39 protein-coding genes and 1 pseudogene are annotated in these 48,523 nt (G+C 71.7%); 18 read left to right on the forward strand and 22 right to left on the reverse strand.

Annotated features, from left to right (window positions below):
• Window positions 1–171: 171 nt before the first annotated feature.
• The 6 genes and pseudogenes from AADR41_RS20955 to AADR41_RS20980 form a co-directional block, all read right to left on the reverse strand.
• Window positions 172–1,554, reverse strand: a pseudogene (locus tag AADR41_RS20955) (alpha-amylase); the annotation flags it as partial.
• A 407-nt stretch (window positions 1,555–1,961) separates the two neighbouring features.
• Window positions 1,962–3,017: a LacI family DNA-binding transcriptional regulator gene (locus AADR41_RS20960; protein WP_342282922.1), complete on the reverse strand. Its 1,056-nt coding sequence runs from the start codon at window positions 3,015–3,017 to the stop codon at window positions 1,962–1,964.
• A complete protein-coding gene (locus tag AADR41_RS20965) occupies window positions 3,002–4,726 on the reverse strand; it encodes a glycoside hydrolase family 13 protein (protein WP_342282923.1) in 1,725 nt (574 codons plus the stop codon). The genes AADR41_RS20960 and AADR41_RS20965 overlap by 16 nt, the downstream gene beginning before the upstream one ends.
• A gap of 102 nt (window positions 4,727–4,828) precedes the next feature.
• Window positions 4,829–5,710 (reverse strand): sugar ABC transporter permease, encoded by an 882-nt coding sequence (locus AADR41_RS20970; protein ID WP_342282924.1) that lies wholly within the window; start codon window positions 5,708–5,710, stop codon window positions 4,829–4,831.
• Window positions 5,707–6,726 carry a carbohydrate ABC transporter permease gene (locus AADR41_RS20975; protein WP_342282925.1) on the reverse strand — a complete coding sequence of 340 codons (1,020 nt, stop codon included), beginning with the start codon at window positions 6,724–6,726 and terminating at the stop codon, window positions 5,707–5,709. Before AADR41_RS20975 ends, AADR41_RS20970 begins: the two co-directional genes overlap by 4 nt.
• Before the next feature lie 19 nt (window positions 6,727–6,745).
• Window positions 6,746–8,020, reverse strand: coding sequence for an extracellular solute-binding protein (locus tag AADR41_RS20980; protein ID WP_342282926.1), 1,275 nt, complete (start codon window positions 8,018–8,020; stop codon window positions 6,746–6,748).
• Between the two features lie 358 nt (window positions 8,021–8,378).
• Between AADR41_RS20980 and AADR41_RS20985 the strand changes: the two genes are divergently transcribed.
• Both AADR41_RS20985 and AADR41_RS20990 read left to right on the forward strand, forming a co-directional pair.
• Window positions 8,379–9,416 (forward strand): LacI family DNA-binding transcriptional regulator, encoded by a 1,038-nt coding sequence (locus AADR41_RS20985; protein ID WP_342282927.1) that lies wholly within the window; start codon window positions 8,379–8,381, stop codon window positions 9,414–9,416.
• A 118-nt stretch (window positions 9,417–9,534) separates the two neighbouring features.
• Window positions 9,535–10,512: a phosphatase PAP2 family protein gene (locus AADR41_RS20990; RefSeq protein ID WP_342282928.1), complete on the forward strand. Its 978-nt coding sequence runs from the start codon at window positions 9,535–9,537 to the stop codon at window positions 10,510–10,512.
• 24 nt (window positions 10,513–10,536) lie between these two features.
• Here the strand turns inward: AADR41_RS20990 and AADR41_RS20995 are convergent, their stop codons facing one another.
• Both AADR41_RS20995 and AADR41_RS21000 read right to left on the reverse strand, forming a co-directional pair.
• Entirely contained in the window at window positions 10,537–12,135 is a 1,599-nt protein-coding gene (locus AADR41_RS20995) for an amidohydrolase (RefSeq protein ID WP_342282929.1), read from the reverse strand.
• An 11-nt stretch (window positions 12,136–12,146) separates the two neighbouring features.
• Complete coding sequence (locus tag AADR41_RS21000; RefSeq protein ID WP_342282930.1) at window positions 12,147–13,610, reverse strand: APC family permease; 1,464 nt, start codon at window positions 13,608–13,610, stop codon at window positions 12,147–12,149.
• 139 nt (window positions 13,611–13,749) lie between these two features.
• On the opposite strand from AADR41_RS21000, the gene AADR41_RS21005 reads away from it, so the two are divergent.
• On the forward strand, window positions 13,750–14,364 hold the full coding sequence (locus tag AADR41_RS21005) for a TetR/AcrR family transcriptional regulator C-terminal domain-containing protein (RefSeq protein ID WP_342282931.1): 615 nt from the start codon (window positions 13,750–13,752) through the stop codon (window positions 14,362–14,364).
• Window positions 14,365–14,400: 36 nt separating this feature from the next.
• Here AADR41_RS21005 and AADR41_RS21010 read toward each other — a convergent pair whose 3' ends face one another.
• Complete coding sequence (locus AADR41_RS21010) at window positions 14,401–17,391, reverse strand: bifunctional [glutamine synthetase] adenylyltransferase/[glutamine synthetase]-adenylyl-L-tyrosine phosphorylase (RefSeq protein ID WP_342282932.1); 2,991 nt, start codon at window positions 17,389–17,391, stop codon at window positions 14,401–14,403.
• Window positions 17,392–17,613: 222 nt separating this feature from the next.
• Between AADR41_RS21010 and AADR41_RS21015 the strand changes: the two genes are divergently transcribed.
• Window positions 17,614–18,132: a pyridoxamine 5'-phosphate oxidase family protein gene (locus AADR41_RS21015; protein WP_342282933.1), complete on the forward strand. Its 519-nt coding sequence runs from the start codon at window positions 17,614–17,616 to the stop codon at window positions 18,130–18,132.
• Here AADR41_RS21015 and AADR41_RS21020 read toward each other — a convergent pair.
• From AADR41_RS21020 to glnA, 5 genes are all read right to left on the reverse strand, one after another.
• On the reverse strand, window positions 18,125–18,946 hold the full coding sequence (locus AADR41_RS21020; protein WP_342282934.1) for a putative protein N(5)-glutamine methyltransferase: 822 nt from the start codon (window positions 18,944–18,946) through the stop codon (window positions 18,125–18,127). The genes AADR41_RS21015 and AADR41_RS21020 overlap by 8 nt on opposite strands.
• Window positions 18,947–19,117: 171 nt before the next feature.
• Entirely contained in the window at window positions 19,118–20,146 is a 1,029-nt protein-coding gene (locus tag AADR41_RS21025) for a TolB family protein (RefSeq protein ID WP_342282935.1), read from the reverse strand.
• Complete coding sequence (locus AADR41_RS21030) at window positions 20,143–21,441, reverse strand: MFS transporter (RefSeq protein ID WP_342282936.1); 1,299 nt, start codon at window positions 21,439–21,441, stop codon at window positions 20,143–20,145. Before AADR41_RS21030 ends, AADR41_RS21025 begins: the two co-directional genes overlap by 4 nt.
• Window positions 21,441–22,787: a discoidin domain-containing protein gene (locus tag AADR41_RS21035; RefSeq protein WP_342282937.1), complete on the reverse strand. Its 1,347-nt coding sequence runs from the start codon at window positions 22,785–22,787 to the stop codon at window positions 21,441–21,443. Before AADR41_RS21035 ends, AADR41_RS21030 begins: the two co-directional genes overlap by 1 nt.
• 300 nt (window positions 22,788–23,087) lie before the next feature.
• Window positions 23,088–24,449, reverse strand: coding sequence for a type I glutamate--ammonia ligase (gene glnA, locus AADR41_RS21040; protein WP_072483343.1), 1,362 nt, complete (start codon window positions 24,447–24,449; stop codon window positions 23,088–23,090).
• A gap of 245 nt (window positions 24,450–24,694) precedes the next feature.
• On the opposite strand from glnA, the gene AADR41_RS21045 reads away from it, so the two are divergent.
• The 6 genes from AADR41_RS21045 to AADR41_RS21070 all read left to right on the forward strand — a co-directional run bounded on the left by AADR41_RS21045 (window position 24,695) and on the right by AADR41_RS21070 (window position 30,728).
• Entirely contained in the window at window positions 24,695–25,390 is a 696-nt protein-coding gene (locus tag AADR41_RS21045) for a DUF3105 domain-containing protein (RefSeq protein ID WP_342282938.1), read from the forward strand.
• Entirely contained in the window at window positions 25,387–26,121 is a 735-nt protein-coding gene (locus AADR41_RS21050) for a DUF305 domain-containing protein (protein WP_342282939.1), read from the forward strand. Before AADR41_RS21045 ends, AADR41_RS21050 begins: the two co-directional genes overlap by 4 nt.
• Window positions 26,122–26,257: 136 nt before the next feature.
• On the forward strand, window positions 26,258–26,683 hold the full coding sequence (locus AADR41_RS21055; RefSeq protein ID WP_342282940.1) for a CBS domain-containing protein: 426 nt from the start codon (window positions 26,258–26,260) through the stop codon (window positions 26,681–26,683).
• A 251-nt stretch (window positions 26,684–26,934) separates the two neighbouring features.
• Entirely contained in the window at window positions 26,935–27,108 is a 174-nt protein-coding gene (locus AADR41_RS21060) for a hypothetical protein (protein WP_342282941.1), read from the forward strand.
• A gap of 64 nt (window positions 27,109–27,172) precedes the next feature.
• Window positions 27,173–28,885 (forward strand): multicopper oxidase domain-containing protein, encoded by a 1,713-nt coding sequence (locus tag AADR41_RS21065; protein WP_342282942.1) that lies wholly within the window; start codon window positions 27,173–27,175, stop codon window positions 28,883–28,885.
• A gap of 88 nt (window positions 28,886–28,973) precedes the next feature.
• Complete coding sequence (locus AADR41_RS21070; RefSeq protein ID WP_342282943.1) at window positions 28,974–30,728, forward strand: NAD+ synthase; 1,755 nt, start codon at window positions 28,974–28,976, stop codon at window positions 30,726–30,728.
• Between the two features lie 53 nt (window positions 30,729–30,781).
• Here AADR41_RS21070 and AADR41_RS21075 read toward each other — a convergent pair whose 3' ends face one another.
• The 4 genes from AADR41_RS21075 to AADR41_RS21090 all read right to left on the reverse strand — a co-directional run bounded on the left by AADR41_RS21075 (window position 30,782) and on the right by AADR41_RS21090 (window position 35,686).
• Window positions 30,782–32,002, reverse strand: coding sequence for an MFS transporter (locus AADR41_RS21075; RefSeq protein WP_342282944.1), 1,221 nt, complete (start codon window positions 32,000–32,002; stop codon window positions 30,782–30,784).
• A gap of 180 nt (window positions 32,003–32,182) precedes the next feature.
• Window positions 32,183–33,217 carry an endonuclease/exonuclease/phosphatase family protein gene (locus tag AADR41_RS21080; protein ID WP_342282945.1) on the reverse strand — a complete coding sequence of 345 codons (1,035 nt, stop codon included), beginning with the start codon at window positions 33,215–33,217 and terminating at the stop codon, window positions 32,183–32,185.
• Window positions 33,218–33,407: 190 nt separating this feature from the next.
• Entirely contained in the window at window positions 33,408–34,073 is a 666-nt protein-coding gene (locus AADR41_RS21085; protein ID WP_342282946.1) for a TetR/AcrR family transcriptional regulator, read from the reverse strand.
• Complete coding sequence (locus AADR41_RS21090; protein ID WP_342282947.1) at window positions 34,070–35,686, reverse strand: MFS transporter; 1,617 nt, start codon at window positions 35,684–35,686, stop codon at window positions 34,070–34,072. Before AADR41_RS21090 ends, AADR41_RS21085 begins: the two co-directional genes overlap by 4 nt.
• 191 nt (window positions 35,687–35,877) lie before the next feature.
• Here AADR41_RS21090 and panB point away from each other — a divergent pair, with 191 nt between their 5' ends.
• The 3 genes from panB to AADR41_RS21105 all read left to right on the forward strand — a co-directional run bounded on the left by panB (window position 35,878) and on the right by AADR41_RS21105 (window position 38,829).
• Window positions 35,878–36,765, forward strand: coding sequence for a 3-methyl-2-oxobutanoate hydroxymethyltransferase (panB, locus tag AADR41_RS21095; protein ID WP_342282948.1), 888 nt, complete (start codon window positions 35,878–35,880; stop codon window positions 36,763–36,765).
• Window positions 36,766–36,955: 190 nt separating this feature from the next.
• Window positions 36,956–37,978 (forward strand): ATP-binding cassette domain-containing protein, encoded by a 1,023-nt coding sequence (locus tag AADR41_RS21100; RefSeq protein WP_342282955.1) that lies wholly within the window; start codon window positions 36,956–36,958, stop codon window positions 37,976–37,978.
• Window positions 37,975–38,829, forward strand: coding sequence for an ABC transporter permease (locus tag AADR41_RS21105; RefSeq protein ID WP_317866944.1), 855 nt, complete (start codon window positions 37,975–37,977; stop codon window positions 38,827–38,829). The genes AADR41_RS21100 and AADR41_RS21105 overlap by 4 nt, the downstream gene beginning before the upstream one ends.
• Before the next feature lie 11 nt (window positions 38,830–38,840).
• Here AADR41_RS21105 and AADR41_RS21110 read toward each other — a convergent pair whose 3' ends face one another.
• On the reverse strand, window positions 38,841–42,200 hold the full coding sequence (locus AADR41_RS21110; RefSeq protein ID WP_342282956.1) for a BTAD domain-containing putative transcriptional regulator: 3,360 nt from the start codon (window positions 42,198–42,200) through the stop codon (window positions 38,841–38,843).
• A gap of 203 nt (window positions 42,201–42,403) precedes the next feature.
• Here AADR41_RS21110 and AADR41_RS21115 point away from each other — a divergent pair, with 203 nt between their 5' ends.
• Window positions 42,404–43,210: a site-2 protease family protein gene (locus AADR41_RS21115; RefSeq protein ID WP_342282949.1), complete on the forward strand. Its 807-nt coding sequence runs from the start codon at window positions 42,404–42,406 to the stop codon at window positions 43,208–43,210.
• 15 nt (window positions 43,211–43,225) lie between these two features.
• Here AADR41_RS21115 and AADR41_RS21120 read toward each other — a convergent pair whose 3' ends face one another.
• On the reverse strand, window positions 43,226–43,399 hold the full coding sequence (locus AADR41_RS21120) for a hypothetical protein (RefSeq protein ID WP_164495224.1): 174 nt from the start codon (window positions 43,397–43,399) through the stop codon (window positions 43,226–43,228).
• A gap of 122 nt (window positions 43,400–43,521) precedes the next feature.
• Window positions 43,522–44,232, reverse strand: a complete 711-nt coding sequence (gene npdG / locus AADR41_RS21125; RefSeq protein WP_342282950.1) for an NADPH-dependent F420 reductase — start codon at window positions 44,230–44,232, stop codon at window positions 43,522–43,524.
• Window positions 44,233–44,351: 119 nt separating this feature from the next.
• Here npdG and AADR41_RS21130 point away from each other — a divergent pair, with 119 nt between their 5' ends.
• Both AADR41_RS21130 and AADR41_RS21135 read left to right on the forward strand, forming a co-directional pair.
• Window positions 44,352–44,954, forward strand: coding sequence for a hypothetical protein (locus AADR41_RS21130; RefSeq protein WP_266916215.1), 603 nt, complete (start codon window positions 44,352–44,354; stop codon window positions 44,952–44,954).
• 122 nt (window positions 44,955–45,076) lie between these two features.
• On the forward strand, window positions 45,077–46,405 hold the full coding sequence (locus tag AADR41_RS21135; RefSeq protein ID WP_342282951.1) for an MFS transporter: 1,329 nt from the start codon (window positions 45,077–45,079) through the stop codon (window positions 46,403–46,405).
• 37 nt (window positions 46,406–46,442) lie between these two features.
• Here the strand turns inward: AADR41_RS21135 and AADR41_RS21140 are convergent, their stop codons facing one another.
• Complete coding sequence (locus tag AADR41_RS21140) at window positions 46,443–46,676, reverse strand: hypothetical protein (RefSeq protein ID WP_342282952.1); 234 nt, start codon at window positions 46,674–46,676, stop codon at window positions 46,443–46,445.
• Window positions 46,677–46,734: 58 nt separating this feature from the next.
• Between AADR41_RS21140 and map the strand changes: the two genes are divergently transcribed.
• Together map and AADR41_RS21150 are read left to right on the forward strand one after the other, a co-directional pair.
• Window positions 46,735–47,592: a type I methionyl aminopeptidase gene (map, locus tag AADR41_RS21145; RefSeq protein WP_342282953.1), complete on the forward strand. Its 858-nt coding sequence runs from the start codon at window positions 46,735–46,737 to the stop codon at window positions 47,590–47,592.
• Between the two features lie 238 nt (window positions 47,593–47,830).
• Entirely contained in the window at window positions 47,831–48,496 is a 666-nt protein-coding gene (locus tag AADR41_RS21150) for a biliverdin-producing heme oxygenase (RefSeq protein WP_342282954.1), read from the forward strand.
• Window positions 48,497–48,523: the final 27 nt, after the last annotated feature.

Consider the following 48,523-nt stretch of genomic DNA (forward strand, 5'->3'; position numbering starts at 1 on the left):
GTATTTGGGGGGTGGGTGGGGGGGCGGGGCGGGGGCCCACCAGGGCGTCTCCTCGGACGGCGCGGACTCACCCGACACCGCGAGTGAGCCGTTCCATTGCTGCGCCGCCCTGCGGGGATCGCCCCGGTACGCCCCCGCCCCCGGTTGTCCCGGTCAGCCCGTGGTGGCGACGCCCGTGCAGGTACGGGCGTTCACCTGGAGGGCCAGTGCCGTGTTCGCGCCCAGGGTCGCGGTGAACCGGCCCGAGCCGTTCACCGTGACCCCGTTGCCGGACTGGATGTCGCAGTAGTCACCGGCGGGCAGCGAGGTCTGGAACGTACGGGTCAGCGAGGAGCCCTCGTGGTTGATCGCGACGTAGGCCTTGGAACCGCGGCCGAAGGCGATCTGGTCCCCGCCGTTGTCCCACCAGTCGCTGACGGACTCGCCGCGCGCGGTGTTGCGGAGGCCGACCATGGAGGAGATCTCGCGCCAGGCGTGCTGGCACTTCCAGCCGTCGCTGTAACAGGCGTTCACCGTGCCGCCGTTGGGCGGGCCCGCGTCCTTGTCGGACCACTCGTAGCCGGAGTGGACGTCGGGCGAACCGTACGGCCAGGCCAGCATGAAGACATGGGCGAGGGTGTAGTTCGCGCCGTCCTTGTAGTTCAGCGTGTCGCCGCCGCGCTCGGTGTCGTGGTTGTCGACGAAGACCGCGGCCTTCGACGAGGGCATGAAGCCCCAGCCCTCGCCGTAGTTCTTCAGATAGGCAAGGTTCTCGTTGTTGAAGACCTGCTTGAGGCTTCGGGCGTACCGGAATTCCTGGACGTCCCCGGTGCCGGTGTACTCGTCGGGCGAGACCGCCTCGCCCGCGCCGTATATCGCCTCCTGCTTCCAGTGGACGCCCGGGTCGCTCAGCCGTGACTTGATGTTCGCCAGGTCCGCGGCGGGCATGTGCTTTGCGGCGTCGATCCGGAAGCCGTCCACGCCCAGGGAGCGCAGGTCGTCGAGGTAGGCGGCGATCCGGCCGCGTACGTAGTCCTCGCCGGTGTCCAGGTCGGCGAGGCCGACGAGTTCGCAGTTCTGGACGTTGGCGCGGTCCTGGTAGTTGCTGATCTGCGCCGTGCAGTCGTCCATGTCGGCCGCGGAGTACACGCCGGGGTAGTCGTACTTGGTGTACGAGGAGCCGCCGGTGCCGGTGCCCGATCCGGCCGACATGTGGTTGATGACGGAGTCCGCGACGACCTTGACGCCGGCCGCGTGGCAGGTGTCGATCATGGCGGCGAAGGCGGCGCGGTCGCCGAGCCGTCCGGCGATCCGGTAGCTGACCGGCTGGTACGAGGTCCACCACTGGCTGCCCTGGATGTGTTCCTGGGGCGGCGAGACCTGTACGTAGCCGTATCCGGCCGGGCCGAGCGTGTCCGTGCACGCCCTGGCCACCGAGTCGAACTTCCACTCGAAGAGGACCGCGGTGACGTCCTTGTCGCCGGGGGCGGCGGCACTGGCGGTCGCGGTCGGGGATATGAGGACGGCGGCGCCCGCTGCCAGGGCGAGCGCCGCGGACAGTGGTCTGCGTGCCATGTTTCCTCCTGCTGTGGGGGGAAATGCGGGTGACGGTGCAGCCTCACGTGGCAACGCGCCCTGCCCTCAAGGCTCCTGAAGGTTCTTGCTGCAAGAATGCAAACCTTGCCGCAGGCGAGACCGTACGAGGCCATCAGGTTCCGGTCAACCCTTTGGACATGACCCGCTCACATCCACGAAACCCGGGAGTTTTCTCCCTGCAAGCACTTACGCAAAACATTGCAGCGCTGTTAAGTTTCTCCCGACTCCGGTCCGGTCGGCCGGGGGTTCCGGCGATCCCGGACCCCACGCGCCCGGCCGGCCGGGCCGGTCACGGACAAGAGGGGCACCCGGGGTCGCTCACTCCCCGCAGGCCCGTCCAGGGCCGGCTCCCGGTGCCTCTCCTGTACCGCCCGGCCCCATAGGCCTCAGCAGCCCCGGAGTGCGGCGGTGGATCCCCGTACCACCAGCTCCGGCTGGAACACGTACTCCGTGCGCTGCACCGGGCTGCCGCCGATCTCCTCCAGCAGCGCGCCCACCGCCGCCGCGGACATCGCCTGGACCGGCTGGCGCACCGTCGTCAGCGGCGGATCGGTGAAGGCGATGAGCTGCGAGTCGTCGAAGCCCACCACCGACACGTCGCGCGGCACACCGAGCCCGCGCTCGCGGGCCGCACGCACCACGCCCAGCGCCATCAGGTCGCTGCCGCAGACGATGCCCGTGCACCCCTGGTCGAGCAGCGCACCGGCCGCGACCTGGCCGCCCTCGACGCTGAACAGCGTCGGACAGACGAGGAGTTCGGCCTCGGCGCGGTCCAGGCCCAGCAGGTTCACGACGGCGTCGACGAACCCCTCGCGCTTGCGGCGGGCCGGCACATAGCGCTGCGGCCCGATCGCCAGACCGACCCTGCTGTGGCCGAGGTCGGCGAGGTGCCCGACGGCCATCCGCACGGCGGCTGCGTCGTCGGGCGAGACGAACGGCGCGCTGATCCGCTCGTTGTAGCCGTTGATCAGGACGAACGGCACGCCGCGCTCGGTGAGCGCGGCGTACCTGGCCGGGTCGGCCGACATGTCGGCGTGCAGCCCGGAGATGAAGACGATCCCGCTGACGCCGCGCTCCACGAGCTGCTCGACGAGTTCGTCCTCGGTGGCGCCGCCGGGCATCTGGGTGCAGAGCACCGGGGTGTAGCCGTGCCCGGCCAGCACCTGCTCGACGGACTGCGCGAACGCCGGGAAGATCGGGTTGATGAGTTCGGGCGTCACCAGTCCGATCAGCCCGGCGCTGCGCTGCCGCAGCCGTACGGGACGTTCGTAGCCCAGGATGTCCAGCGCCGCGAGCACCCGCTGACGGGTGGTCTCCGAGACGCCCGGTTTCCCGTTGAGCACCCGGCTGACGGTCGCCTCGCTGACCGCTGCCTGGCCGGCGATGTCCGAGAGTCTCGGCGCACCGGACCTGGGCAGGGGAACCGTCACACCGTCCACCACACCGTGGTGTCCGCGGGCAGCTCGATCTCGGCGCCGTCGGTGACGACCGGACTGCTGGACAGCAGGACGGTGCCGCGCACGGGGATGCGGACCGGGCGGCCCGTCGTGTTGACGGTGCAGACGAAGCCGGGGCGGGCGAAGATCAGCAGCCCCTCGGGGGCCTGGAGCCACTCCACCGAGCTTCCGGCACCGAGCCCCGGGTGTGCCCGGCGTGCGGCGATCGCGGCCCGGTACAGCTCCAGGGTGGAGCCCGCCACGCCGGTCTGCGCCTCCACGGACAGCTCGCCCCAGCCCGCGGGCTGCGGCAGCCAGCTGCCGCCGTCGCCGAAGCCGTACGAGCTGCCCTCGCGGGTCCACGGGATCGGCACCCGGCAGCCGTCGCGGAAGCCGTCCTGACCCTCGGCGCGGAAGAACGACGGGTCCTGGCGTACCTCGTCGGGCAGGTCGGTGACGTCGGGCAGGCCGAGCTCCTCACCCTGGTAGACGTAGGCGGAGCCGGGCAGCGCCAGCATCAGCAGGGTGGCGGCGCGGCCCCGGCGCAGACCCAGCTCGCGGTCGCCGGCGGTGCGGATCTGGGTACCGAGGCCGGGCGGGTTGGCGAACCGGGTGGTGTGCCGGGTCACGTCGTGGTTGGAGAGCACCCAGGTGGTGGGGGCGTCGACCGGGCGCATCGCGTCGAGCGAGATGTCGATGACCTCGCGGAGCTCGGCGGCGTCCCAGGAGGTGGACAGGTACTGGAAGTTGAACGCCTGGTGCATCTCGTCGGGGCGCACGTAGTTGGCGGTGCGCTCGACGGTGGGGGTCCAGGCCTCGGCGACGGCGATCCGCCCGCCCGTCGCCCGCCGCCCTTCCGACGAAGGCGCTCCGGGCCCCATGGTGTCGGGGTACTCGTCGAGGATGGTGCGCCAGGATCGGTAGATCTCGTGCACCCCGTCCTGGTCGAAGAACGGCATGACGTCGTTGCCGAGCAGCTTGAGCTGGTCGTGGCTGCCGAGGTCGGGCAGGCCCTCGGCCTTGACGAGACCGTGGGCGACGTCGACCCGGAAGCCGTCGACGCCCATGTCGAGCCAGTAGCGCAGGATGGAGCGGAACTCGTCGGCGACGGCCGGGTGTTCCCAGTTGAAGTCGGGCTGCTCGGGCGCGAAGAGGTGGAGGTACCAGTCGCCCGGGGTGCCGTCCGGGTCGGTGGTGCGGGTCCAGGCGGGGCCGCCGAAGACGGACTCCCAGTCGTTGGGCGGCAGTTCGCCGTCCTCACCCTTGCCGGGGCGGAAGTGGTAGCGCTCGCGCAGCGCGGAGCCGGGGCCCTCGGCGAGGGCGCGCTTGAACCAGTCGTGGCGGTCCGAGGAGTGGTTGGGCACCAGGTCCACGATGATCCGCAGGCCCAGGTCGTGGGCGTCCCGGATCAGACCGTCGGCGTCCAGCAGGGTGCCGAACATCGGGTCGATGGCACGGTAGTCGGCGACGTCGTATCCCGCGTCGGCCTGCGGGGAGGCGTAGAAGGGGCTGAGCCAGACCGCGTCGACGCCGAGGCTCCTGAGGTACGGGAGTCTGTCGCGTACGCCTGCGATGTCGCCCATGCCGTCGCCGTTGCCGTCGGCGAAGCTCCGCGGATAGACCTGGTAGATCACCGCGTCCCGCCACCAGCCGGTCTGGTGGGCCGGAGCGGCGCCGGACGTGCCGGTGGAGGGGGCAGCGAGGTGCTGGGTCATGTCGTCCCTGGGGTGTCTGGGTGGGGAGCGGCGCCGGGGCCGGGTCGGGATTCCGGCGGCCGCCGTGACTGGAGCGTGCGGGTCGTGCTGCGGTCGTCGGCCTCAGCCCTTGACGGCTCCGGCGGACATGCCGGTCACCAGGTGCTTCTGCGCGAACAGGAAGACCAGGGCCGCGGGTATCGCGATGAGCACGGACGCGGCGGTCATCGGACCCCACTGGGCTCCGTACTGGTTGACGAAGAGCTGGAGTCCGCCGGCGAGGGTGAGGTTGTCCTCCCCGACCATGAAGGCGGAGGCGTACGCCACCTCGCCCCACGCGGTGATGAAGGAGTAGAACGCGGTGACGGCGAGGCCGGGCTTGGCGAGCGGCAGGATCAGCCGCCAGAACGTGCCGAACGGGGTGAGGCCGTCGACCTGCCCGGACTCGTCGATCTCGCGCGGGATGGTGTCGAAGAAGCCCTTCATCATCCAGGCGCAGAACGGCACCGAGATGGTGAGGTAGGTGATGACGAGACCGGCGGGCTGGTTCAGCAGCCCCATGCTCGCCATGATGTTGTAGATCGGCACGATGAGGACGGCGACCGGGAACATCTGGGTGACCAGCAGCGTCCACATCAGCCCGCGCTTGCCGGGGAAGCGGAAGCGGCTGACGGCGTAGCCGGTGGAGGCGGAGACGATGACGCCGAGGAGCGTGGTGAGTCCCGCGATGAGCAGGGAGTTGCCGAACCAGGTGAGGAACTTCGTGTTCTGGATCAGGTTCGTGTAGTTCTCGAACGTGGTCTCTTTGAAGAAGTCCGTGGTGGTCGCGAACGCGGCGGGCTTCAGCGAGGTGAGCAGGACCCACAGCACGGGGAAGACGGCGATCACGGACGCGACGACGAGCGTCAGGTGCAGGCCGGCGGAGGCCAGCGGCGAACGCTCCCCGCGCAGCCGGACCTTGGGCGCGGAGCGGCGCGCGGCGGGGGTGGGTGCGGTGGTGGTCACCAGTCGTCTCCCTGGGTGCGCAGGACTCGCCGGTAGACGGCGGCGAAGATCAGCAGGAGTACGAGGATCAGTACGCCCCAGGTGGAGGACTGCGCGAAGTCGCGCGGGCTGATCTCGAAGGAGAACTTGTACGCCTGGGTGACCAGGATCTGGGTGGCCTCGCCGGGTCCGCCGCGGGTCAGCAGGTAGATCACCGGGAACATGTTGAAGGTCCAGATGGTGGAGAGCAGGATCACCGTGGTGGAGACCGGCCGCAGTCCGGGCAGCGTGATGTGGCGGAACCGCTGCCAGGCGGTGGCGCCGTCCATCTCGGCGGCCTCGTAGTGCTCGCTGGGGATCGACTGCAGTCCGCCGAGCAGGGCGACCATCATGAACGGCACGCCGAGCCAGACGTTGACGGCGATGACGGAGAACTTCGCCCAGGTGGGGTCGTTCAGCCACGGGACGGCGTCGATGCCGCCGCCGGAGAGGATCTTGTTGAGCAGCCCGCGGTCCTCGTTGTAGAGGAAGCGCCAGGCGAAGACGGAGACGAAGCCGGGGATGGCCCAGGGCAGGATGAGCGCCATCCGGTACGCGGAACGGCCGGCGATCCGGCGGTTCAGGATGTTGGCGAGGGCCATGCCGAGGCAGAAGGTGATGGCCACGCAGGAGACCGTCCACACCAGGGTCCAGCCGAGCGTGCCGAGGAACTGTTCGCCGGTGAGCGCCTCGGTGTAGTTGTCCAGCCCCACGAACTTGTACGTGGCGGGCAGGTGGTTGACCCCGATGGACCGCGCGACGTTGCGCTCGTTGGCGTCGGTCATCGACAGGTAGATGCCGCGGACCAGCGGGTATCCGATGATCACGCCGATCACGACGACGACCGGGGCGACCATGGTCCAGGCGTACCAGTGGGTCGACAGGGCCCGCCGGAGCCTGCCCGGCGGCGGGGGTGTGCCAGTGCCGCGGCTCCGGCCGCGGGCGACGACGTCGTCGCCCGCGGCCTTCGCCACCGACTGGCCGGTGTGGACAGCCATCAGCCGGCCTGCCTTCCTGTTACTTCCAGCCCTTGAGGAGCTTGCGGTAGGAGTCGCCGGTCGTCCTGGTGGCCTTCTCCGGGGTGGTCTGTCCGGTGAGGACCTTGGTGTACTCGGTCACCAGCGGGGCGAAGAGGCTGCCGGTCTCGGGGATCCAGGGGCGCTCGACGGCGGTCTCGACGACGGGCTTGAAGAAGCCGACGATCTCGTTGTCGACGACGTCCTGACGGGCGTAGGCGGAGGTGCGGGTCGGCAGGAGGCTCAGCTCCTTGGTGACCTTGGCCTGGGTCTCGGCCGACGTCATGTAGTCGACGAAGGCGTAGGAGGCGTCGAGGTTCTTGGAGCCCGCGTAGACGGCCAGGTTGTGGCCGCCCTGCGGGGCGCCCTGCGCGGCGGAGCCGGCCGGGACCGGGGCGATGCCCAGGTTGGCCTTGTCCTTGAACTCCTTGCCGGCGTAGGTGTCGGCGACGGCCCACGGGCCGTTGATCATCATGGCGACCTTGCCGTCCTTGAAGGACGCCTGCATGTTCTCCCAGCCGTCCGTGGCGTCGGTCTTGGCCGCCCCGGAGTCGACGAGGTCCTTGACGACCTTCATCGCCTTGACGCCCGCGGGGTTGTCGATGGTGACGGACTTGGCGGACGCGTCGACCATGTCGCCGCCCTCGCCGTACAGGAAGGAGAGGAACCAGTACGCGTCGTCGCCGCGCAGGTACATACCGGTCTTGCCGGTCTTGTCCTTGATCTTCTTGGAGACGGTCTTCAGCTCGTCGACGGTCTTGGGGACCTCGACGCCGGCCTCCTTGAAGATCTTCTTGTTGTAGAAGATTCCCATGGAGTCGATGACCTGCGGCACCGCGTACGTCTTGTCCTTGTACTTGGTGGACGCGGCGGCCTGCTTGAGGAAGTCGCCCGAGTCCTTCAGCGCGGTGGTGCCGTCGAGCGGAGCGAGGTAGCCGAGGTCCGCGAACTCGGGGGTCCAGGCGACCTCGGAGCGGATGACGTCGGGGGCGTCGGAGCCGGACTGCGCCGCGTTCTTGAACTTGTTCTGCGCGTCGCCGAAGGGCACGTTGACGTACTTGACGTCGACCTTCGGGTGCTTCTTCTCGAAGTCCTCGGCGATCTTCTTGAAGACCTTGTCCTCACTGCCCGCGGTGGAGGTGTCCCACCACGTCACCGTGCCGGAGAGCTCACCCGAGCTCTTGCCCGTGCCGTCGGACTCGTTGTCGCTGCCGCAGGCGGTCGCCGCGAGGGCCAGGGCCGCGACCAGGGCGGTGGCCGTTATGCCACGTCGCATCTGAACTCCTTCAACTGCCGTACCGCTCCGTCGCGGCGCCGGGTCGACGAGAACGTAACAAGGATGAAAGAACGCCGAAAGAGTTTGCGGAAGATTTCTGCAAGCACCGACGATCGTTACATTCGCGTGTCCTCACGGTTGCCGTCAAGACCCTTGACGGCGGGCATCACACCCTGGCAGCGGCAGGCCACAGCCCGTAGGCCGTGCGGTGCGACGATCCGACCGGAGCCGACAGACCCGGCCCGCAAGACCTTGCAAGAAGTTGCCGGTAAACCCTCGCGAACCGGCGCACGGAGGCAGTCGTCCGATTCATGCCCATGGTGGGCAATCCGACATACGCCCGGTACAGTCCACTTCCATGACCGCACGGCTTGCCGATATCGCAACTCAGGCGGGGGTCAGCGAAGCGACGGTCAGCCGTGTACTGAACGGCAAGCCCGGTGTTGCTGCGGCCACCCGCGAATCCGTTCTCGCCGCGCTCGACGTCCTCGGCTACGAACGGCCCGTACGGCTGCGCAGGCGCAGCGCGGGACTGGTCGGCCTGATCACGCCCGAGTTGGAGAACCCCATCTTCCCCGCCCTGGCCCAGGTCATCGGCCAGGCGCTGACACGGCAGGGCTACACCCCGGTGCTCGCCACCCAGAGCCCCGGCGGCTCCACCGAGGACGAGTTGACCGAAATGCTGGTCGACCGCGGCGTCTCGGGCATCATCTTCGTCTCCGGACTGCACGCCGACACCTCGGCCGACATGCAGCGCTATGAGCAACTGCGCGCCAAGGGCGTCCCCTTCGTCCTGGTCAACGGCTTCTCGCCGAAGGTGCAGGCGCCGTTCATCTCGCCGGACGACCGGGCCGCGATGCGGCTCGCGGTGACACACCTGGTGTCGCTGGGGCATCAGCGGATCGGCCTGGCGGTCGGCCCGAAGCGGTTCGTGCCGGTGCTGCGCAAGATCGAGGGCTTCCACGCGACCGTGCGGGACCAGTTGGGGCTCGCGCCGGAGGCGGTGGAGGGGCTGATCCAGCATTCACTGTTCACTCTTGAGGGTGGACAGGCCGCGGCCTCGGCACTGATGGAGCGGGGCTGCACGGCGGTGGTGTGCGCGAGCGACATGATGGCGCTCGGCGCGATCCGGGCCGCCCGGCGGCTGTCGATGCGGGTGCCACGCGATCTGTCCGTGGTCGGTTACGACGACTCGCCGCTCATAGCGTTCACCGATCCGCCGCTGACGACGATCCGTCAGCCGGTGACGGCGATGGGCCAGGCCGCGGTGCGCACGCTCCTGGAGGAGATCGGCGGCACGCCCGCTCCGCACAGCGAGTTCGTCTTCATGCCCGAACTGGTCGTTCGCGGTTCAACGGCAGCCGGCCCCGGGCCCGCTCCGGCCGCCACCGCCTGACCGCTCAAGGATCCCACGCCCGCCCCCTGTACGCAGTTCCGTCACCCACGGATGTGCGGTCCGGCCCCGGCCGGTGGATGATCGGGCGGAAGGGCGTTTTCTGGCAGACTCTGTGCCTATGGGTGAATTGAGCGTGACATCGAAGGAAGGCCGGCCCGAGGCCACCCCGTCACCCATCGTGGACGAGGCGGCCCCTGCGGCGAACGCGAGGCAGGGCACCGGACGTCGTGACGGCGGCCCGGCGGGACAACGTTTCCCGCTCGCCGCACTGCGTTCGCTGCGCTCCCCGCGCCGACCGCGCCTCTGGTTCGAGATCCTGCTCGTCGCGGCCAGTTACTGGATGTACTCGCTGGTCCGCAACGCCGTCCCGGAGCAGCGGACCGACGCGCTGCGCAACGCGGACCGGATCTGGTCGGCCGAGAAGTACCTGGGCATCGCCGTGGAACAGACCGTCAACCATGCGGTGAATTCCGTGACATGGCTGATCGTCTCGATGAACTACTACTACGCGACACTGCACTTCGTCGTCACCGTCTGTGTGCTGGTGTGGCTGTTCCGCCGTCACCCCGGCCGTTACGCGGCGGCCCGGCTGGCCCTGTTCGCGACCACGGGTGTGGCGCTGCTCGGCTACTACCTGTATCCGCTGGCGCCGCCCCGGCTGATGAACGGCGGCCGCTTCATCGACACCGTGCTGGTCCACCACACCTGGGGTTCGATGGCCTCGGGCAACTTCAAGAACATGTCGAACCAGTACGCGGCCATGCCGTCGATACACATCGGCTGGTCGCTCTGGTGCGGCCTGACCGTCTTCGCGCTGGCCGCCGCGCCCTGGGCGCGTGTCCTGGCCCTGCTCTACCCGACGATCACCCTGGTCGTCATCGTGTCGACCGCCAACCACTTCTGGCTGGACGCGCTGGGCGGCATGGCGTGCCTCGCCTTCGGTTACGCCGTCTCGTACGCCTGGTACGGCTCGCTGCCGCACCACCTGCCCAGGCTGGTGCCGCCGCCGCGCGGCAGGGCCCGGCTGTCGGGGCTGTCCGCGGGCGCGCCGGTGACCCGGCGCCCGGCGGCGGGCGCGGCGGCGGGCCGTCGCTGAGGACCCGGTCCGCCCGCCACCGCCTCAGCCCCGGTGCGTCACCCGCCCCCCGCACACCGTGAGCCGCACCGGCGCCTCGCCCAGCTCGTCCGCCGGCGCGTCCACCGGATCCACGCCGAACGCCGTCAGATCGGCCCGGTGGCCCACCGCGATCCGGCCCGCCACCCGCTGCTCCCCGGCGGCGACCGCCGCGTGCGAGGTGCAGCCCTCCAGCGCCATCAGCCCGGTCAGCGCCTGCTCGGCGGTGACCGGCTCGGTGTCGTACGCCCCGGGCAGCCGCCGCAGCCGGGCCGTGGCCAGCACCTGCCGTACGTCGTAGTGGGCGATCGGCCAGTCCGAGCCCAGCGCCAGGTACGCCCCGGCGTCGCGCAGGTCCCGGCAGCGCCAGGCCCGGCCGGCCCGCTCGTCGCCCAGCCGCTTCGACCACTCGTCGCTGTGGTCGGCCCGGGTGTACGCGGTGTGGGTGGGCTGCATCGAGGCGATCACCCCCAGCTCGGCGAACCGGGCGGCCAGACCGTTCGGCACGGTCTCGATGTGCTCGACGCGGTGGCGGAGCCGGCCGCTCTCCCCCAGGGCCTCGACCGTGTCCAGCACATGCCGGACGGCGGCGTCCCCGATGGCGTGGGTGGCGGTGCGCACCCCGGCGTGGTGCAGCTGGTGGACGGCGGCGGTGTACGCCTCGGGGTCCGGCCAGAACGCCTCGGTGCCCTCCCCGTGGCAGTCGGCGTGCTCCAGCCAGGCGGTGCCGCCCTCGACGGTGCCGTCCATGAAGAACTTGACGCCGCCGACCCGCCAGAGCCGGCCCGCCTCGCTCTGTACGCGCACCAGCTCGTCCAGGGCCTCCTTGTCCGCGCCCGGCATGCACCAGGGGGCCAGCCGCAGCCGTACCGGCAGGTCGGTCTCCTCCTCCACGGCGGCCAGCAGCCCGGGCACCGAGCCGTCGGCCAGGTCCATCACATGGGCCCCGGTGAGACCGGTGGCGGCCATGGCGGAGAGCAGTTCCACGAGGCGGGCGCGGCGCTCGGCGTACGAGGGCCTGGGCAGCCGTTTCCCGACCAGGTCCATCGCGGCGTGCTCGATCAGGTGCCCGGTGGGGCGGCCGTCGGGGTCGCAGACGACGGTGGAGCGCTGGGCGAAGGTGCGCGGGCCGGTGATCCCGGCGCGTTCCAGGGCCGCCCCGCCGGCCAGTGCGGAGTGCCCGTCGTAGAGCCGGATGAAGGCGGGTGCGCCGCCGGTGGCGTCCTCGATCAGCGCCCGGTCGACGGGGCGGCCGCCGAAGGCGTTGTGGTCCAGGCCCCAGGCGACGATCCAGCCCTCCGTCCGCTCGGCCCCGGCCAGGGCGGCGCGCAGCTGGTCGAGGTCGCGGACGCCGGTGAGGTCGGTGCCGGTGGCCATCTCCAGGCCCCAGACCGGGTGGCTGTGCGCGTCGACCAGGCCGGGGGTGAGGGTGGCCCCGGACAGGTCGATGTGCTCGGTGCCGTTGCCGCGCCACTCGCGCAGCCCGGCCTCGTCGCCGACGGCGGTGATCACCCCGTCCTTGACCGCCACGGCGGTGGCTTCCGGCCGGGCCGGGTCGAGGGTGCGGACACGGGCTCCGGTGAGGAGGAGGTCGGCTGCGGACATGGTGGAACTCCTTAGACGGTGGTGGCGGAGGGAGCGGCGGGGGTGGTGACGGGGTCCGGGGACGCGGGCTCGGCGGCGAACCGGGCGTACACCTCGGGCTTGTCGCGCTTCAGCCGGTACGCGAGCGCCAGTCCGGTCAGGAAGACCGCTGGCACCAGCGAGACGAGCACGATGTTCACCCCGGTCGAGGCGCCGGAAAACAGATCGACGTGGTCCGTGACCAGGACGATGGCGGCCGCCAGCAGCACGGCGGCGACGACCGGGGCGACGACGGTACGGAAGGGGCCCTCGCCGTGCTCGAACCGGCGGAAGAACAGCGGTACGGCGATCGCGGCGAGCAGCTGGAGCAGCATCAGGCCGAGCATTCCCGGAGTGTTGACCCAGAGCAGCAGTTGCGCGTACGGGTCGGCGCCGGCCGCCGCGAAGGCGATGACGATCACCGCTCCGAGCGCGATCTGGGCGAGTCCGGCCACGTACGGGGAACGGTGGCGGGAGTGGACGCGGCCGAGCGCCCTGGGCAGCACCCCTTCCTCGGAGAGTGCGAGCCCGTACCGGTTGATGGCGTTGTGGAAGGCGAGCAGCGAGGCGAGGACGCTGGTGACGATCAGGATGTGCATCAGGTCCGCGGCCCAGGAGCCGACGTAGTGGGTGATGGCCGAGAAGAACAGCCCGCCCGGGTCGGTGGCCGCGGCCTCGACGACGTGCGCGTCGCCGAACGCCTGGACGACGGTCCAGACGACGAACGCGTAGAAGAGCCCGAGGAACGCGACGGCGATATAGGTGGCGCGGGGGACGGTACGGTCCGGGTTCCGCGCCTCGCGCCGGTAGATCACCGTGGACTCGAAGCCGGTGAAGGCGGCGAACGCGCAGGCCAGCACGGCCGCCGTGCCGGGTACGAAGACCTTGCCGGGGGTGAACGAGGCGAGCGAGATTCCGTCGGCCCCGCCGTCCAGCAGCACTCCGCCGGCGAGCAGTACGAGGATCCCGGTCTCGGCGACGAGCAGCACCCCGAGGACCTTGGCGCCGAAGTCGATGGAGCGGAAGCCGCCGTACCAGATGAGCAGCAGCCCGGCGAGGGAGACCGGCAGCCAGGGGATGTCGATGCCCCACAGGGCCTGGACGGTGTCGGCGGTGGTGGAGCCGAGCAGCCCGTAGACACCGATCTCCATGCCGTTGTAGCCGAGCATCGCGATCAGGGCGGCGGCGATGCCGACGGGGCGGCCGAGGCCCCGGGTGATGTACGCGTAGAACGCGCCGCCGCTGCGGACGTGGCGGCTCATGGTGGTGAATCCGATGGCGAAGATCGCAAGGGTCACGCCGGCCAGCAGATAGCCGACGGGGGCGCCGATGCCGCCGAGCATGATGGCGATGGGGGCGACTCCGGCCATCACCGTGAGCGGGGCGGCGGCCGAGATGACGAAGAAGGCGATGTCGGCGGTACCGAGGGTGCCTTTTCTGAGGGTTGGCGCTTCCATGCGAAAGGAGAGCCCTTCTGCGACTGGCGGGGCAGGGACCGGTGACCAGAAACCTAAAGGCTTTCGGTTTGCGCAATGTAGCCTCACCTCTGGGCATCCGGGAAGACCTCCCGGCGGACACACGTCAGGAGAACCACGCATGGGACGGCCGCGCACACCGCTGCTGGACCGGGAGCGCATCACCACCGCCGCGCTCGAACTCATCGACGAGAAAGGCGAGTTCAGCGTCCCGCAGATGGCCCGGCGACTCGGGGTGCAGACCGGCTCGGTCTACCACCACGTGGACGGGAGGGGCGGGGTCGTCGAGCTCGTCCGGGAACGGGTGTGCGCCGCGATCGACTCCGCGGTCTTCGACGTGGAGCCCTGGGACGCGGCCATGACGGCCTGGGCCCGCTCCTACCGTGCCGCGTTCGCCGCCCACCCGCGCGCGATCCCGCTGCTGATGACCTCACCGGTGCGCGCCCCGAAGGTCCTGGAGCACTACGAGCGGGCGGTCCGGCTGCTGCTCGGCGTCGGCTTCGCGATGGCCGAGGTGATGACGGTGATCACCGCGCTGGAGAACCTGGTCCTGGGGTCGGCGCTGGACCTGGCGGCTCCGGAGACGATGTGGGAGCTGCCGGACGACACCACGACACCGCGTCTGGCCGAGGCGCTGGCCGCGGTGGGCACGGGCCGGGCGGACGCGGCGTTCGAACTGGCGCTGGACGCGTTCATCGGGCACGCCCGCGCGCTGCTGAACGCGAAGGAGGTGTGACAGGGGCGACCCGGGCGCCCCGCCGTACGCCCCGCCTCACGCCCCGTAGAACCGCTCCTCCATCACCGCCCGCGCCCGCCGGGTGATCCGCCGGTAGTCGTCCAGCATGTCGCCGACGTGACCGGGTTCGTACCCCAGGTACCGCCCCACAGCGGTGAGTTCACGCGGTCCCGACGGGAAGGTGTCGCCCGGCCGGCCGCGTACCAGCATCACCGCGTTGCGCACCCGGGTCGCCAGCACCCATGCCTCGTCCAGCGTCTGCGCGTCCTCGCCGGAGATCAGCTCCGCCGCACAGGCCGCCGCCAGCGCCTCGCGGGTGCGGGTGGTGCGCAGTCCCGGTTCCACCCAGCCGTGCTGCATCTGCATCAGCTGGACGGTCCACTCGACGTCGCTCAGCCCACCGCGCCCCAGCTTGGTGTGGAGCGCGGGATCCGCGCCGCGCGGCAGCCGCTCGGACTCCATCCGGGCCTTCAGCCGCCGGATCTCACGGACCGCGTCCTCCCCCAGGCCCTCCATGGGATAGCGCAGCGGATCGACCAGCTCGATGAACGCGCGGCCCAGTTCCTCGTCGCCCGCGACCGGTTCGGCGCGCAGCAGCGCCTGGCTCTCCCAGACCAGCGACCAGCGCCGGTAGTACGCCTCGTACGATGCCAGCGAACGCACCAGCGGTCCGCTCTTGCCCTCCGGCCGAAGATCCGCGTCGATGATCAACGGCGGGTCCGCGGTGGGCAGTTGGAGCAGCCGGCGCATCTCGGAGACCACCGCGTTCGCGGCCCGGCCGGCCTCCTGCTCGTCGACGCCCTCGCGCGGCGAGTGGACGAACAGCACATCGGCGTCGGAGCCGTAGCCCAGCTCGTGGCCGCCGAAGCGGCCCATGCCGATGACCGCGAAACGGGTGGGGAGGGTGTCACCCCACTGTTCGCGTACGGCGGCGCGCAGGGCGCCCGCGATCGTGACGGCGTTCAGATCGGTGACCGCTGCGCCGACCCGGTCGACCAGCGCCCCCGGGTCCTCCTCGGCGGGCCTGTCCTCCGTGCCGTACGAGCCGATGAGGTCGGCGGCCGTGGTCCGGAACAGCTCGCGCCGCCGCACCCCGCGCACCACCGCGACCGCGGTCTCGGCGTTGTCCGCCCGCCCCACCGCGGCGAGCACCTCCTGCTCCAGGTTCTCCCGGGTGCGCGGCCGCAGCCCCTGCGGGTCGCCGAGCAGCGCCACCGCCTCCGGGGCCCGCAGCAGCAGGTCGGGGGCGAGCCGGCCGGCCGACAGCACCCGGGCGAGGTTCTCCGCCGCCGCGCCCTCGTCCCGCAGCAGCCGCAGGTACCAGGGGGTCTTGCCGAGGGCGTCGGACACCTTGCGGAAGCCGAGCAGCCCGGCGTCCGGATCGGCGGAGTCCGCGAACCAGCCCAGCAGCACCGGGAGCAGGGTGCGCTGGATGGCGGCCTTGCGCGACACCCCGGACGACAGCGCCTCCAGGTGCCGCAGCGCGGCGGCCGGATCGGCGTAGCCGAGCGCTTCGAGCCGGTGCGCGGCCGCCTTCGCGCTGAGCCGGGTCTCCCCCGGCGCGAGCTGGGCGACGGCGTCGAGCAGCGGCCGGTAGAACAGCTTCTCGTGCAGCCGCCGCACCACGGAGGCGTGCCGCTTCCACGCCTGGTTGAGTTCGGTGATCGGGTCGGTGCGCATCCCGAGGGAGCGGCCGATCCGCCGCAGGTCCGGTGCGTCCTCGGGGACGAGGTGGGTGCGGCGCAGCCGGTAGAGCTGGATGCGGTGCTCCATGGCGCGCAGGAAGCGGTAGGCGTCGTCCAGTTGTGCGGCGTCCACCCGGCCCACGTAGCCGCCCTCGGCGAGCGCGCGCAGCGCCTCCAGCGTGGTGCCGCTGCGCAGGGTGGTGTCGCTGCGGCCGTGCACCAACTGCAGCAGCTGTACGGCGAATTCGACGTCCCGCAGCCCGCCGGGGCCGAGCTTGATCTCGCGGTCGACGCGGTCGGCGGGGATGTTGTCGACGACGCGGCGGCGCATCTTCTGCACGTCGGGGACGAAGTTCTCGCGGTCCGCGGCCTGCCACACCAGCGGCGAGACGGCCTCGACGTACTCCGCGCCGAGTTCGGGGTCGCCGGCCACCGGCCGGGCCTTGAGCAGTGCCTGGAACTCCCAGGTCTTGGCCCAGCGCTGGTAGTACGCGAGGTGGGAGGAGAGGGTCCGCACCAGGGGGCCGTTGCGGCCCTCGGGGCGGAGGTTGGCGTCGACGGGCCAGATGGTGCCCTCGACGGTCGTGTCGGAACAGATCCGCATCATGTGCGCGGCCAGCCTCGTGGCGGCCTGTACGGCGTCGCTCTCCTCGTGGCCGTCGACCGGTTCCATCACGAAGATGACGTCGACGTCGGAGACGTAGTTCAGCTCGTGCCCGCCGCACTTGCCCATCGCGATCACGGCCAGCCGGCAGCGGGCGGCGTCGGCGGGCGCCGCCGTACGGGCGATGGCGAGCGCCGCCCGCAGGGTCGCGGTGGCCAGGTCGGCCAGTTCGGCGGCGGCCTCGGCGACGTCCGTCGTCCCGCACACGTCACGGGCCGCTATCGACAGCAGGCACCGGCGGTAGGCGACGCGCAGCGAGTCCGGGTCGTCGGCCCCGGCGAGCCCCTGCTCGAACTCGGCCACGCCGGGGTGGAGGTCGGTGGCCTCGTAGGTGACCAGGGCCTGCCAGTCGCGGGGGTGGCGGGCGAGGTGGTCGCCGAGCGCCTCGGACGCGCCGAGCACCCCGAGCAGCCGGTCCCGCAGCGGTTTGGCGGTGATGAGCGTGTCCAGCAGGATCTGCCGTTCGTCCGCCTCCTCGGCCTCCACCAGCCGCACCAGCCCGTTCAGGGCCAGATCCGGGTCGGCGGTGGCGCCCAGGGCTTCGAGCAGCACCGGGTCGGAGCGTACGGACGACAGATCGGGCAGGTCCAGCAGCCGCTCGGCGGCGGAGGGGTCGGTGAAGCCGTGCCGCAGCAGTCGGGTGAACGTGCTGCTCCTGCGCCCCGGCACCGTCGTCATTCCGTGCTCTCCCGCTCGCCGCCACACACAATCCAGCGCTCCGAGCTTACGGCCTTCCCCGGCGGCGGGGAGTGGGCCGGCGAGGCCCTGCGGCCCCTCTCCGAGGAATCCGGAGGGCGTGTCCCGAGGATTTCGGAGGGCGTGTCCCGATGATTTCGGAGCGCGTGCGCAGTCCTCACTTCACAGGCACGATCATTTCCACGACCGGACCGGGAGGCCCACATGCCAGGATTCGAACCCTTCGCCGAGCTGGATCCCGACTACAGCGAGGCGGGCGCTACGGCCTGCCCGTGGCCGGTGGCGAGGGAGCTGCTGACCGGGGCGGAGGTGTACTGGCTGTCCACGGTGCGTCCCGGCGGACGCCCGCACGTCACTCCGCTGATCGGGGTGTGGGCGGACGACGCGCTGCACTTCGCCACCGGCGCCGAGGAACGCAAGGCCCTGAATCTGGCCGCCAACCCCGAAGTGGTGCTGACGACCGGAACCGGGGACAACACCATGTCGAAGGGGCTGGATGTGGTGATCGAGGGCCGGGCCGAGCGGGTGACGGACCAGGCGCCGCTGAACCGGCTGGCCGCGGCCTGGGAGGCGAAGTACGGCCCGCAGTGGCACTTCGACGTCCGGGACGGCGCCTTCGTGAACGCGGGCCATACGGCCCTGGTCTTCCAGGTGCGCCCCCGCAAGGCCTTCGGCTTCGGCAGGGGCGCCCACTTCAGCCAGACCCGGTGGCGGTTCAGCTGATCAGCGGCGGACGGACCTCAGCCGCCCGGCCGGGCCTGGTGGCGACGACGACGGTCGCGTACAGCTCGTCGGAGGTGACCACGCGCGGGATCAGGCCGCTGCGGGCGACGGTCTCCTCGGCCCGTGCCGCCTGCCGTTCGCTCGTCTCGACCAGCAGATGCCCGCCCGGTGCCAGCCACCTCGGGGCCTCGGCGGCGACCCGGCGCAGGACGTCGAGGCCGTCCGCGCCGCCGTCCAGCGCCACCCGCGGTTCGTGGATCCGGGCCTCCGGGGGGAGCAGTTCGACGTCGGACGTGGGTACGTACGGCACATTGGCGAGCAGGATCTCCACCCGGCCGCGCAGCGAGGCGGGCAACGGCTCGAAGAGGTCGCCCTCGTACACCTGGCCCGCGTCACCGATGTTGCGGCGGGCGCACCGCACGGCGGCGGGTTCGACGTCCGCGGCGTGGAGTTCGGCCCGGCCCAGCGTCGCGGCGAGCGCGGCGCCGAGGGCTCCGGAGCCGCAGCACAGGTCGACGACGACCGCACCCGGACCGGCGAGGGCTGCGGCCTGCCGGACCAGGAACTCGGTGCGGCGGCGGGGTACGAAGACGCCGGGGCCGACGGCGATCCGCAGGCCGTCGAACTCGGCCCAGCCGAGGACGTGTTCCAGGGGCAGTCCGGCGACCCGCCGTTCGACCATGGCGGCGGTCTCGGCGGGGCCGGCGGCGGTGGCGAGGATCAGTTCCGCCTCGTCCTCGGCGAATACGCAGCCGGCGGCGCGGAGCGCGGGGACGATGGTGGCAAGGGTGAGCGGTGAAGCGGTGACCGACATGTGCGGAGCCTTTCGGGAAAGCCGATGGGCGCTCCGCGGTCGACTATGTCGGGTCGACCACGCGTTCGCGAGAGCTGAGCACCCAGCCTGATACAGCGGTAATGGGTCTCACCTCCTCGGTCGGCCCCCGTGTGGGGATGCGTCACATTACACCTGCCGGGGGAACATCGTTCAGCCCGCCACCGCGACCGGTGACGATCCTCCCCTCACGGCCACGCGCGGTGTCCCCGTGCCGTCGGCCGGAACGGTCCAGATGTCGCTTCCCCGGCCGTCCCCGCCGGGCAGTGCGTAGGCGAGCGTGCTGTCGTCCAGCCAGGCCGCCTGGTCGTCGACGCTGTGCTTCTCGGCGAGCGGCGTCTCCCGCATGGTCCGCAGGTCCAGGACGTACAGCCGCCAGGGCGCGGCCGCGTCGTCGGAGACCTTCTTCTTGAAGGCGAGCCGGGTGTTGTCGGGCGACAGGGAGGGGCATTCGACGTTCTGCCGGAGCGCCTTCGCCGTCCAGTCCCGCATGTTCCCCTCGACGAGGTGGGTGCGGCCCTTGGTGGAGACGGTCGCGTAGAAGCGGTTGTCGTCGCGGGCGAAGGTCACGCCCCAGTAGTTGACGTCGGGGGCGTGGTAGCGGGCGCCGTCGATGGTGAGCTGGATGTTCTCCATGGACTTGATGAGGTAGCCGGTGCGCAGATCGAGGATGGCGGTGCGGGTGGAGAAGGACGTGGTGGCGTACGAGTCGCCGGTCGCGAACACCGTCCAGGACACCATCCGCCCGGACGCCGAGACCCGGGCGCGGGTGGGCACGCCCGGCACGGTGATCCGGCGCTTCTCGCGCAGCCGCCGGTCGAGGACGATCGCGTACGTCCTGGGCAGCACCCCGGGTTTGGCGCGCAGGCAGAGCGCGCCTTCGCCGGAGGCGTAGAACCGGTCGCAGGCGGGGCCGCCGCGGGTACGGGTGCCGCCGCCGGTCCGGGCGGCGGTGAGCGGCTGGTGGGCGACCCGCCCGCCGGCCGTGTCCCGGAAGTACAGCGCGGGCCCGCCGAGGGCGAACGAGGCGTCGGCCTCGGTCCGTCGGTCCTTCGTCCGCTGCTCGGCGTGCATCACGTACCCGACGGAGCCGCCCGCGAGGAGCAGCACCGCGGCCACCACGACGGCGATCCTGGCCCGGGGGCCCAGCGGGGTCGCGGGTTTCGGGAACCTGGCACTCATGCGGTCCGCCTTTCGGGGATCTGGGCTTGCGGCTGTCCGGGGGCCGGGGTGCCGGACGGGTCGCGCGGCAGCAGCGCCCAGCCGCCGGCGAGGGCGGCGAGCAGGGCCGAGAGCGCCGCCCACAGTGCGGGGCCCGGCCCCCACAGGGTCCAGGCGGCGCCGAAGCCCGCCGCGGCGAGCAGCCGGGCCAGTGCCTGTCCGGTCTGGAGCACGGCGAGTCCGCCCGCCCGCCCGTCGATGGGCAGCACGGGTCCGGCGAGGGCCATCAGCACCCCGTCGGTGGTGGCGTAGAAGACCCCGAGCAGTACGAGGACGGGTACGAGGAGGAGCAGGGCCGGGCCGCCGAGCGGGGCGAGGAGCGTGGCGTACACGCCGAGCAGGGCGAGGTGTCCGTACAGGAAGGGCAGCCGTCGGCCGACCCGGTCCGCGATCCGGCCGGCCGGGATCGCCAGCAGCAGGTAGCAGGCCGCCGCGCCGAGCGGCAGCAACGGGAACCAGCTGACGGGGAGGTCGAGCCGGTCCTGGAGCAGGAGGTAGACGAAGGCGTCGCCGATGGTGGCGGCACCGAGCAGGGAGGCGGCGGCCAGGATCCGCCGGAAGGCGGGATCGCGGAGCGCCTGGAACGGCTTGCGCCTGCGGGGTGCCGGGCGCACCGGCGGGGCAGGTTGCTGCCCGGGGACGTACAGGACGAGGAGCAGTACCCCGAGCAGGCCGACGCAGAAGCTGACGACGAACACCGCGTCGTAGGCGTCGGCGGTCGCCCAGAGCAGGGCGAACGCGGCGAGCGGGCCCAGCAGGGCGCCCGTGGTGTCCATCGCCCGGTGCACGCCGAAGGACCGGCCGAGCGTCTCGGGCGGGCTGCTCAGGGTGATCAGCGCGTCGCGGGGTGCGGTGCGGATGCCCTTGCCGACCCGGTCGGTGGCCAGGGCGGCCGCGATCTGGGGGGTGGCGCCGCCCGCGAGGAGCAGGCCGAGCCGGGAGAGGGCGGAGAGGGCGTAGCCGAGCCCGGCGACCCGTTTGTGTCCGCGGCCGCGGTCGGCGGCGTACCCGCCGACCAGTCGTACGACGGCGGCCACACCGTTGAACAGGCCGTCCAGGAAGCCGAATTGGAGGGGTGAGAGACCCAGTCCGAGGACCAGGTAGAGCGGCAGCACCGCGGTGACCATCTCGGAGGAGATGTCGGTGACGAGGCTGACCGTGCCGAGTGCCAGGACGGTGCCGGGGACACGCCGGCCCGCCCCGCCGGAGCGGGGTCGGACCGGTGTGTCGCGGCGGCCTGTGGTCGCCAGGTACATCAGTGGCAGGTGTACTTCGGGCTGGTGTCCTTGGTCTTGTTGTCGGTGCCGACGTAGTTCCAGCTGTAGCCGGAGTCGGTGAAGTCCATCTTCAGGACGCCGTATTCACCGCTGATCCGCTTCTGGCTGTTGGGCTGGACCTCCTCGATGGGGTAGGGCTCGGCGCCGCCCATCCCGCCGACGATCTCGGTGATCCCGTCGGCGACGGCCTTCCCGTCGGGGTTCTGCGGGGCGAACCGCTCGTAGTGGTGGTCGTGCCCGTTGAGCACCAGGTCGGCCTTGGCCCCGTAGAGGATCTTCCAGACCGGCCTGCTGACCGGGTCGTTGCCGTGTCCGCCCGAGGAGTACAGCGGGTGGTGCCAGTAGGCGGCGATGCACGCCTTGCTGTTCTTGGCGAGGTCCGCCTTGAGCCAGTCGATCTGGGCGCTCTTGTCGAAGGAGTTGGAGTCGAGGGCGATGAAGTGCCAGTTGCCCTCGTCGTAGCTGTAGTAGGTCTTGCCCTGGGGGTAGGCGATGTCCCCGAAGTAGGCCTTGTAGCCGGCCAGCGCGCCGGCCGGGTCGTACGTCTCGTGGTTGCCCGGCACCGGACGCGTCTTGGCCTTGAAGGCGCCCCAGGTCTTGTCGTAGTAGTTGCGGAAGTCGGAGATCCGGGCGTCGTCGTACTGGCTGTCGCCCATCGTCAGATAGAACTTCGGGTCGATCTTCTTGGCCAGTGCGGCGGTCTTGGGGTGGGCGCAGTCGCTGTCGGACGCGGTGCACTGGGCGGCGATGTCACCGGCGGCGACCACGGTGAAGGCACCGGTCTGCGGCGGCTGGCCGCCGAGCGTGCCGTACACCTCGAACTCGTACAGCGAGTAGCCGTAGGCGGTGGCGCGTGCGGTGCCGTACACGCGCAGGTAGCGGCCCTTCCCGGTGAGGGCGGGCCAGTCGTCGGTGCCGCCGTCGCCGGCCGTCTCGTCGGCGAGCCGGGTCCAGTTGGTGCCGTCGGCGGAGATCTCGATCCGGTACGCCTTGGCGTACGCGTCCTCCCAGCTCAGCTTCACCCGCGTGACGTCGGCGGTGGCACCGAGGTCGACGCTCAGCCACTGGGGGTCCTTGCCCTCGACGCTGGCCCAGCGGGTGGCGGGGTCGCCGTCGAAGGCGTTCTGCGGTCCGAGGCCGGAGCTTTCCTCGGAGGAGGAGGTGGCGGTCTTGCCGCCCGAGATGAGGGGGTCGGCGGCGGCGCCGGCCCGGTCGGGGTAGGCGAGCAACAGGCCGCCCACGAGGACGAGTACGGCGGCGATGACCACGCCCACCGTACGGCGCCGCGTGGGCGTGAGAAGCAGAGCTGAGCCGTTCGGATGCATCCCTGGACTCCTGGCCTTGTGGGGGTGGCGAGAGCTGGGCATCGGTGCGTGGCCCCGCGTCCGGCCCGGGGCGCGGGCAGGGGCGGGGTCGTGGTGGCCGGGCCAGAGCTCTCACTGAGCGCGTCATGCCTGGGTAGCGGGGCACCGCGCCGAGCCACCGCCGGGAATGCTAGCGAACAGGAAAGTTTCCTACCAGTCCCCCAACTGGCTTCGTTCCGCGCCGGGTTCGGCGCCCCGGCCCCTCGACGCACTCCGGGCCGGAGGCGCACCGCCTCCGGCCCGGATGTCACCGCGTCGCGGTCACAGCACCGGCAGCAGCGCCTTCAGCTCGAAGGCGGTGACCTCGGAGCGGTACTCCTCCCACTCCTGCTTCTTGTTGCGCAGGAAGAAGTCGAAGACGTGTTCGCCGAGCGTCTCGGCGACCAGTTCGCTCTTCTCCATCAGTGCGATCGCCTCGCCCAGGTTCTGCGGCAGCGGCTCGATGCCCATCGCGCGGCGCTCCGCGTCGGACAGCGCCCAGACGTCGTCGTCGGCGCCGGCCGGGAGTTCGTAGCCCTCCTCTATGCCCTTGAGGCCCGCGGCGAGCAGCACCGCGTACGTCAGGTAGGGGTTGGCGCCGGAGTCGATGGAGCGGACCTCCACCCGGGCGGAGCCGGTCTTGCCGGGCTTGTACATCGGGACGCGGATGAGCGCGGAGCGGTTGTTGTGGCCCCAGCAGATGTACGAGGGGGCCTCGCCGCCGGCGCCCGCGGCGCGGGAGGAGCCGCCCCAGATGCGCTTGTAGGAGTTGACCCACTGGTTGGTGACGGCGGAGATCTCCGCGGCGTGGGTGAGCAGGCCGGCGATGAAGGAGCGGCCGACCTTGGAGAGCTGGTACTCGGCGCCCGACTCGTAGAAGGCGTTGCGGTCGCCCTCGAAGAGCGAGAGGTGGGTGTGCATGCCCGAGCCGGGGTACTCGGAGAACGGCTTCGGCATGAACGTCGCCTGCACGCCCTGCTCCAGCGCGACCTGCTTCATCACCAGGCGGAAGGTCATGATGTTGTCGGCGGTGGAGAGCGCGTCCGCGTACCGCAGGTCGATCTCCTGCTGGCCGGGAGCGCCCTCGTGGTGGCTGAACTCGACCGAGATGCCCATGGATTCGAGCATGGTGATCGCCTGGCGGCGGAAGTCCATGCCGACGTTCTGCGGGGTGTGGTCGAAGTAGCCGGAGCTGTCGGCGGGGGTGGGGCGGCTGCCGTCGACCGGCTTGTCCTTCAGCAGGAAGAACTCGATCTCCGGGTGGGTGTAGAAGGTGAAGCCCAGGTCGGAGGTCTTGGCGAGGATGCGCTTGAGGACGTAGCGCGGGTCGGCGAAGGAGGGCGAGCCGTCGGGCATCAGGATGTCGCAGAACATCCGGGCCGTGCCGGGGGCCTCCGCCCGCCACGGCAGGATCTGGAACGTGCCCGGGTCCGGCTTGGCGATCATGTCGGACTCGTACACCCGGGCGAAGCCCTCGATGGCCGAGCCGTCGAAGCCGATGCCCTCGTCGAACGCCTGCTCCAGTTCCGCAGGGGCGACCGCGACGGATTTGAGGTAGCCCAGGACATCGGTGAACCACAGCCGTACAAAGCGGATGTCGCGCTCCTCAAGTGTCCTGAGGACGAATTCCTGCTGCTTGTCCATAGCCACATCCTTGCAGTTCAGACGGTCCGTGCACCACCGCCCGGGGTAGGGGAGAAGCTCCAGTATCACGACCCGGGATTTCACCCAGATTACGCACACGACGTGAGATGGAGCACCCGGCCACCCACTACGATCGGCGCCCACGGCGCGCACGGGGTGGCACGCCTTCGTGACGTCCCCGCGCACGCCGGTTTCCCGGCCTTCGGCCTGTCCGTCCCCGCCCCTTCCCAGAAGGACCTGACGACATGAGTTTCGACCCCAGGACCCCCATGGCCCAGCCGCACGACACCCACCGCGCGCGGCAGCGCCGCGACCGTGCCCTGGCCATAAGCCTGAGCGTGCTCGTGGTCGTGGGGCTGGTCGGGTTCGGCTCGTACCTGGTGCTGACCAAGTCCGAGGCGTCCGAGCAGAAGCAGGCCGCCCCGGCGACGGACGGCAAGGCGCCCTCCGACGACAAGGCGCCCTCGGACGGGCAGCAGGCTCCCGCCGACGGGCCGATCGAGGGACTGCGGACCTGGGACGCGAAGAAGCTGACCCGCAACCACGTCACCGGGACCGTCGCCTACCCGATGAAGCCGCCGGTGGGCGGTGACCACAACCCCGTATGGATGAACTGCGACGGCGAGGTCTACAAGAAGGCGATCCCCGATGTGAACGCCGTGCACGCGCTGGAGCACGGATCGGTCTGGGTGACATACACCGACAGGGCCCCGGCCGCCGATGTGGCGAAGCTGGCCGAGCGGGTCGGCCGGACGCCCTACTCGCTGATGAGCCCGTACGAGGGCCAGGCCGGAACCATCATGCTGACCGCCTGGGGGAACCAGGTGACCGTGGACGGTGCCGACGACCCGCGGGTCGACCGGTTCTTCTCGAAGTTCGTGCAGGGTCCGCAGACCCCCGAGCCCGGTGCGACGTGCACGGGCGGGCTGGGGGCGCAGTGACCGCCGGGAAGCGCCGCGGCCGGCGCGTCGAGTGGGTGGCGGGCTCCGCCGTGGCGCTCGCACTGCTGTTCGCGGGGGTGGCGACGGTCGCCTCCGCGCGCGGCGGGGCGGACGGGGCCGACCGGGCGGCCGCCGCCCCGCACCCGCCCGCGGCGGACTCGGCGGACGCCGGTTTCGCCCGTGACATGGCGGTCCACCACCAGCAGGCGGTGGAGATGTCCTTCATCGTGCGTGACCGCACGAAGGACGAGGAGGTGCGCCGGCTCGCCTACGACATCGCCAACACGCAGGCCAATCAGCGCGGCATGCTGCTCGGCTGGCTGGATCTGTGGGAGCTGCCGAAGACGACCGCCGCAGAGCCGATGGGCTGGATGGCGGCCGGGCACGAGGGGCACTCGGCGAAGGGCATGGACGGGACGGCGGGCATGGACGGGATGGCGGGCATGGGGACCGGCTACCGGGCCCATGACGGCTCCCTCATGCCCGGCATGGCCACCAGGACCGAGCTGGACCGGCTCCGGAAGGCGAGCGGCAGGGCGGCCGAGATCCGGTACCTCCGGCTGATGACCGAACACCACAGGGGCGGCATCGACATGGCGCGCGGCTGCGCCCGGCTCTGCACGGTGAAGGCCGAGAAGCGGCTCGCCCGCGGGATGGCCGAGGCCCAGCAGTCGGAGCTGGACGAGATGGCCCGGCTGCTGGCGGCGCGCGGGTCCGCACCCCGTTCCTGAGGAATTCCCGGGTACGCGACCCGGCCGCAGGTGCACCCGAACGGGTGATAGCGGTCGCGTCCCCCGAACGGGCCCATGACGATGGGTTCGCTCGGGGTCGTACAGCATGCCCATCGGCACGCAGGAGGAATCCCCCATGACCACCGCCAAGGACATCATGCACACCGGGGCCACGTGGATCCCCGCGCACGAGACGCTCGACCGGGCCGCGCAGCTGATGCGTGACCACAAGGTCGGGGCGTTGCCCATCTCGGCCAACGGCGAGCAGGACCGGATGATCGGCATCCTCACGGACCGCGACATCGTGGTCGGCTGTGTGGCGATGGGCCACGATCCGTCGAAGATGACGGCGGGCGACCTCGCCCAGGGCACCCCTCGCTGGATCGATTCGGAGGCCGGCGTGGAGATGGTTCTGGAGGAGATGCAGACCCATCGGATCCGCCGGCTCCCGGTGGTCGAGAACAAGATGCTGATCGGCATGATCAGCGAGGCCGACCTGGCGCAGCACCTCACCGAGGAGCAGATCGCCGGCTGGGCGGAGAAGGTCTACGCCCGCGGCTGACCCGCCGCACCGGCTCGGCCCGGCAGCCCGGCGGCCCGGCGCCCGAGGCCCGGGAAACCGGCGGCCCGGCGCCCACGACCCGGCATCCCCTGCCGAAGGCTCCCCCGTCCGGACCGGCCCCCCGCCGGGTCCGGACGGGAGCCCGGAGGGGGTGTCGGGCCATGCCGCGTGCCCGCCCCGCCGGGCCCCGTACCGCCGCGGCGATACGTTTCTGCGCGCGAGGGATACCCGGCGGGGGTAGGGTGCTCGACATGACCCTGAGTGGATGTGCGACATACGGACAGTTGTTGCTGTTCGTCTCGCTGCTCATCGGGATCCTCTGCCTCCTCAGGGGCGTCGCGGCACGGGACGCGCCGCCGCCGCCGGGGCAGGATCCCCGGCCGGAAGTGACCCGACCGGCCCCGTTGTCGGTACTGCGCATATAGAAGGGGCGCCTCCCCCTCCCCCAGCAGACCGAAATACCGACAACACCCCGAGGTGCACCCCGTCATGCGCACTCCACCCACCCGACGCGCCGTGCTCGGCGCCGCTGTCGCCACTGCCGGTTCGGCGGTACTGGCCGCGTGCTCCGGCGAATCCGACACGGGCCGCGGCGGCAAGAAGACCGGTAGCGCGAACGCCGGTGGCACCAGCCACGGCGGCACAGAACACGGGGCCTCCCCCGGCGGGAGGTCCGAGGGCGAGCACGCCTCCCCCGGCGGGAGGTCCGAGGGCAAGTACGTCTCCCCCGGCGGGAAGGAGGTCGCGGCGGCCGAGGCCGCGCGCGGCTCGGGCCCCGTGCGGAAGGTCGACCTCGTCGCCACTCCGTCCCGGCTCGACCTGGGCGGCGGGCTCATCGTCGGCTCCTGGGCGTACGGCGCCCGCCTGCCCGGCAAGGAGCTCCGGGTCACGATGGGCGACACCCTGGCGCTCACCCTCGCCAACCATCTGCCGGAGGAAACGTCTCTGCACTGGCACGGCCTCAATGTGCGCAACGACATGGACGGCGTGCCCGATGTGACCCAGGCCCCCATCAAACCCGGCGCCGAATTCGCCTACCGCTTCACCGTGCCGCACGCCGGGACGTACTGGTTCCACCCGCACACCGGAGTCCAGCAGGACCGCGGACTGTACGCGCCGCTGATCGTCGACGACCCGAGGGAGCCGCTCAAGTACGACAGGGAGTGGGTCGTCGTGCTGGACGACTGGGTCGACGGGGTGGCCGGTTCGACGCCGGACTCGGTGCTGTACGAACTCAGCCACGGCAAGGGCGGGATGCACCACGGCAGCGCGAGCGGCTCCGGCGGACACGGCTCCCCCGCCAAACCCGCCAAGCCCAAGGGCCGCACCGGCCCCACTCGGCTGGCCGAGGGCTCCTACAGCGAGCTGCTCGACAGCCACGGGGGCGACGTCGCCTACCCGTACTACCTGATCAACGGCCGCACCCGGAAGTTCCCCACGTCCTTCGCCGCGAAGCCCGGCGACCGGATCCGGCTGCGCATCATCAACGCGGGCGGCGACACCGCCTTCCGGGTGGCGCTCGGCGGACACCGGATGACGATCACCCACACCGACGGCTACCCGGTCCGGCACCGGACGACGGACGCCCTGCTGCTGGGCATGGGCGAGCGCTACGACGTGGTGGTCACCGCCGGGGACGGGGTGTTCCCGCTGACCGCGCTCGCGGAGGGCAAGAACGCCACGGCGCTGGCCCTGCTCCGCACCGGGAAGGGGACTGCACCCACCGCGACCGTACGGCCCAGGGAGCTGGACGGAGAGCTGGTGGAGGCGTACGGGCTGTGGCCCGACCCGTCCATGGAGCTGTCCCGGCGCAAGCCCGACCGGATCCACCGGTTCAAGCTGACCGGCAACATGCGGGCGTACAACTGGGCCTTCGACCACACCCCGTACGACCCCCACCAGCGCCACCCGGTGTGGGCGGGCGAGCGGGTCAGACTGGAGTTCTACAACGCCACGGAGATGTGGCACCCGATCCATCTGCACGGGCACTCCTTCGGCGTGGTCGGCCCGGCCGGGCGGCGCCACGAGGCCACCGAGCGGGGCAGGGCCGAATGGGCGCGCAAGGACACCGCGATCGTCCGGCCGAACAGCTCCCTGGCCGTCGAGTTCGACGCGAACAACCCGGGACTGTGGATGCTGCACTGCCACAACATCTACCACTCGGACGTGGGCATGATGACGGTCCTCGGCTACCGCCACTGACCCCCCCCGAACCGGTCCTGGCGGGCCGCGGCCGTGATACCGCGGCCCGCCAGGACATTGCGTCAGTCAGACGATTACACTGGTGCGCGTGCCTCAACTACGTCTCGCACTGAATCAGATCGACTCGACCGTCGGTGACCTCGCCGGCAACTCCGAGGCGATCGTCCACTGGACCCGGCACTCCGCCGAACAGGGCGCCCATCTGGTGGCGTTCCCGGAGATGGTGCTGACCGGCTACCCCGTCGAGGACCTGGCCCTGCGCTCGTCCTTCGTCGAGGCCTCCCGGCAGGCGCTGCGCGCGCTCGCGGCCCGGCTCGACGCCGAGGGCTTCGGGGAGCTGCCGGTCGTGGTCGGCTACCTCGACCGCTCCGAGACGGCCCAGCCGCGCTACGGCCAGCCGGCCGGTTCCCCCCGGAACGCCGCTGCGGTGCTGCACCGCGGGCAGGTCGCGCTGACCTTCGCCAAGCACCACCTCCCCAACTACGGCGTCTTCGACGAGTTCCGGTACTTCGTGCCGGGCGACTCGATGCCGGTGGTGCGCGTGCACGGCGTCGATGTGGCGCTCGCGATCTGCGAGGACCTCTGGCAGGACGGCGGCCGGGTGCCGGCCGCCCGGGCCGCCGGTGCCGGGCTGCTGCTGTCGATCAACGCCTCGCCGTACGAGCGGGACAAGGACGACACCCGGCTGGAACTGGTCCGCAAGCGGGCCCAGGAGGCGGGCTGCACCACCGCGTACCTGGCGATGATCGGCGGCCAGGACGAGCTGGTCTTCGACGGCGACTCGATCGTCGTCGACCGGGACGGCGAAGTGATCGCCCGTGCCCCGCAGTTCGCCGAGGGCAGCGTCGTACTCGACCTGGAGCTGCCGGCGGCCGCCGCCGAGCCGCCGTCCGGGGTGGTCAACGACGGGCTGCGGATCGACCACGTGGTGCTCTCCGAGGAGCCGCTCCCCGCGTACCCCGCGGAGCTGGCCGGCGGCTACGCCGAGCGGCTGGACGACGACGAGGAGCTGTACTCCGCGCTGGTCGTGGGCCTGCGGGCGTACGCCGCCAAGAACGGCTTCAGCAGTGTGCTGATCGGCCTCTCCGGCGGGATCGACTCGGCGCTGGTCGCGGCGATCGCCTGCGACGCGCTGGGCGCGCAGAACGTGTACGGCATCTCGATGCCGTCGAAGTACTCCTCGGACCACTCCAAGGGCGACGCGGCCGAGCTGGCCCGCCGCACCGGGCTGAACTTCCGCACCGTACCGATCGAGCCGATGTTCGACGCGTACATGGGCTCGCTGGGGCTCACCGGTCTCGCCGAGGAGAACCTCCAGGCGCGGCTGCGCGGCACGACGCTGATGGCCGTCTCCAACCAGGAGGGCCAGATCGTCCTCGCGCCGGGCAACAAGTCCGAGCTGGCGGTCGGCTACTCGACGCTGTACGGCGACGCGGTCGGGGCGTACGGCCCGATCAAGGACGTCTACAAGACGTCGGTCTTCCGTCTGGCGAAGTGGCGCAACCGGGCCGCCGAGGAGCGCGGGCAGATCCCGCCGATCCCGGAGGCGTCCATCACCAAGCCGCCCAGCGCAGAACTGCGCCCGGGGCAGGTCGACACGGACTCGCTGCCCGACTACGACGTACTGGACCGGATCCTGGAGCTGTACGTCGACCGGGACCAGGGTCTGGACGAGATCGTCGCGGCCGGCTTCGACCGGGCGCTGGTGGCGAAGACACTGCGGATGGTGGACACGGCCGAGTACAAGCGCCGGCAGTACCCGCCGGGCACGAAGATCTCTCCGAAGGGCTTCGGCAAGGACCGGCGGCTGCCGATCACCAACCGGTGGCGCGAGTCGGGCTGAGCGGGACGACGGCGTGGCGCCCCGGCTGATCCGGGTCGCCGCGCCACCGCGTTTCAGCGCGCGTCCACCGGGGCGTCGTCCCGTACGGGCCGGGCGTCCGCTCGGGCCACCACCCTCGACGCCCCCGGTGTGCGTTCCCGGTCCAGCAGTCCCGCCGTGACGGCGACCGCCAGGCCCGCGACCGCGAGGGCCGCGCCGACCGGGGCCGGGGAGGTCCAGCCCCAGCCCGCCGCGATCGCGGCGCCGCCGAGCCACGCGCCGCCCGCGTTGGCGAGGTTGAACGCGGAGTGGTTGGAGGCGGACGCCAGGGTCGGGGCGTCCTTGGCCTTGTTCATGACCAGCATCTGGAGCGGTGTGGTCGTCATGAAGCCGACCGCGCCGAGCAGCACCACCAGCACCGGCGCGGCCCACCGCACATGGACGGCGAACGGGAAGACCGCGAGGACGACGGCGAGCGCGCCGAGCGATCCGTACAGCGTCGGCCGCAGCGCCCGGTCGGTGAGCGGTCCCGCCGCGAGGGCGCCGAGGGTCATGCCGATCCCGAAGAGCGCGAGCACCGGTGTCACCGCCGACTCGCCGAAGCCCATCGCCTCGGTCGTCATGGCCGAGAGGTAGGAGTACACGGCGAAGACCCCGGCGAAGCCGAGCACGGCGGTGAGCAGGCCGAGCAGCACCTGGCGGTCGCCGAGGGCGCGCAGTTCCCGGCCCAGGCCCTGGTGGGCGTCGACGGGCACCTGCGGTACGAGCCGGGCGAGCGCCGCCACGGCGCACAGCCCGATCGCCGCGACGACCAGGAACGTGGCCCGCCAGCCGAGGTGCTGGCCGAGCAGGGTGGCCGCCGGGACGCCGACGATGTTGGCGACGGTGAGCCCGAGGAACATGGTGGCCACGGCCCGCGCCCGGCGCCCCTCGGGGACGAGCCGGGCCGCGACGACCGCGCCGACGCCGAAGAAGGCCCCGTGCGGCAGCCCGGCGAGGAACCGGCCGCCCAGCAGCCAGCCGAAGCCGGGGGCGAACGCGGAGGCGAGGTTGCCTACCGTGAACAGGGCCATCAGCAGCAGGAGCATCCGCTTGCGCGGGATCCGGGAGCCGACGGCGGTGAGCAGCGGGGCCCCCACCACGACACCGATCGCGTACGCCGAGACGAGGTGTCCGGCGGTGGGTACGGAGGTGCCCAGGTCGTCCGCGACATTGGGCAGCAGGCCCATCATCACGAACTCCGTGGTACCTATGCCGAAGGCGCTCACCGCGAGTGCGAGCAGGGCCAGGGGCATGTGGAGAGACCTTTCCGCGGGAAACCGGGGAGCCGGGCGGACCGGCGCGCGGCCGGGCCGGCTCCATCGCCGGACGCCCTTGGTTCCCAAACGGAACAAATTCTCTCAGACGGTTCGTTCCGCCGGGTGAACGGACCGTTTCATCGGCGGTCGCCCGGGGTGACGGAACGGCTCAGCGCGTCACAGCTCCACCCGGGCCACGATCGGCAGATGGTCGCTCTCGGTCGCGCCGAGCGTCCACGAGGACACCGGCTCGACGCCCTTCACCAAGATCTGGTCGATCCGGGCCATCGGGAACGAGGCCGGCCAGCTGAAGCCGAAGCCGTCGCCGGCCGCGCCCTGGGTGGAGCGCATCTGGGCGGTGACCGCGTTCAGCGAGCGGTCGTTCATCGTGCCGTTGAGGTCGCCGAGCAGGATCACCTTGCCGAGGCGTTCGTGGGAGATGGCCTCGCCCAGGGCGTCCGCGCTGTCGTCGCGCTGGTTGGCGGTGAATCCGGCGTGCAGCTTGACGCGCACGGACGGCAGATGGGCCACGTAGACGGCGACCTCGCCCTTCGGGGTGGTCACCGTGGAGCGCATCGCCCGGGTCCAGCCCATCTTGATGTCGACCGGCCTGGTGGCGCTCATCGGGTACTTGCTCCACAGACCGACGGTGCCCTGCACCGAGTGGTACGGGAAGCGGTCGGCGAGCGCCGCCTCGTACGTCGCCACCTTGCCGCTCGGCAGCTCCTCCAGGGCGATCACATCGGCGCCGGAGGCCGCGACCTGCCGGGCGGTGCCCTCGGGGTCGGGGTTGTCGGCGTTGACGTTGTGGGTGGCCACGGTGAGGTCGCCGCCGCTGCCGGACTTGTCGGTGAGCAGACCGCCGAAGACGTTGAACCAGACCACGACCGGCAGCAGCAGGGCGATCAGCGCGGTCGCCGAGCGGCGCACCAGGCCGAGGACCAGCAGCACCGGGACGAACACCCCGATCCACGGCAGGAACGTCTCGGAGAGGCTGCCCAGGTTCCCGATGGTGTTCGGGATCTTCGAATGGAAGGCCATCACCAGGGTGATGAGCACCGAGCAGAGGGCGAGGACGATGCCGCGCCGCCAGATGCCCGGGTCACGGGTCCACCGCTCTCGCAGGTCCCGGAGTCGGGATCCCGCCCCGGCGCGTTCCGGTTCCGGCTCCGCACGGTCGTTCCCGGTGTCCGCTCCGTACGCCTGCACCATCGCGCTTTCCTCACTGCCTTGCCGTGCATGTCGCCGCGCCCTCGACCCTAGGCGATGCGTGGCGGGTTTCCTGCCGTCGACGACGGCCGTACTGTCACGAGGACGAAGGGCGGGGTCCGGCAGGTTCCGGCCGCGCGGGGTCCGCCGGGGCTTGTGACAGAACGATCACACTCGGGCGCGTCCGGGAGCGTCAGGCGTCGCCGGGCGGCCGGGTGGCCCGGCCGGGCCCCAGGCCCTCGACCAGGACCTGGACGATCCGGTCGGCGAGATCCTCGGGCAGCGGCGCGTCGGGCCGGTGGATGGTGCGTACGAGCATGGGCCCCAGGAACAGGTCGTCCATCAGACCCACGTCCAGATCCGCTCGGAGTTCACCGGCGTCTACCGCGCGCCGGACGGCGGCCAGCATGGCGACGCGGCGGGGCGCGATGACGCTGCTCTGGTACTCCTCCCACAGCTTGGGGTGGCTCTTCATCTGCGCGAAGACGTTGTGCAGCAGGGCCGAGGAGCGCTGTGCCAGGCCGCGCCTGCGCAGCGAGTCCAGCAGCAGTCGCAGGTCGTCGAGGCCGGCGGTGCCCGAGACGGCGGGTTCCGGCGGCTCCATGTCCTTCAGTACGTCGACGAAGAGTTCTTCCTTGCCGCTCCACCGCCGGTAGATGGTCGCCTTGCCCACCCCCGCGGTGCGGGCTATCCGCTCGATGGACAGGGCCGCCAGGGGCTCGCCGGCCTCCAGCAGCCCGACGACGGCGTCCAGGATCGCCCGCTCGGCCGCCGCGCTGCGCGGCCGGCCCCGGCGTGGTGCCGGGGTCTGTGCCCGTACGCCGGTCCGGTTCCCGTCCTGCTGCGTCGCCGGGCTCATCGGCCCGCTCCCGCCGCGCGCACGGAGCGGTCGCCCCGGCCCGACCCGTCGGGGCCCGCGTCGGCGGGCGGCTTCCCCGGCAGGAAGAGGGCGACCACCAGGGCGCCCACCAGGGCGATGGTCGCCGAACCGATGGCGGTGACATGCATGGCCTTCAGGAACGCGTCGTTCGCGGAGGCGATCAGCGGTGCGCCCGCCGGGCCCAGCTTGTCGGCGATGCCGAGCGTCGCCTCGATCGACTCCCCGGCCGCCTCCCGGGCGCCGGCCGGGACCGCGCCGAGGTGGCCCTCGATGTCGCCCCGGTAGACGGTGGAGAGCACCGATCCGAGCACGGCGACCCCGAGCGCCCCGCCGACCTGCCGGAAGGTGTTGTTGACGGCCGATCCGGAGCCGGCCTTCTCACGGGGCAGCGCCTGCATCACCGAGACGGTGACCGGGGTCATCACATGTGCCATGCCGGTGCCCTGGACGAAGAAGAGCAGGCACAGCACCCAGACCGGCGTGGTGCTGTCGAACAGCGCGAACGCCGCCAGCCCGATGGCGACCAGCAGCATGCCCGCGGTGCAGGTGGCGCGGGCGCCGAAGCGGTCGACGAGCAGCCGGGCCCGGGGCGCGAAGATCATCTGGGTGGCGGCCAGCGGCAGCAGCATCAGTCCCGCCTGCAGCGCGGTCCAGCCGCGCACGCTCTGCATGTAGAAGGCGGAGAAGAAGGTCACCCCCATCAGCGCGAAGAAGACCAGCGCTATGGCGGCGACGGCAGCGGAGAACGACGGCTCCCTGAAGTACGAGATGTCGATGGCCGGGTGGGTGCTGCGCTTCTCGTGCCAGACGAACCCGGCCAGGACGAGCAGGCCGCCGAGGCTCGACAGGAGCACCACGGGGTCGGCGAAGTCGGCGAGCTGGCCGCCGCGGATGATGCCGTACACCAGCAGCACCAGGCCGACGATGGAGAGCACTACGCCGAGCGGGTCGATCCGGCCGGGGTCCGGGTCCTTGGAGTCCGGCACCAGCATCGTCATCGCGATCAGCGCCACGATCACCACGGGTACGTTGACCAGGAAGATCGAGCCCCACCAGAAGTGCTCCAGCAGCAGCCCGCCGGTGATCGGGCCGATCGCGATGGCCACCCCGACGCTGCCGGCCCATATGCCGATGGCCCTGGGCTGTTCGTCGCGCTCGAAGACGTTCATCAGGACGGCGAGGGTGGCCGGCATGACGAACGCGGCGCCGAAGCCCATCAGGGCGCGCCAGGTGATCAGCTGGGCGGGCGAGCCGGACATGGCTGCCAGCGCGGAGCCGGTGCCGAAGAGCAGGATGCCGAAGAGCAGCACCTTCTTGCGGCCGATGCGGTCGCCGAGCAGCCCGGCGGTGAAGAGGAGTCCGGCGAAGACGAGCGTGTAGGCGTTGATCGCCCACTCCAGCTGGCTCTGGGTGGCGCCCAGGCCGGTGGGTGCGGGACTGGCGATGGTCTTGACCGCGACGTTCAGGATCGAGTTGTCCAGCACGACGATGAGCAGGCTGAACATCAGGACGACGAGGATCGCCCAGCGGCGGCGGTGGACCGCCTCCGGGATCTGGGACGCGTCGGCGCGAGCACCGGACGGTATCGACATGGAACGGAGCTTATCCGATTTCGATACGAGACCGTCTCGTATTGGAAGGCAATCGCCGGCGGGACCGTCCTTCGGCACGCCTTCAAGGGTGTGCGCGGGCCCACTTCCCGTGGACCACCGCGGGATGCCACCATGGAACCGGTCCGGGGACGCCGTCAGGGCGCCTCGAGATGACGAAGGAGCCGTTGGCAATGTCGCTTCAGGCTGCGCGGAATCAGTCCGCAACCACCCCCGCGGGTACTCCCACCGACAGCAGCAAGGCGCTGTACGGAGGCAAGAGCACCCGCCGTATCTCCATCCATGACATCGCCGCCGCCACCGAGCGCGGCGAGAAGTGGCCCATGCTCACCGCCTACGACGCGATGACCGCGTCCGTCTTCGACGAGGCCGGGATCCCGGTGATGCTCGTCGGCGACTCCATGGGCAACTGCCACCTCGGCTACGAGACCACCGTGCCCGTCACGATGGACGAGATCGCGATCCTCTCCGCCGCTGTCGTACGGGGCACCAGGCGTGCCCTGATCGTGGCGGACCTGCCCTTCGGGGCGTACCAGGAGGGCCCGGTCCAGGCCCTGCGCAACGCCACCCGGCTGATCAAGGAGTCGGGCGTCGGCGCGGTCAAGCTGGAGGGCGGTGAGCGCAGCCACGAGCAGATCGGGCTGCTCGTCGACGCCGGCATCCCGGTCATGGCGCACATCGGCCTGACCCCGCAGTCCGTCAACGCGATGGGCTACCGGGTGCAGGGGCGCGGCGAGGAGGCCGCCCAGCAGATGCTGCGCGACGCCAAGGCCGTGCAGGACGCGGGCGCGTTCGCCGTGGTGCTGGAGCTGGTACCGGCCGAGCTGGCCGCCGAGGTCACCCGCACCCTGCACATCCCGACCGTCGGCATCGGTGCCGGCCCCGACACGGACGCCCAGGTGCTGGTCTACACCGACATGGTCGGGCTGACCGGCGGCAAGGTGCCGCGCTTCACCAAGCAGTACGCGAACCTGCGCCAGGTGCTGGGCGACGCGGCGAAGGAGTTCGCGGAAGAGGTCGTGGGCGGCGCCTTCCCGGCCGCCGAGCACACCTTCCACTAGGGCCTTCCGTTTGGATCAGGCCTGATCCAGGAGCGGGGCACGCGAGCCCGGCAGGATCCGGGACGAGAGGCCCCGGTCCTGCCGGTCCGTTCCGTCCGAACCACTGCCCGCACCACCGACAGCCCGCCGACATCCCCCATCGGCGGGCTGTCGGCCCGCTGTCGGCGGACTGTCGGTGGCGGCTGGTCTGATGGTCTGCATGACGCGAATCGACAAGAACCCCAGGAGCGGCTCGAACGCCGTCGAGGTCCGGGGGCTGGTCAAGCACTACGGCTCGACCAAGGCTCTGGACGGCGTGGACCTCGATGTCCGCGAGGGCACCGTGCTCGGTGTCCTCGGCCCGAACGGCGCGGGCAAGACCACGCTCGTACGCTGCCTGTCCACCCTGATCCTCCCCGACGCCGGACACGCCACCGTGGCGGGCTACGACGTGGTGAAGCAGCCCCGGCAGCTGCGCCGCACCATCGGTCTGACCGGGCAGTACGCCTCGGTCGACGAGAAGCTCTCCGGCTGGGAGAACCTCTACATGATCGGGCGGCTGCTCGATCTGTCCCGCAAGGCCGCCCGGTCCCGGGCCGACGAGCTGCTGGAGCGGTTCTCGCTCACCGACGCGGCAAAGAAGGCCGCGATGGACTACTCCGGCGGCATGCGGCGCCGGCTCGACCTGGCCGCCTCGATGATCGGCAACCCGGCCGTGCTGTACCTGGACGAGCCGACGACGGGGCTGGACCCCCGGACCCGTAACGAGGTCTGGGACGAGGTGCAGCGGATGGTCGCGGAGGGGGCGACCGTGCTGCTCACCACCCAGTACATGGAAGAGGCCGAACAGCTCGCCAACGAGCTGACCGTCATCGACAAGGGAAAGATCATTGCCCGCGGCGGTGTCGACGAGCTGAAGGCGAAGGTCGGCGGCCGCACCCTGCAGCTGCGGCCCTCGGACCCGGCGCAGCTGGCCGCGATGGCGCAGGCCGTCCGGGAGGCCGGCCTGGACGGCGTCGCGGGCGCGCAGGCCGTCCCGGACGAGGGGCTGCTGTACGTACCGATCCTCAGCGACGAGCAGCTGACCTCCGTCATAGGCCTGCTCGGCACCCGGGGCTTCTCGCTGGCGCACATCGCCACCGCGCTGCCCAGCCTCGACGAGGTGTTCCTCGCCATCACCGGCGAGAAGTCCACCTCCGTCACCGACACGATTCCCGAGGAGGTCGCGGCATGAGCACGGCGACTCTGACACCCACGCCCGCACCCACCGCGTCCGCCCGTGGCGGGGCGGTCCACGACGAGGGCCGGATCGGACTGCGGAACAACCTGCGCCACATCGGGGCGCTGGTGCGGCGCAACATGCTCCAGATCAAGAAGGATCCGGAGTCGATGTTCGACGCGCTCCTGATGCCGGTCATCTTCACGCTGTTGTTCGTGTACGTCTTCGGCGGCTCGGTCGGCGGCAGCATGGGCGGCGGCCGGCAGGAGTATCTGAACTACCTGATACCGGGCCTGATGGCGATGATGGGCATGAACATCGCCATGGCGGTCGGCTCCGGGGTCAACGACGACTTCCGCAAGGGCGTCATGGACCGGTTCCGGACGATGCCGATCGCCCGTTCCTCGGTGCTCATCGCGAAGATAGTGGTCGAGCTGGGCCGGATGATGGTCGCCACCCTCATCCTGCTGGCCATGGGCTTCGCCCTCGGCATGGAGCTCCAGGAGTCGGTGCTCGGGCTGATCGCGGCGATCGCGCTGTCGGCCGCGTTCGGCGCCGCCATCATGTGGATCTTCATCCTGCTCGGACTGACGATGAAGACGGCCCAGGCGGTGCAGGGGATGGGGATGCTCGTGCTGATGCCGCTCCAGTTCGGCTCCTCGATCTTCGCCCCGACGAAGACGATGCCCGGCTGGCTCCAGACGTTCACCGACTACAACCCGCTGTCCAACCTGGCCGACGCCGCGCGGGCCCTGATGATGGGCGGCCCGCTCGCCCACTCGGTCCTGGTGACGCTCGGCTGGACCGTGGTCATCACCGCGGTGATGGCCCCGCTCGCGGTCGCCAAGTTCCGCAAGAAGAGCTGACCCGGCGGGGTTCAGCCCCGGTACGCGTCCGCGAGGGCGGCGGCCTCCTCCAGGGAGAGGCCGCCGCCCTCGGCGTACGCGGCCTCGTAGCCGTCCCGGCCGAGCACGGCCACGGTCAGCTCCTCGGCCCGTGCCCAGTCGTCCAGCTCCATCGTCGTGCGCACATGGCCCTCGGGCAGCAGCCCCCGGCCGGCCCCCAGCAGCCGGGCCGCCGCGGTGGCCCGCTGCTCGCCGCCGATGCCGGCCAGCGAGCGGGCGACGGCGACGAGATGGATGACGAACATCTGGGGCGCCATCATCTGCGACAGCCGGTCCTTGGACAGCTCCAGCGCCATCAGCCCCCGGGGCAGGGCCTGCTCGTACAGCCCTTCCTGGTTGTCCAGCCAGGCCGTCGCGCCCAGTACGACCCCTTCGAAGACCGCCCTGGCATTGGACCGGAAGTCCTCTCGCACCGCCGCCAGTTGCTCGCGCGCCTCGCCGGTGCGGCCGCTGCACCCCAGCCACATGACCAGGTGGAGCCGGGCGAAGGACACCGCCCCGTGTCCCTCCCCGCGCCCCTCGGCGAGCACCTCGCGCAGGATCCGCTCGCCCTCGGCGCCGCGCCCCAGTTCGGTGAGCACGGCCGCGTGCCTGGTGCGCAGGATCGCCACCTGGGACTGGGCGCCCAGCTTCCGCGCGTAGCCGATCGCGGCCTGGAAGTCCTCGGCCGCCAGGGCGTACTCGCCCCGCCGCTCGTTGGCCTCCCCACGCGCGGAGAGCGATTCGGCGGCGCCCCAGTCGTCGCCGATCCGGCTGAAGATGCGCAGGCTCTCGTCGGCGTCCGTGCGTGCCTCACTCGCCCATTCGGGCCGGTTGGCCAGCACGTTGGCGCGCATCTGGAGGGCCTCGGCGAGCTCCCATTCGTAGCCGTACTCCCGGCAGGCGCGGACCGTTTCGTCCAGCAGCCGGGGCAGGTCGGCGGCCTCGCTGGTGAGCACGACCGCGAAGAACCAGAGCGATGCCGGAACCCGGCAGGTCTGCGGCTGGCCGGCCCGGTAGGTCTTCGCGATGACCCGCATCCGGGCCATGCCCTCCTTGTCGGCCCAGACGTTCTGGGAGTGGTCCGCGCTGACCAGCTGGACCAGGGCCACCTGCCGCCGCGCCTCCCCGAGCAGTTCGGGGCCCATCGGCGGCGGCGCGTCGGTGCAGCGTTCGTGGATGGAGGGCGCCGGTTCGACGGCCGCGGTACCGACGGGCGGGGCGAAGGGGTCGGGGCCCAGCGCGGCGGCCGCCTCGGCCCAGTGCAGGGCGTCGGTGCGCAGTTCGCGCATCTGCCAGTACCAGCACAGCGAGAGCACCATGCAGAGCACCTCCTGCTCGTCGCGGGCGGCGACGGCGTGGCGCAGGGCGGTGCGGATGTTCTCGTACTCGCGCTCCAGGAGCGCGACGGCGGCGCGCTGTCCGGCGCCGCGCAGTTCGGGTTCGACGGTACGGACCAGCTCCCGGTAGAACACCCGGTGGCGCCGGACCGCCGGATCCCGCTCCGCCGCCTCGTCGAGCCGGCCGGCGGCATACTCGCCGACGGTCTCCAGCAGCCGGTAGCGCATCTCGCCGTCCTCGGCGGGCGCGGCGACGACGAGCGACTTGTCGACCAGGGAGCCGAGCAGTCCGGCGACCTCGCGGGCGCCCTGCGGCCCGTCCGCGCAGACCGCCTCGGCGGCGGCGAGGGTGCAGCCGCCCGCGAAGACGGAGAGCCTGCGCAGCACGGCGCGTTCGGATTCGTCCAGGAGGTCCCAGGACCAGTCGACGACGGCGCGCAGGGTCTGCTGACGGGGCAGTACGGTGCGGGCCCCGCTGGTGAGCAGCCGGAACCGGTCGTCGAGCCGGTCGGCGATCTGGCGCGGGGTGAGCATCCGCAGCCGGGCGGCGGCGAGTTCGATGGCCAGCGGCAGTCCGTCCAGGCGGCGGCAGATCTCCGCGGCGGCGGCCGCGGTCTCCTCGTCCGCGTCGGTCCGGAAGCCCGGCCGGGCGGCGGCGCCGCGGTCGGCGAGCAGGCGCAGCGCCATCGGGTCGGGCAGCGGTTCGACGGGGCGGACGAACTCGCCCGGGACACCGAGGGGTTCACGGCTGGTGGCGAGCACGGTGAGGTGCGGGCAGCGGGCGAGCAGGTGGTCGGCGAGGGCGGCGGCCGCGTCGACGACGTGTTCGCAGTTGTCCAGGAGCAGCAGCATGCGGCGCCGGGAACAGTGCTCGGTGAGCCTTGCCAGGGGGTCGTTCACGTTCCCCTCGGCGACCCTGAGCTCCTCGGCACCGGCGCCGCGCAGCACGGTCTCGCGGGCGCCGAGCGCGGTCAGCACGGCCTCCGGCACCGACTCGGGGTCGTCGACCGGGGCGAGTTCGGCCAGCCAGACGCCGTCCGGCCAGGCGTCCGCGACGGATTCGGCGGTCTCCTGGGAGAGCCTGGTCTTGCCCGCGCCCCCGGGGCCCAGGAGGGTGACCAGCCGGGCGTGCGAGAGGTCCTGGCCCAGGGCCGCGATGTCGTCCTCGCGCCCGACGAAACTGGTGAGCCTGGCCCGGAGGTTGCCGTACGGTGCGGCGGGGGCCGCAGGGGCCGTGGGACGAAGACCCGCCGGCGGAGCGGGCGGGGCAGCCACCGCGGCCGGGGCGGGCGGTTCCCGGCGGAGCAGTTCGGCGTGGAGCGCGCGCAGCTCGGGGCCGGGGTCGGTGCCGAGGCGGTCCGCGAGTCCGGTGCGCACCTCGTCGTAGGCGGCCAGCGCCTGGGCGGTGCGCCCGGCGTCGCGCAGGGCCCGCAGCCGCAGTGCCTGAAGGGGTTCGTCGATCGGGTGCTCGGCGCACAGCGCGACCAGTTCGGGCAGAGCCTCGTCCGGGCGGCCGAGCGCGAGAACCGCGCGGAGCCGGTTGCGGCGGGCGTCCAGCCACCGGGCCTCCCAGCGGGCGGCGGCACCCAGGCGGTCGGGCAGATCGGCCAGGACCGGGCCCCGCCACAGGGCGAGCGCGTCGTCGAGCACGGTCCGGGCCTTCACCGGGTCGCCCTCCTCCAGCGCCCGCGCGCCCTCGCCCGCGAGCCGCTCGAAGCGGTGGAGGTCGACGGCGTCCGGCTCGGCGGCCAGCCGGTAGCCGCTGTCCGCGGAGACGATCGCGTCGTGGCCGACGGCGCGCCGGAGCCGGCCGACGAGCGCCTGGAGGGCGCCCACCGCGTCGGCGGGCGGCTCGCCCTCCCACACCTCGTCGACCAGCACGGTGACGGGGACGACGCGGCCGGGGCGCAGGGCGAGGACGGTGAGCAGGGCGCGCAGCCGCGCCCCGCCGATGGTGACGGCCGTGCCGTCGTCGCGGAGTGCCCGGGTGGTTCCGAGGATGCTGTAGCGCACCGGCCCATTCTCCGTGACCGGGAGCGGCAGGCGCACACCTGTCCGCCCGTACCCCTGTGCGCCGTGTTCCGGATCGCTCGTCATGCCCCCACCCTTTCCGGAACCGCCGCCCGGACGCGAGACGTTTGTGACGTGTCGGCGGTACGGTCGGGCTCGCGGCCCGCCGCACCGTTCTCTTCCGGCCGTCCGTCAGGAGCCCGCCGATGACCACCTCAAGCGCCCGCAGCGACCGGCGGATCAGCCCCGTCTTCCTCGGGATCGCCGCCGTGACGGCGGTGTCGGGCTGGGCGGTGTGGACGGGCACCGGTTATCCGTACGGGCTCGCGGTCTTCGTCTTCGTCACGGCGGCGTGGGTGGTCTCGCTCTGCCTGCACGAGTACGCGCACGCCCGCACCGCGCTGCACGGCGGGGACCTCTCGGTCGGCGCGAAGGGCTACCTCACTCTCAATCCCCTCGCCTACACGCATGTGCTGCTCAGCATCGTGCTGCCGGTGCTGTTCTTGATCCTGGGCGGGATCGGTCTGCCGGGCGGCGCGGTCTTCATCGAGCGGGGGCGGATCCACGGCCGGTGGAAGCACAGCCTGATCTCGGCGGCGGGCCCGCTGACGAACGTGCTGTTCGCGCTGGTGTGCACGGCACCGTTCTGGCTGGACGCGCTGGACGGTGTCCCGAGGGAGTTCCGGTACGCGCTGGCGTTCCTGGCCCTGCTCCAGGTCACCGCGGCGATCCTGAACCTCCTGCCGGTGCCGGGGCTGGACGGGTACGGGGTGATCGAGCCCTGGCTGTCGTACCGGATCCGGCGGCAGGTGGAGCCGTTCGCCCAGTTCGGGCTGCTCGCGGTGTTCGGCGTGCTGTGGATCCCGGAGATCAACCACGTCTTCTTCGACGCGGTCCGCGGCCTGCTGGAATCACTGGGCGTGAGCGGGACGGAGACGGAGTGCGGCCGCGCCGCCTACCGGTTCTGGGAGAACTGGAACCAGGAGTACCCGGTCTGCGCCTTCGCCCCGTGAGCGGCGGTCCGGCCCTCAGCCCGCGGTCTGCGCGCGGTGCCGGCGTACGTAGAACCACGCCATGTTCGACGAGAGCCCGGCCAGCAGCACCCAGACGATCCCCAGCAGGTTGCCCTGGGCGAACGAGATCACGGCCGCGACGACGGCCAGGACACAGACGGTGATGGCGTAGAGAGCGAGTCGGGGCATGGGGGCGGCTCCTGTCGGGGGCGGTACGCGGTCCCGTCCAGTGTCCCCCATGCCCCTTTTCGCTCGCCGCAGGGTGGGTCCGCCGAGCGGCCCGGGCCCGGACGGCCGGTGGCGGGTCCGGCTCAGACGTCGGTGGTGCGAAGCCCCGCGTGCGCCTTGTAGCGGCGGTTGACCGAGATCAGGTTGGCGACCAGCGACTCGACCTGGTGCGCGTTGCGCAGCCGTCCGGCGAAGATGCCGCGCATGCCGGGGATCCGGCCCGCCAGCGCCTGTACGAGGTCGGTGTCGGCGCGGGCCTCGCCCAGCACCAGCACATCGGTGTCGATCTCCTCGATGGCCTCGTCCTGCAGCAGCACCGCCGAGAGGTGGTGGAAGGCGGCGGTGACCCGGGACTCCGGCAGCAGGGCGGCGGCCTGCTCGGCGGCGCTGCCCTCCTCGGGCTTCAGCGCGTAGGCGCCCTTCTTGTCGAAGCCGAGCGGGTTGACGCAGTCGACGACGACCTTGCCCGCGAGCTCGTCCCGCAGCGACTCCAAGGTCTTGGCATGGCCGTCCCACGGCACGGCGACGATCACCACGTCGCTGCGGCGCGCGCACTCCGCGTTGTCCGCGCCCTCGACGCCGTGGCCCAGCTCCTCGGCGGCGCTCCGCGCACGGTCGGCGGCCCGGGAACCGATGATCACCTGCTGCCCGGCACGGGCGAACCGGTAGGCGAGGCCGCGCCCCTGCGGCCCGGTGCCGCCGAGCACGCCGACGGTCAGCCCGGAGACGTCGGGAAGGTCCCAGGGGTCCTTGGCGGGCGGCTTGGCCGCGCTGTCACTGCCATTCGTAGTCATGGCTCCGACATTACTGCCCGCCACGGAAGGCGACCCGGTGTGGTCCCGGGCTTCCCGTTCGGCTGGTCCGGGGCCGTTCTCCGGTGGCGGGTCCGGGTCCTGGGGCATGATGCCGGGCCATGGATGCCGTACGTGTCGCCCTGCTCCGTGAAGTGCTCGCCGGGACCGAGTGGCCCGCCGCGACCCGGCGGTTCGCCGGGGCGCTGAGGTCGTCGGTGGTACCGCACGGCGGCGGGCTGCTGCTGGTGGGGACGGCGGAGTACGAGCCGTGGCATCTGGCGGCCCATCTGGTCGACGAGTCCACCTGGTCCGGGCTGCCGGAGCTGGCCCCCACCCTGGTGCGCCACCGGGTGGAGCCGGGCGGCCCCGCGCATCTGGCCGTGGGTCTCGGCCGGATCGAGGCGGCGGGGCGGGGCGAGACGCTGCTCCTGGTGGCTCCGGAGCGGCCCGGCGCGGGACTGCTGGAGCGAGTGCACGACGCGCGGCGCGCCGGGGCCACGGTGCTCTCGCTGAACGACGGCGATCCGGAGGTGCGGGGGCTCGCCCACGAGACGCTCGCGGTGACCGGCGCCGACGACGTCGACCTCGACACCGTGCAGCATCTGGTGAGCGCGGCGGCCGGGGAGAACAGCGCCCCCGCACCCCGCGGCCGCCGCGGCTTCCGGGACCGGCTGTCCCGGCTCGCCGACCAGCTGACGGCGCCGCCCCCGGCGCGCTGGTGAGGCCGGCGGCGGGGCGGCCCGCAGCCGTGGGCCCGGCGGTGGCGGGCCCACGCTGACGGCCGCTGACGGCCACCGCGAAAATCCATTGCGGTGCCGCTGCCGGCGGCACAGCATGGCCTCCTGTGACTTCTGCTCCCTCCCCGGCCGCCCGGCTGGCCGCCCTGCTGCCCGACCTCACCCCCCTGCGCTCCGGCGGCGACTTCCGGCTGCTGTGGATCCAGGGGCTGGTGACGTACTTCGGCAGCTTCATGGCGATGATCGCGCTGCCGCTCCAGATCAAGGAGCTGACGGGTTCGCCGCTGGCCGTCGGGGTGATGGGCGCGGTCGAGCTGGTGCCGCTGGTCGTCTTCGGCCTGTACGGCGGGGCGCTCGCGGACGCCGCGGACCGCCGCAGGGTGATCCTGGCGACCGAGGCGGGGCTGGGGCTGCTCGCGGTCGTACTCCTGGTGAACGCGGCGATGCCCGCCCCGATGCTCTGGCCGCTCTACGTGGTCGCTGCCGGGGTCTCCGCGCTCGCCGGGCTCCAGCGGCCCGCGCTGGACTCGCTGATGGCCCGGATCGTGCCGCACGAGCAGCTGACGGCGGCCGCCGCGCTGAATTCGCTGCGCTGGCAGTTCGGTGCGATCACCGGCCCGGCGGTGGCGGGGGTCACGGTGGCGTACGCGGGGCACGCCACGGCGTACGCGGTCACGGTGGCCACGTTCGCCGTCTCCGTGCTGCTGTGTCTGCGGCTGGCGCCCGCGCCGCCCGCCCGGGAGAACACGAAGCCGTCGCTGCGCGGCATCGTGGAGGGCGCGAAGTACGCCTGGAGCCGGCCGGTGCTGCTGGGGACGTACGCGGTCGACATGGCCGCGATGTTCTTCGCCTTCCCGAACGCGATCTTCCCGTTCCTGGCGGACGACCTGCACGCCGACTGGTCGCTGGGCCTGATGTACGCCGCGGACTCGGTCGGATCACTGGTGCTGGGGCTGACCAGCGGCTGGACGTCACGGGTGCGGCGGCACGGGCTGTTCGTGGTGTTCGGGGCCGCGGTCTGGGGGCTGGCGATCGCGGCGGCCGGCTGGTTCGGCAATGTGTGGCTGGTGCTGGTCTGTCTGGCGGTGGCGGGCGCGGGCGACATGCTCAGCGGTCTGGGCCGCTCCACGATCTGGAACCAGACGATCCCGGAGGAGCTGCGGGGCCGGCTGGCGGGCATCGAGGTGCTCTCGTACAGCATCGGCCCGCAGCTGGGTCAGGTGCGGGCCGGTGCGATGGCGGGCTGGACGGGGACCAGGTCGGCGATCTGGAGCGGCGGGGTGGCGTGCGTGGCCTCGGTCGCGCTGCTGACGGCCGCGCTGCCGAAGCTGCTCACCTACGACTCCGAGACGGACGAGGACGCGCTGCGCAGGCGGAGGGCCAGGGAGGCCGAGAGCGCCGGGAAAGCCGGCGACTCCAGCCCCTCCGCCGCCTGAGGAGCGGGCTCCGGGGACGGGCCCCGGCCTCCCCCGGTCAGGACTGCGGACCGGGCGGGGTGCTGCCCCCGTCGTGCCACTTGGGGTCGTTCTCCCACTCCAGGTTCCGCTCCCGCGCGGTGTCCATCGCGTGCTGCGCCTCCTCGCGGGAGGTGTACGGCCCGAACCGGTCCTTGGCCGGGCACTCGGGGCCCTCCTCGACCTTGTGGTGTTCCAGGCAGTAGTACCACTCGCCCGGCTTGCCGACCGTGCGCTTCTTGAACAGGGCCATCTCCGGCTCCTTCCCTCGGGGCCATGCTGCCCCAAGCGCGCTGGTTAGACTCGCTGACATGTCTGGCCAGTCGCTGCTCGCACCCGGGGAGATCACTCCCATCCGCTCCGTGCCCGGAAAGATCCGGCGCCCCGAATACGTGGGCAAGCCGGCCCCCACCCCGTACACCGGCCCGGAGGTGCAGGACGCCGACACCATCGAGCGCATGCGCATCGCCGGCCGGATCGCCGCACAGGCGATGGCCGAGGCCGCGAAGCACATCGCCCCGGGTGTCACGACGGACGAACTCGACCGGGTCGCCCATGAGTTCATGTGCGACCACGGCGCCTACCCGTCGACGCTCGGCTACCGCGGATTCCCCAAGTCGCTCTGCACCTCGCTCAACGAGGTGATCTGCCACGGCATTCCGGACTCCACGGTGCTGCGCGACGGCGACATCGTGAACCTCGACGTCACGGCGTACATCGGCGGTGTGCACGGCGACAACAACGCCACGTACCTCTGCGGCGACGTCGACGAGGAGTCCCGGCTGCTCGTGGAACGCACCGAGGAGTCGCTGAACCGGGCCATCAAGGCGGTCCGGCCGGGCCGCCAGGTCAATGTGATCGGGCGGGTCATCGAGTCGTACGCCAAGCGCTTCGGCTACGGCGTGGTGCGGGACTTCACCGGGCACGGGATCAACTCCTCGTTCCACTCCGGTCTGATCATTCCGCACTACGACAGCCCGCGCGCGACCACCGTGATGCAGCCCGGGATGACGTTCACCATCGAGCCGATGCTGACGCTGGGCAGCCACGACTACGACATGTGGGACGACGGCTGGACCGTGGTGACGAAGGACCGCAGGCGCACGGCGCAGTTCGAGCACACGCTGGTGGTGACGGAGACGGGTGCCGAGATCCTGACGCTCCCGTAGCCGGCCGGACCCTTCCGCCTCGAAAGCGGCCGCCCTCCTGGGCGGCCGCTTTCGCGTACCCGGCACGCGGAACCAGGCGTATCGTTTTTACCGACAGGACGTCGGGAAGCTGTTGACTTAGGTAAGCCTAAGTAGGAGGATCGGGGTTGTCGACAGCGGTTCCGCGAATGCGGTCGCTGCCGATATTTCCGTACTTTCCCGGACTTCCCGTCCCCCTCTAGGTCCCAGGAGGCCCGCCTTGGACGCAACCGCCGCCGCCACGCCCTTCTCGACGCTCATCCGTACCGCGTCGCACGAACAGCACACCGAGGCGGAGACCTCGTCCTTCATGAGCGATCTGCTGGGCGGACGGCTCGGGGTGGACGCGTACACGCGCTACACGGAACAGCTGTGGTTCGTGTACCGGGCCCTGGAGGAAGGCGCGCAGGCGCTGCGGGGCGACCGGGTCGCCGGTCCGTTCATCCGGGCCGAGCTGATGCGCACCGCCGAGCTGGAGCGCGATCTGGCCCACCTGCGGGGTGCGGACTGGCGCGAGGGCCTGGAGCCACTGCCTGCCACGGCCGCGTACGCCGACCGGGTCGCCGAGTGCGCCCGCGACTGGCCGGCCGGATACGTCGCGCACCACTACACCCGCTACCTGGGCGACCTCTCGGGCGGCCAGATCATCCGGGACAGGGCGGAGCGGACCTGGGGCTTCGCGCGCAAGGGCGACGGGGTCCGGTTCTACGTCTTCGAGGAGATAGCCAACCCCGCCTCGTTCAAGCGGGACTACCGCGAGCTGCTGGACGCGGTGGACGCGGACGACCTGGAGAAGCAGCGCATCGTCGACGAGTGCAAGCGCGCGTTCGCGCTGAACACGGCGGTGTTCCGGGAGCTGGGCGAGGTGTTCCCGCTCAGCGCGTAGTGCCTCGTTCGGTGGGGGGGGGGGTGC

Source organism: Streptomyces sp. CLV115 (assembly GCF_038448545.1).
Classification (GTDB): Bacteria; Actinomycetota; Actinomycetes; order Streptomycetales; family Streptomycetaceae; genus Streptomyces; species Streptomyces sanglieri.

Bases quoted from the DNA above. Each gene is read 5' to 3' on its own strand.
- AADR41_RS21000 (WP_342282930.1), bottom strand. From the start codon at position 13,610: ATGGAAGCGCCAACCCTCAGAAAAGGCACCCTCGGTACCGCCGACATC.
- AADR41_RS21010 (WP_342282932.1), bottom strand. From the start codon at position 17,391: ATGACGACGGTGCCGGGGCGCAGGAGCAGCACGTTCACCCGACTGCTG.
- AADR41_RS21025 (WP_342282935.1), bottom strand. From the start codon at position 20,146: ATGAGTGCCAGGTTCCCGAAACCCGCGACCCCGCTGGGCCCCCGGGCC.
- AADR41_RS20975 (WP_342282925.1), bottom strand. From the start codon at position 6,726: ATGGCTGTCCACACCGGCCAGTCGGTGGCGAAGGCCGCGGGCGACGAC.
- AADR41_RS21065 (WP_342282942.1), top strand. From the start codon at position 27,173: ATGCGCACTCCACCCACCCGACGCGCCGTGCTCGGCGCCGCTGTCGCC.
- AADR41_RS21055 (WP_342282940.1), top strand. From the start codon at position 26,258: ATGACCACCGCCAAGGACATCATGCACACCGGGGCCACGTGGATCCCC.
- AADR41_RS21130 (WP_266916215.1), top strand. From the start codon at position 44,352: ATGGATGCCGTACGTGTCGCCCTGCTCCGTGAAGTGCTCGCCGGGACC.
- AADR41_RS21100 (WP_342282955.1), top strand. From the start codon at position 36,956: ATGGTCTGCATGACGCGAATCGACAAGAACCCCAGGAGCGGCTCGAAC.
- AADR41_RS21015 (WP_342282933.1), top strand. From the start codon at position 17,614: ATGCCAGGATTCGAACCCTTCGCCGAGCTGGATCCCGACTACAGCGAG.
- AADR41_RS21035 (WP_342282937.1), bottom strand. From the start codon at position 22,787: ATGCATCCGAACGGCTCAGCTCTGCTTCTCACGCCCACGCGGCGCCGT.
- AADR41_RS21045 (WP_342282938.1), top strand. From the start codon at position 24,695: ATGAGTTTCGACCCCAGGACCCCCATGGCCCAGCCGCACGACACCCAC.
- AADR41_RS21085 (WP_342282946.1), bottom strand. From the start codon at position 34,073: ATGAGCCCGGCGACGCAGCAGGACGGGAACCGGACCGGCGTACGGGCA.
- npdG (WP_342282950.1), bottom strand. From the start codon at position 44,232: ATGACTACGAATGGCAGTGACAGCGCGGCCAAGCCGCCCGCCAAGGAC.
- panB (WP_342282948.1), top strand. From the start codon at position 35,878: ATGTCGCTTCAGGCTGCGCGGAATCAGTCCGCAACCACCCCCGCGGGT.
- AADR41_RS21075 (WP_342282944.1), bottom strand. From the start codon at position 32,002: ATGCCCCTGGCCCTGCTCGCACTCGCGGTGAGCGCCTTCGGCATAGGT.
- AADR41_RS20965 (WP_342282923.1), bottom strand. From the start codon at position 4,726: ATGACCCAGCACCTCGCTGCCCCCTCCACCGGCACGTCCGGCGCCGCT.
- map (WP_342282953.1), top strand. From the start codon at position 46,735: ATGTCTGGCCAGTCGCTGCTCGCACCCGGGGAGATCACTCCCATCCGC.
- AADR41_RS21105 (WP_317866944.1), top strand. From the start codon at position 37,975: ATGAGCACGGCGACTCTGACACCCACGCCCGCACCCACCGCGTCCGCC.
- glnA (WP_072483343.1), bottom strand. From the start codon at position 24,449: ATGGACAAGCAGCAGGAATTCGTCCTCAGGACACTTGAGGAGCGCGAC.
- AADR41_RS21080 (WP_342282945.1), bottom strand. From the start codon at position 33,217: ATGGTGCAGGCGTACGGAGCGGACACCGGGAACGACCGTGCGGAGCCG.
- AADR41_RS21120 (WP_164495224.1), bottom strand. From the start codon at position 43,399: ATGCCCCGACTCGCTCTCTACGCCATCACCGTCTGTGTCCTGGCCGTC.
- AADR41_RS20995 (WP_342282929.1), bottom strand. From the start codon at position 12,135: ATGTCCGCAGCCGACCTCCTCCTCACCGGAGCCCGTGTCCGCACCCTC.
- AADR41_RS20985 (WP_342282927.1), top strand. From the start codon at position 8,379: ATGACCGCACGGCTTGCCGATATCGCAACTCAGGCGGGGGTCAGCGAA.
- AADR41_RS21020 (WP_342282934.1), bottom strand. From the start codon at position 18,946: ATGTCGGTCACCGCTTCACCGCTCACCCTTGCCACCATCGTCCCCGCG.
- AADR41_RS21140 (WP_342282952.1), bottom strand. From the start codon at position 46,676: ATGGCCCTGTTCAAGAAGCGCACGGTCGGCAAGCCGGGCGAGTGGTAC.
- AADR41_RS21005 (WP_342282931.1), top strand. From the start codon at position 13,750: ATGGGACGGCCGCGCACACCGCTGCTGGACCGGGAGCGCATCACCACC.
- AADR41_RS21060 (WP_342282941.1), top strand. From the start codon at position 26,935: ATGACCCTGAGTGGATGTGCGACATACGGACAGTTGTTGCTGTTCGTC.
- AADR41_RS20980 (WP_342282926.1), bottom strand. From the start codon at position 8,020: ATGCGACGTGGCATAACGGCCACCGCCCTGGTCGCGGCCCTGGCCCTC.
- AADR41_RS20990 (WP_342282928.1), top strand. From the start codon at position 9,535: ATGGGTGAATTGAGCGTGACATCGAAGGAAGGCCGGCCCGAGGCCACC.
- AADR41_RS21030 (WP_342282936.1), bottom strand. From the start codon at position 21,441: ATGTACCTGGCGACCACAGGCCGCCGCGACACACCGGTCCGACCCCGC.
- AADR41_RS21090 (WP_342282947.1), bottom strand. From the start codon at position 35,686: ATGTCGATACCGTCCGGTGCTCGCGCCGACGCGTCCCAGATCCCGGAG.
- AADR41_RS21115 (WP_342282949.1), top strand. From the start codon at position 42,404: ATGACCACCTCAAGCGCCCGCAGCGACCGGCGGATCAGCCCCGTCTTC.